The 56,783-nt window shown below is 63.8% G+C and carries 52 protein-coding genes and 2 pseudogenes (2 of these 54 running past the window's edge); 35 read left to right on the top strand and 19 right to left on the bottom strand.

Features of this window, described 5'->3' with window-relative positions:
- Window positions 1-250: the final stretch of an orotidine-5'-phosphate decarboxylase gene (gene pyrF, locus F7R11_RS16210; protein ID WP_021196030.1), read on the top strand. It extends 566 nt beyond the left edge of the window; the window shows 250 of its 816 coding nt (coding positions 567-816); the start codon falls outside the window, past its left edge; it ends in the stop codon at window positions 248-250.
- A 52-nt stretch (window positions 251-302) separates the two neighbouring features.
- The gene (locus F7R11_RS16205; protein ID WP_082932847.1) at window positions 303-506 is read left to right on the top strand and encodes a metal transporter; all 204 of its coding nucleotides are present in this window, start codon (window positions 303-305) and stop codon (window positions 504-506) included.
- 9 nt (window positions 507-515) lie between these two features.
- On the opposite strand, the gene F7R11_RS16200 is transcribed toward F7R11_RS16205, so the two are convergent.
- The 3 genes from F7R11_RS16200 to thiL are packed head-to-tail and all read right to left on the bottom strand — an operon-like array spanning window position 516 to window position 2,632.
- A complete protein-coding gene (locus F7R11_RS16200) occupies window positions 516-1,016 on the bottom strand; it encodes a CinA family protein (RefSeq protein ID WP_064805155.1) in 501 nt (166 codons plus the stop codon).
- A gap of 33 nt (window positions 1,017-1,049) precedes the next feature.
- A complete protein-coding gene (locus tag F7R11_RS16195; RefSeq protein ID WP_064805153.1) occupies window positions 1,050-1,628 on the bottom strand; it encodes a phosphatidylglycerophosphatase A family protein in 579 nt (192 codons plus the stop codon).
- Complete coding sequence (gene thiL, locus F7R11_RS16190; protein ID WP_064805150.1) at window positions 1,625-2,632, bottom strand: thiamine-phosphate kinase; 1,008 nt, start codon at window positions 2,630-2,632, stop codon at window positions 1,625-1,627. Before thiL ends, F7R11_RS16195 begins: the two co-directional genes overlap by 4 nt.
- A gap of 240 nt (window positions 2,633-2,872) precedes the next feature.
- Here thiL and F7R11_RS16185 point away from each other — a divergent pair, with 240 nt between their 5' ends.
- The 3 genes from F7R11_RS16185 (at window position 2,873) to F7R11_RS16175 (ending at window position 6,739) form a co-directional block, all read left to right on the top strand.
- Complete coding sequence (locus tag F7R11_RS16185) at window positions 2,873-5,218, top strand: NADP-dependent malic enzyme (RefSeq protein WP_064805148.1); 2,346 nt, start codon at window positions 2,873-2,875, stop codon at window positions 5,216-5,218.
- A gap of 478 nt (window positions 5,219-5,696) precedes the next feature.
- Window positions 5,697-6,128 carry a ribonuclease gene (locus tag F7R11_RS16180; protein WP_031329712.1) on the top strand — a complete coding sequence of 144 codons (432 nt, stop codon included), beginning with the start codon at window positions 5,697-5,699 and terminating at the stop codon, window positions 6,126-6,128.
- Window positions 6,125-6,739 (top strand): barstar family protein, encoded by a 615-nt coding sequence (locus F7R11_RS16175; RefSeq protein ID WP_021196022.1) that lies wholly within the window; start codon window positions 6,125-6,127, stop codon window positions 6,737-6,739. Before F7R11_RS16180 ends, F7R11_RS16175 begins: the two co-directional genes overlap by 4 nt.
- Before the next feature lie 84 nt (window positions 6,740-6,823).
- Here F7R11_RS16175 and F7R11_RS16170 read toward each other — a convergent pair whose 3' ends face one another.
- The 4 genes from F7R11_RS16170 to gcvA all read right to left on the bottom strand — a co-directional run bounded on the left by F7R11_RS16170 (window position 6,824) and on the right by gcvA (window position 9,741).
- On the bottom strand, window positions 6,824-7,441 hold the full coding sequence (locus tag F7R11_RS16170) for a YidB family protein (RefSeq protein ID WP_064805146.1): 618 nt from the start codon (window positions 7,439-7,441) through the stop codon (window positions 6,824-6,826).
- 82 nt (window positions 7,442-7,523) lie between these two features.
- The gene (locus F7R11_RS16165; protein ID WP_064805144.1) at window positions 7,524-8,273 is read right to left on the bottom strand and encodes a 16S rRNA (uracil(1498)-N(3))-methyltransferase; all 750 of its coding nucleotides are present in this window, start codon (window positions 8,271-8,273) and stop codon (window positions 7,524-7,526) included.
- 39 nt (window positions 8,274-8,312) lie between these two features.
- Window positions 8,313-8,735, bottom strand: a complete 423-nt coding sequence (locus tag F7R11_RS16160; RefSeq protein WP_064805142.1) for a VOC family protein — start codon at window positions 8,733-8,735, stop codon at window positions 8,313-8,315.
- 79 nt (window positions 8,736-8,814) lie between these two features.
- Complete coding sequence (gene gcvA, locus F7R11_RS16155; protein WP_064805139.1) at window positions 8,815-9,741, bottom strand: transcriptional regulator GcvA; 927 nt, start codon at window positions 9,739-9,741, stop codon at window positions 8,815-8,817.
- A gap of 175 nt (window positions 9,742-9,916) precedes the next feature.
- Here gcvA and F7R11_RS16150 point away from each other — a divergent pair, with 175 nt between their 5' ends.
- The 13 genes and pseudogenes from F7R11_RS16150 (at window position 9,917) to F7R11_RS16090 (ending at window position 24,764) form a co-directional block, all read left to right on the top strand.
- Complete coding sequence (locus tag F7R11_RS16150; protein WP_064805137.1) at window positions 9,917-10,981, top strand: porin; 1,065 nt, start codon at window positions 9,917-9,919, stop codon at window positions 10,979-10,981.
- 33 nt (window positions 10,982-11,014) lie between these two features.
- A complete protein-coding gene (locus tag F7R11_RS16145; RefSeq protein ID WP_064805135.1) occupies window positions 11,015-12,034 on the top strand; it encodes a 2-dehydro-3-deoxygalactonokinase in 1,020 nt (339 codons plus the stop codon).
- A gap of 110 nt (window positions 12,035-12,144) precedes the next feature.
- Window positions 12,145-13,140: an arabinose ABC transporter substrate-binding protein gene (locus tag F7R11_RS16140; protein ID WP_064805133.1), complete on the top strand. Its 996-nt coding sequence runs from the start codon at window positions 12,145-12,147 to the stop codon at window positions 13,138-13,140.
- 286 nt (window positions 13,141-13,426) lie between these two features.
- On the top strand, window positions 13,427-14,947 hold the full coding sequence (gene araG / locus F7R11_RS16135; RefSeq protein ID WP_064805131.1) for an L-arabinose ABC transporter ATP-binding protein AraG: 1,521 nt from the start codon (window positions 13,427-13,429) through the stop codon (window positions 14,945-14,947).
- A 17-nt stretch (window positions 14,948-14,964) separates the two neighbouring features.
- Window positions 14,965-15,975: an L-arabinose ABC transporter permease AraH gene (gene araH, locus F7R11_RS16130; RefSeq protein WP_064805129.1), complete on the top strand. Its 1,011-nt coding sequence runs from the start codon at window positions 14,965-14,967 to the stop codon at window positions 15,973-15,975.
- Complete coding sequence (locus tag F7R11_RS16125; protein ID WP_064805127.1) at window positions 15,972-16,883, top strand: SMP-30/gluconolactonase/LRE family protein; 912 nt, start codon at window positions 15,972-15,974, stop codon at window positions 16,881-16,883. Before araH ends, F7R11_RS16125 begins: the two co-directional genes overlap by 4 nt.
- A complete protein-coding gene (locus tag F7R11_RS16120; RefSeq protein ID WP_231973107.1) occupies window positions 16,870-17,742 on the top strand; it encodes an aldose 1-epimerase in 873 nt (290 codons plus the stop codon). Before F7R11_RS16125 ends, F7R11_RS16120 begins: the two co-directional genes overlap by 14 nt.
- Window positions 17,743-17,745: 3 nt before the next feature.
- Window positions 17,746-18,543: an SDR family oxidoreductase gene (locus F7R11_RS16115; protein ID WP_064805123.1), complete on the top strand. Its 798-nt coding sequence runs from the start codon at window positions 17,746-17,748 to the stop codon at window positions 18,541-18,543.
- A gap of 3 nt (window positions 18,544-18,546) precedes the next feature.
- Window positions 18,547-19,182 (top strand): 2-dehydro-3-deoxy-6-phosphogalactonate aldolase, encoded by a 636-nt coding sequence (locus tag F7R11_RS16110; protein WP_064805120.1) that lies wholly within the window; start codon window positions 18,547-18,549, stop codon window positions 19,180-19,182.
- On the top strand, window positions 19,179-20,327 hold the full coding sequence (gene dgoD, locus F7R11_RS16105) for a galactonate dehydratase (protein WP_064805118.1): 1,149 nt from the start codon (window positions 19,179-19,181) through the stop codon (window positions 20,325-20,327). Before F7R11_RS16110 ends, dgoD begins: the two co-directional genes overlap by 4 nt.
- Window positions 20,328-20,449: 122 nt before the next feature.
- Window positions 20,450-22,465: a transketolase gene (tkt, locus tag F7R11_RS16100; RefSeq protein ID WP_064805116.1), complete on the top strand. Its 2,016-nt coding sequence runs from the start codon at window positions 20,450-20,452 to the stop codon at window positions 22,463-22,465.
- 77 nt (window positions 22,466-22,542) lie between these two features.
- On the top strand, window positions 22,543-23,541 hold the full coding sequence (gene gap / locus F7R11_RS16095; RefSeq protein ID WP_064805114.1) for a type I glyceraldehyde-3-phosphate dehydrogenase: 999 nt from the start codon (window positions 22,543-22,545) through the stop codon (window positions 23,539-23,541).
- Window positions 23,542-23,862: 321 nt separating this feature from the next.
- A pseudogene (locus F7R11_RS16090) lies at window positions 23,863-24,764 on the top strand (LysR family transcriptional regulator).
- 82 nt (window positions 24,765-24,846) lie between these two features.
- Here the strand turns inward: F7R11_RS16090 and fur are convergent.
- Window positions 24,847-25,278, bottom strand: a complete 432-nt coding sequence (gene fur, locus F7R11_RS16085; RefSeq protein ID WP_021196003.1) for a ferric iron uptake transcriptional regulator — start codon at window positions 25,276-25,278, stop codon at window positions 24,847-24,849.
- Between the two features lie 163 nt (window positions 25,279-25,441).
- Between fur and F7R11_RS16080 the strand changes: the two genes are divergently transcribed.
- From F7R11_RS16080 to F7R11_RS16045, 8 genes are all read left to right on the top strand, one after another.
- The gene (locus F7R11_RS16080; RefSeq protein WP_064805112.1) at window positions 25,442-26,101 is read left to right on the top strand and encodes an outer membrane protein assembly factor BamE; all 660 of its coding nucleotides are present in this window, start codon (window positions 25,442-25,444) and stop codon (window positions 26,099-26,101) included.
- Window positions 26,102-26,222: 121 nt separating this feature from the next.
- On the top strand, window positions 26,223-27,014 hold the full coding sequence (gene dapB, locus F7R11_RS16075) for a 4-hydroxy-tetrahydrodipicolinate reductase (protein ID WP_064806431.1): 792 nt from the start codon (window positions 26,223-26,225) through the stop codon (window positions 27,012-27,014).
- Window positions 27,015-27,199: 185 nt separating this feature from the next.
- Entirely contained in the window at window positions 27,200-29,833 is a 2,634-nt protein-coding gene (leuS, locus tag F7R11_RS16070; RefSeq protein ID WP_064805110.1) for a leucine--tRNA ligase, read from the top strand.
- Window positions 29,834-29,869: 36 nt separating this feature from the next.
- Window positions 29,870-30,394 (top strand): LPS-assembly lipoprotein LptE, encoded by a 525-nt coding sequence (locus F7R11_RS16065; RefSeq protein ID WP_021195999.1) that lies wholly within the window; start codon window positions 29,870-29,872, stop codon window positions 30,392-30,394.
- Between the two features lie 17 nt (window positions 30,395-30,411).
- Entirely contained in the window at window positions 30,412-31,488 is a 1,077-nt protein-coding gene (gene holA / locus F7R11_RS16060) for a DNA polymerase III subunit delta (RefSeq protein ID WP_064805108.1), read from the top strand.
- Window positions 31,489-31,564: 76 nt separating this feature from the next.
- On the top strand, window positions 31,565-32,845 hold the full coding sequence (locus tag F7R11_RS16055) for a glutamate-5-semialdehyde dehydrogenase (RefSeq protein WP_064805106.1): 1,281 nt from the start codon (window positions 31,565-31,567) through the stop codon (window positions 32,843-32,845).
- Window positions 32,846-32,923: 78 nt separating this feature from the next.
- Window positions 32,924-33,346, top strand: a complete 423-nt coding sequence (locus F7R11_RS16050) for a CopD family protein (RefSeq protein WP_064805103.1) — start codon at window positions 32,924-32,926, stop codon at window positions 33,344-33,346.
- A gap of 16 nt (window positions 33,347-33,362) precedes the next feature.
- A complete protein-coding gene (locus F7R11_RS16045) occupies window positions 33,363-34,772 on the top strand; it encodes a THUMP domain-containing class I SAM-dependent RNA methyltransferase (protein ID WP_064805101.1) in 1,410 nt (469 codons plus the stop codon).
- Between the two features lie 33 nt (window positions 34,773-34,805).
- Here the strand turns inward: F7R11_RS16045 and F7R11_RS16040 are convergent, their stop codons facing one another.
- The 9 genes from F7R11_RS16040 to F7R11_RS16000 form a co-directional block, all read right to left on the bottom strand.
- On the bottom strand, window positions 34,806-35,828 hold the full coding sequence (locus tag F7R11_RS16040) for a response regulator (RefSeq protein ID WP_064805099.1): 1,023 nt from the start codon (window positions 35,826-35,828) through the stop codon (window positions 34,806-34,808).
- Between the two features lie 70 nt (window positions 35,829-35,898).
- Entirely contained in the window at window positions 35,899-37,005 is a 1,107-nt protein-coding gene (gene phcR, locus F7R11_RS16035; protein ID WP_064805097.1) for a two-component system hybrid sensor histidine kinase/response regulator PhcR, read from the bottom strand.
- A gap of 8 nt (window positions 37,006-37,013) precedes the next feature.
- On the bottom strand, window positions 37,014-38,342 hold the full coding sequence (gene phcS, locus F7R11_RS16030) for a two-component system sensor histidine kinase PhcS (RefSeq protein WP_064805095.1): 1,329 nt from the start codon (window positions 38,340-38,342) through the stop codon (window positions 37,014-37,016).
- A 9-nt stretch (window positions 38,343-38,351) separates the two neighbouring features.
- Window positions 38,352-39,749, bottom strand: a complete 1,398-nt coding sequence (locus F7R11_RS16025; RefSeq protein WP_021195991.1) for a class I SAM-dependent methyltransferase — start codon at window positions 39,747-39,749, stop codon at window positions 38,352-38,354.
- 639 nt (window positions 39,750-40,388) lie between these two features.
- Window positions 40,389-41,426 carry a response regulator gene (locus F7R11_RS16020; RefSeq protein WP_021195990.1) on the bottom strand — a complete coding sequence of 346 codons (1,038 nt, stop codon included), beginning with the start codon at window positions 41,424-41,426 and terminating at the stop codon, window positions 40,389-40,391.
- 184 nt (window positions 41,427-41,610) lie between these two features.
- Window positions 41,611-43,071, bottom strand: a complete 1,461-nt coding sequence (locus F7R11_RS16015; protein ID WP_064805093.1) for an NAD(P)(+) transhydrogenase (Re/Si-specific) subunit beta — start codon at window positions 43,069-43,071, stop codon at window positions 41,611-41,613.
- Window positions 43,068-43,397 carry an NAD(P) transhydrogenase subunit alpha part 2 gene (locus tag F7R11_RS16010; protein ID WP_021195988.1) on the bottom strand — a complete coding sequence of 110 codons (330 nt, stop codon included), beginning with the start codon at window positions 43,395-43,397 and terminating at the stop codon, window positions 43,068-43,070. The genes F7R11_RS16015 and F7R11_RS16010 overlap by 4 nt, the downstream gene beginning before the upstream one ends.
- A gap of 78 nt (window positions 43,398-43,475) precedes the next feature.
- Window positions 43,476-43,838, bottom strand: a complete 363-nt coding sequence (panD, locus tag F7R11_RS16005; protein WP_021195987.1) for an aspartate 1-decarboxylase — start codon at window positions 43,836-43,838, stop codon at window positions 43,476-43,478.
- 92 nt (window positions 43,839-43,930) lie between these two features.
- On the bottom strand, window positions 43,931-45,070 hold the full coding sequence (locus tag F7R11_RS16000; protein WP_064805090.1) for a Re/Si-specific NAD(P)(+) transhydrogenase subunit alpha: 1,140 nt from the start codon (window positions 45,068-45,070) through the stop codon (window positions 43,931-43,933).
- A 277-nt stretch (window positions 45,071-45,347) separates the two neighbouring features.
- Between F7R11_RS16000 and F7R11_RS15995 the strand changes: the two genes are divergently transcribed.
- The 5 genes and pseudogenes from F7R11_RS15995 to F7R11_RS15975 all read left to right on the top strand — a co-directional run bounded on the left by F7R11_RS15995 (window position 45,348) and on the right by F7R11_RS15975 (window position 51,969).
- Window positions 45,348-47,417, top strand: coding sequence for a TonB-dependent siderophore receptor (locus F7R11_RS15995; protein ID WP_064805088.1), 2,070 nt, complete (start codon window positions 45,348-45,350; stop codon window positions 47,415-47,417).
- A gap of 2 nt (window positions 47,418-47,419) precedes the next feature.
- Window positions 47,420-48,574 carry an acetyltransferase domain-containing protein gene (locus F7R11_RS15990; RefSeq protein ID WP_064805086.1) on the top strand — a complete coding sequence of 385 codons (1,155 nt, stop codon included), beginning with the start codon at window positions 47,420-47,422 and terminating at the stop codon, window positions 48,572-48,574.
- A 72-nt stretch (window positions 48,575-48,646) separates the two neighbouring features.
- The gene (locus F7R11_RS15985) at window positions 48,647-49,138 is read left to right on the top strand and encodes an NUDIX hydrolase (RefSeq protein WP_064805084.1); all 492 of its coding nucleotides are present in this window, start codon (window positions 48,647-48,649) and stop codon (window positions 49,136-49,138) included.
- Window positions 49,138-50,262: a tRNA 2-thiouridine(34) synthase MnmA gene (gene mnmA / locus F7R11_RS15980; RefSeq protein WP_064805083.1), complete on the top strand. Its 1,125-nt coding sequence runs from the start codon at window positions 49,138-49,140 to the stop codon at window positions 50,260-50,262. The genes F7R11_RS15985 and mnmA overlap by 1 nt, the downstream gene beginning before the upstream one ends.
- A gap of 101 nt (window positions 50,263-50,363) precedes the next feature.
- Window positions 50,364-51,969 (top strand): annotated as a pseudogene (locus F7R11_RS15975) (FMN-binding glutamate synthase family protein).
- A 10-nt stretch (window positions 51,970-51,979) separates the two neighbouring features.
- Here the strand turns inward: F7R11_RS15975 and F7R11_RS15970 are convergent.
- Window positions 51,980-52,588, bottom strand: coding sequence for a glutathione S-transferase N-terminal domain-containing protein (locus F7R11_RS15970; RefSeq protein WP_064805078.1), 609 nt, complete (start codon window positions 52,586-52,588; stop codon window positions 51,980-51,982).
- 240 nt (window positions 52,589-52,828) lie between these two features.
- Here F7R11_RS15970 and purB point away from each other — a divergent pair, with 240 nt between their 5' ends.
- From purB to F7R11_RS15950, 4 genes are all read left to right on the top strand, one after another.
- Window positions 52,829-54,208 carry an adenylosuccinate lyase gene (gene purB, locus F7R11_RS15965; RefSeq protein WP_064805076.1) on the top strand — a complete coding sequence of 460 codons (1,380 nt, stop codon included), beginning with the start codon at window positions 52,829-52,831 and terminating at the stop codon, window positions 54,206-54,208.
- A 263-nt stretch (window positions 54,209-54,471) separates the two neighbouring features.
- Entirely contained in the window at window positions 54,472-55,053 is a 582-nt protein-coding gene (locus tag F7R11_RS15960; RefSeq protein ID WP_064805074.1) for a cytochrome b, read from the top strand.
- 91 nt (window positions 55,054-55,144) lie between these two features.
- A complete protein-coding gene (locus F7R11_RS15955) occupies window positions 55,145-55,723 on the top strand; it encodes a YceI family protein (RefSeq protein WP_064805072.1) in 579 nt (192 codons plus the stop codon).
- 65 nt (window positions 55,724-55,788) lie between these two features.
- Window positions 55,789-56,385, top strand: a complete 597-nt coding sequence (locus tag F7R11_RS15950; protein WP_064805070.1) for a YceI family protein — start codon at window positions 55,789-55,791, stop codon at window positions 56,383-56,385.
- Between the two features lie 74 nt (window positions 56,386-56,459).
- On the opposite strand, the gene F7R11_RS15945 is transcribed toward F7R11_RS15950, so the two are convergent.
- A protein-coding gene (locus F7R11_RS15945; protein ID WP_064805068.1) for a xanthine dehydrogenase family protein molybdopterin-binding subunit crosses the window boundary here: on the bottom strand, window positions 56,460-56,783 show its final stretch. The gene runs 1,932 nt beyond the window's last position; only the last 324 of its 2,256 coding nucleotides appear in the window; the start codon falls outside the window, past its right edge — the gene reads right to left on this strand; the stop codon is at window positions 56,460-56,462.

Genomic DNA, 56,783 nt, shown 5'->3' with positions numbered 1-56,783 from the left:
GACCTTCCCGCAGGAGATTGCCAAGGTGCGCGAGATCGTCGGCGACATGCCGCTGCTGATTCCGGGCATTGGCGCCCAGGGCGGTGACATTGAAGCGACCGTGCGCGCCGGCCGCACTGCAGATGGCACCGGCATGATGATCAACTCGTCGCGCGCCATTTTGTACGCCAGCAGCGACAGCGATTTCGCCGATGCCGCGCGCAAGGTTGCAGAGGCAACGCGCGACCAGATCAACCAGTACCGCAACTGACCTGCCTCACGACACGGTGGCGGTCCGGTTGCCCGGTTTAGGTGAGGACACCATGACCACGCATTCCCAGCACCCCGTCACCGGTCTGCGCCGTGAAGAAGAGGGCAAGGACCCGGACCGCAAGTTTGAGAAGGAACGTGACGACGAGCGCGAACACGATCGTGACCGCCGTCGTGAACATGACCACGAGCACCAGCCGGAGCACGAGCACGAAGAGCGCCACCGGCCGGATCATCCGAGCGAAGCCCGGGTGTAGGTCCAGGGATTAGGACTCCGCAGAGTCCAGGAAGTCGAGCAGGCCCCGCAGCGCGTGCTCGGCGGCCTGCAGGCGTACCTGCTTGCGGTCGCCCTTGAAGTGGCGTGTTTCCACACGCGTCTCCAAGCGGTTGCTCCAGCCAAAGCACACCATGCCAACGGGCTTGTCGGGCGTGCCGCCGGTCGGGCCGGCCACACCGGTAATCGCTACGGCCACCTGCGCGCGGCTGTTGAGCACCGCACCTTCCGCCATCGCGTGCGCCACCGGCTCGCTCACCGCGCCGCGTTCGCGGATCAGCGCGGCCGGCACTCCCAGCATCTGCGATTTCGCCTCGTTGGAGTACGTGACGAAGCCGCGCTCGAACCACGCGGACGAACCCGACACATCGGTCATGGCGGCGGACACCAGCCCACCCGTGCAGGATTCGGCGGTCGCCATCATCAGGCTGCGCTTGTGCAGCGTGTCGCCGACCAGTTCGGCCAGTTGGGCCAGGGCGCGGGATTCAGCCATTGCAATACCTTCGGGGCTTCAAGACTTCAAACGTCAGAACGAGCGCCACAGCGCAAACACGAGCAGCGTATAGAACGCGGCCAGGATGTCGTCGACCATTACGCCGTAGCCGCCGCGCACGCCAAAGCCTTTGAGCGTGCGGTCGTAGTAGCGGATGGGCGCCGGCTTGACCATGTCAAAGAAACGGAACAGCAGGAACGCCGCGAACTGCCCGCCCAGCGTGGTCGGCGTCACGAACGCCAGCACCAGCCAGAAAGCGATCATCTCATCCCACACCATCGCACCGTGGTCAGCCACGCCCAGGTCACGCGCCGTGCGGGCACATGCCCAGATGCCGATCACGAACCCGACGGCGGCGATCAGCAACCAGGTCGGTCCGGCAATCCAGCGCGCCAGGACAACGTAGATCAGCCACGCGTACAGCGTCCCCATCGTGCCCGGCAGGATGGGTGACAGGCCCGAGCCGAAGCCCAGCGCCAGGATGCGCGCCGGATGGCCGAGCATGAAGCGTGCGGTCGGGCGGCGGACTTGAGCGGTTTGCCCGGCTTCGAGCGTCACGGTCTCAGGTTGGCCCGGCGGGTTGGAGGGCGGAAAGGGGGCAGAAGACATCATGATGCGGATGAGAAATGATCGAAGCTGCCGTGCGTAAAGGTGACTGGCGCACCCTGTGCATCAACAAGTCGTAGGCCGGATTCGGCATCGATGCGACCGATGCGTGTAACGGCAACCCCCGCGCGTTGACCCGCTGCGAGCACGGCGTCGCGCGCCGCGGCGGGCGCGGTAAAGCAGAGTTCGTAGTCATCTCCGCCGGCCAGCGTACATTGCAACTGGCGTGCGGCCGGTTGCGCGGCGAGCGTGGCGGAGCGCGGTACGCGATCGACCTCGATGGTGGCGCCCACACGCGATTGCGTCAGGATATGGCTCAGATCGCCAAGCAAACCATCGGACACGTCGAGCGCCGCACGCGCAACGCCGCGCAGCGCCAACCCGAGCGCGACGCGCGGTGTCGGCATGTCCATGCGCGGCTGCACCTGGGCGAGTGCCTCGGGCGTCAGTGGCCATTCGGCACGCAGCGCACCCAGCGCGAGTCGTGCATCGCCAACGGTGCCGGACACCCATAGGTCGTCGCCAGCGCGGGCAGCATCGCGGCGTAACGCCGCAGCGGCAGGTACATCGCCGAAAACGGTCAAACTGAGCGTGAGTGGCCCGCGCGTGGTGTCGCCGCCGATCAGCTCGCAGTGAAAGGCATCGGCCAGCGCCAGCAGGCCTTCGGAAAACGGCTTGAGCCAGGCTGCATTGGCTTCCGGCAACGCCACGGCCAGCGTGAACGCACGCGGCTCGGCGCCCATGGCGGCCAGATCGGACAGGTTGACAGCCAGCGCTTTGTGTCCGAGTGCTTTTGGCTCCGCATCGGCAAAGAAGTGACGACCGGCGACCAGCATGTCGGTGGAAATCGCTAATTCATGGCCGGGACGGGCGCCAAGCAGGGCGCAGTCATCGCCGACCCCCAAAATTGCTTGTCGGGCCGGTCGCGTGAAATAACGGCGGATCAGTCCGAATTCGGACAGTTCAGCAGCGTGATCAGCGGAGTTGTCGGAAGTGGCGGGCTTGGGCACGGCAGCGGCAATGGTAAAGAGAGGGCAAGCCCGATGGTGCCGTGGTAGGGCGGTGGAATATTGTAGCGGTTACGCACAGCACTCCCACCCAAAATCCCGTTGTGAGATCGCTTTTCACTATATAAAATGACGGGCCCAAGGAGGCGGACCGTAATACCGTGACCCTCATGTGGTTTCCCGGTGGCCCGCTAGATGCGACGGCCGGCGCGCGCGCTGGCCACCCATGACGAGAGACACCCCATGACCACGGTGGATACCCAGCCTCAACAGCCCGCCCGCACGGACGAAGAACTCAAGGCGCAGCAACGCGCCGCCCTGCGTAAAGCCGCGCTGGAGTATCACGAGTTTCCGACCCCGGGCAAGATTTCCGTCACGCCGACCAAGCCGCTGTCGAACCAGCGCGATCTGGCCCTGGCGTACTCCCCCGGCGTGGCCGCAGCCTGCGAAGAGATCGTCGAAGACGTCGCGAACTCGTTCCGCTACACCGCCCGCGGCAACCTCGTCGGCGTGGTGACCAACGGCACCGCCGTGCTCGGCCTGGGCGACATCGGCCCGGAAGCCTCCAAGCCGGTGATGGAAGGCAAGGCCGGCCTGTTCAAGAAGTTTGCCGGTATCGATGTGTTTGACATCGAGATCAACGAAAAAGACCCGCAAAAGCTGGTCGATATCATCGCCTCGCTGGAGCCGACCTTCGGCGGCATCAACCTGGAAGACATCAAGGCTCCGGAGTGCTTCTTCGTCGAGCGCGAACTGCGCAAGCGCATGAAGATCCCCGTCTTCCACGATGACCAGCACGGCACGGCCATCGTCGTGGGCGCGGGCATCACCAACGCGCTCAAGGTGGTCGGCAAGGACATCAAGAAGGTCAAGCTGGTGGCGTCGGGCGCGGGTGCTGCAGCGCTGGCCTGCCTGGACCTGCTGGTCGACCTGGGTCTGCCGCGTGAAAACATCTGGGTGACGGACTTGGCTGGCGTCGTGTACGAAGGCCGTACCGAACTGATGGACCCGGACAAGGCGCACTTCGCACAGAAGACCGATCTGCGTACGCTGGCTGAAGTCATTGACGGCGCTGACATTTTCCTGGGCCTGTCCGCTGCGGGCGTGCTCAAGCAGGACATGGTCAAGAAGATGGCCGACAAGCCGATCATCTTCGCGCTGGCCAACCCGAACCCGGAGATCCTGCCGGAGCTGGCCAAGGAAGTGCGCCCGGACGTCATCATGGGCACCGGCCGCACCGACTATCCGAACCAGGTCAACAACGTCCTGTGCTTCCCGTTCATCTTCCGGGGCGCGCTGGATGTGGGCGCGACCACCATCACGCGTGAGATGGAAGTCGCCGCCGTGCACGCCGTGGCGGAACTGGCCCGCCAGGAGCAGAGCGACATCGTCGCCTCGGCCTACGGCATCCAGGACCTCTCGTTCGGCCCCGAATACCTGATCCCGAAGCCCTTCGACCCGCGCCTGATCGTTAAGATCGCGCCGGCCGTAGCGCAGGCCGCCATGGATTCCGGCGTGGCGAAGCGCCCGATCGAAGACATGGACGCCTACCGCCAGCACCTGCAGCAGTTCGTCTATCACTCGGGCACGCTGATGAAGCCGATCTTCTCGGCCGCTCGCAAGGTGCCGATGGCGAACAAGCGCATCGTCTTTGGCGAGGGTGAAGAAGAGCGCGTGCTGCGCGCCGTGCAGATCGTCGTGGATGAGCAGCTTGCCAGCCCGATCCTGATCGGCCGGCCGAGCGTGATTGCCCATCGCATCGAACGCTTTGGCCTGCGCCTGCGTGAAGGCGTGGACTTCACCGTGGTCAACCCCGAACACGATGAGCGCTTCCGTGAATACTGGGAGACGTACTACAAGCTGATGGCCCGCAAGGGCGTGACGCCGCAGTATGCCAAGATCGAAATGCGCCGCCGTTCCACGCTGATCGGCGCCGTGATGATCCACAAGGGCGAAGCCGACGGCATGATCTGCGGCACGGTCAGCAACACCGCCGCGCACCTGCGTTACATCGATCAGGTCATCGGTGGCACGAACTGCGTGTACGCCGCCATGAACGGTCTCGTACTGCCGGGCCGTCAGATCTTCCTGACGGATACGCACGTGAACGTTGACCCGACCGCCGAGCAACTGGCCGAGATCACCATCATGGCCGCTGAAGAGCTGTGCCGTTTCGGCATCAAGCCAAAGGTCGCGCTGATGTCGCACTCGAACTTCGGTTCGTCGGAAGCGCCTTCCGCCGTCAAGATGCGCGAAACACTCGCCATCCTGCGCGAACGTGCTCCGAACCTGGAGGTCGATGGCGAAATGCACGGCGATGCCGCACTCGATGAGAAGCTGCGTGATTCGCTGGTGCCCGACTCGACGCTCAAGGGCGAGGCCAACCTGCTGGTCATGCCCAACATCGACGCCGCCAATATCGCCTACAACCTGCTGAAGACGGCTGCCGGCAACAACATTGCCATCGGCCCGATCCTGCTGGGTGCCCAGAAGCCGGTGCACATCCTGACGCCGTCGGCCACGGTGCGACGCATTCTCAACATGACGGCGCTGACCGTCGTGGACGCCGCCGCGCAAGCACAGCGTTAATTCCGCACTGCACGAAAAAGGGGAGCGCACGATACTGCGCTCCCTTTTTTTGCCCGCTAAGTTTGCGTGCGCTCACATTTGCGCAAAATTAGTCTTGGCTTCAAAAACCCCTTCAAACATTGACCGCCGGTTGATTGTTGTCATCGATGAGCGTACCCTTACGGGCTGAAGGGGTGCTTCTGAGCACATGAGGCCTGCATAGGGCCAGGCGGGGGTAGAAAAGCGGTTTTTTGACCTCACGTCTGACTAGGTTTGCTTCATTCTGGTGCGTGCAATTGGTAGGTGTTTGCAGGCGGAAGGATTCCCCAAGTCTTCGGCAGTCGCCCGACTTGTCATTCTCCCTGCAAGCCTCTCAAGCATTGAGCCGCTTCGATTTCAGCTGCAAACCGGCCGTCCGGATCATGGTCTGGCGGCCGCCTGCGCTTGTGACCTGTGCCAAGCTGTCCGCTTAGCACGATTCTCCCGTTAGGGCTTGCTGATGACCAAGCGACTTGGAGCGTGGATTGGCCGCTCCGTATCTCAGGCAATAGCGCGTGGCGCGCTGGCGGCGACGCTCGCGTTGTCCGTGGCCGGCCTGCCGGTCAACGCGATGGCCCGGGACACGACTGGGTTGGCGGCCGCCGCGGGAACCATTCGTGCAGCGGATCTGCCCAACGAGGCACAGCGCACATTTGCACTGATCGAGCAGGGCGGCCCGTTCCCATATGCGAAAGATGGCAGCACGTTCGGCAACTATGAACGACGTTTGCCAGCGCAGCGACGTGGCTATTACCGCGAATATACGGTCAAGACGCGTGGCGCGCGCAATCGAGGCGCCAAACGCATCATTTGTGGCGGCGACCAGCAGGCGGCAAACGACTGCTACTACACGGAAGATCACTACAACAGTTTTCAACGGATACAGCGATGACGACCAACATGTTTGGGCTGGACGACTCGCTCACCGCACGCGATGAGCGCGTGGCTCGCGAAGCGTGGCACAAGGCGCAGAATCTGTACGATGGCGTGGTGGGGATGCAAGCCCTGGGCGCCCGCGTTGGGGGCGCGGCAGCAAAACCGCAGCAGAACATCATGACGCAGGACATTACCAAGACGGACGACGACGGAGGTCGCGAAGACGCCATGAACCTGTTCAAGACGGTGCGTCCGAATATCGTGCAGTCGATCCGCGCGTTTCGCGTGGCGGATCTGGCGGAATCGGCGGCCAGCCTGGGCCAGCATTTCCTGTACGCCAACTGCGCTGCGGCGACCACCAAGAGCGAAGTGCTCGACGTGATCGCACGCGAATTCCTGTTCCCGAAGCATTTCGGCAAGAACTTTGATGCGCTGGCCGATTGTCTGACCGACATGATCTACAAGGCTGGCCCGCAGCCGGGTTTCGTGATCGTGCTCGAAGGCTTGCCGTGCCAGCCCAAGTTCGACAAGGAAGCGCGGGAGGTGCTGCTGGACGTGTTCCGTGACGCCGCCGAGTTCTGGGGCGAGCGGAAGGTGCAGTTCCGCGTGTTCTACTCGTTCGCGTGAACTTAAGCTGATTCAGCGCTGGTTGATCGGCGTTGCTACAAAAAAGCCCGCAGATGCGGGCTTTTTGCCTTCTTGCGGCGATGCTCAGGCTGCTGGCAGTGTGCCTTGCGGGGTCAGGTGATTCACGGCCTCCGGCAGGCCTTCTGCCAACTGATTGGCGAGATCGCTTTCATTGATGCCGAAGGTGGAGGCCAGCTTTGACACTTCCTCCAGTGCGCCCGTGCCGCTCAGGGCTTGCGTGATCTGCTCGCCGGAGACGGGCAGGTTCTGGCCGTTGCCGATCCAAGATTTGACCTGTTCGCCCAAGCCGGCTTGTTCCAGGATCTGCTGCAGGGGCCCCAGGCCAGCCGGTGCTGCTGCGTCGACCGCCGCGGCGTGATCCGAATTGCCGCCACCCAGCAGACCGCCAAGCAGGCCGCCAAGGCCACCCGCACCGCCCGCGCCACCCAGCAGGCTGCCGAGTGCGCCGGCGCCGCCGGCTGCGCCGAGCAGGCTACCCAGCCCGCCCAGCGAACCGAGCAGACCGCCGCCCTGATCTGCCTGCGGTGCCGCATCGCCGGCGCCTTGTGCGTTGCCGCCGCGCTTCATTGCCAGATAGGCCAGCACGCCCACGGCCAGCAGCACCTTCTTGTTGCCCAGCAAGGACGATTGGCCGCTGCTGGCGTCATTGCCGCCGCCGAGGATCGAATCGAGTAGACCCATGATGAAGCTCCTTTGATTGATGGCGGGAAAGGGGATGGGCCCGCCGGGTGGGATCAAACGGTCAATCTGTAGTCGTCAACATTCAGAATTCACCAAGAACGGCGTGTAGCGCAGACACCGCAACAAGCGCCGCCGACTCCGTTCTCAGAATACGTCGCCCGAGTGTCAGCGGTAAGAAACCCGCACTTTCGGCCAATGCCTCTTCATCGGGCGAGAGGCCGCCTTCCGGGCCGATCAGCAATTCGACGCCAGCGCTCTCGACGCGCTCGCGTGATTGCACCGCCCATTGCGTGAGCGACTGCGTGCCGCGCGGTGACAGCAGGACGCGTGGTGCATCTGTCGACTTGGCCGTCGCCAGCCACTCGCGCAGCGTGGCGACGGGTGCGACAGCGGGCACGCGTGCGCGACCGCATTGTTCGCAGGCAGCCTGAACGAGGGCTTGCCAGTGCTGCACGCGCTTGGCGGCGCGTTCACCGGAGAGCCGCACCACGCCGCGCTCGGTTTGCAGCGGGGCGATAGCGTGCACGCCCAGTTCGACGGCTTTCTCGATCAGCCAGTCCATTTTGTCGCCGCCGGCAATGCCTTGGGCGAGCGTGATGTTGTAGCGCGCTTCGGTGTCAGGGCGCGTGGACTCAGCGAGGCTGGCGGTGGCATCGCGTTTGTTGATGGCATCGAGCCGCGCGTGGAATTCGTGGCCAGAGCCATCGAACAGGCAGACCTCGTCGCCGACGGCCAGGCGCAGCACGTGGATGTGGCGCGTGACGGTTTCAGGCAGGGTGACGGCGGTGTGCGGGGCCAGTGATGTGTCGACGTAGAAACGGGGAAGCCCCATTGAAGCAATCCTTGTGGTGAATCGGGTCAGGCGAGGCGATCAGCCTTCGGTGGCCGGCCGGCAGGCGAGGCCCCAGCGGTAGCCGTCGGGGTCGCGCACGGCGGCGTAGCGCTCGCCCCAGAAGACGTCAGCCGGCGGTATGAGGGACGTGGCGCCCTGGTTTAGCGCGCTCTGGTAGACGGCGTCGACATCATCGCAATACAGGTGAAAGCTTTGTGGGCATTCGAAGCCCGCGGCAGCCGGTGTGCGGGCCGTGGAGCCGAATGCGCCTTCGGGCGCGAACATCAGGATCAGCTCGCCTTGGTAGGTCATCTCGACATGGATCGGGCGGCCGTGGTCGTGCACTTCATCCTGCACCCCGAAGCCGAAGGCATTGCGATAGAAGGCGATGGCGGCCGACGCGTCGTGCACGGTCAGGTACGGGACGAGCCACGGTGTGTTGGCGGGGCGGGGGAAGCTCATGGTGTTGCTCCTGCAGCCGGTGCAAGATGACCTCGGACGACTAGTGTAGAGCGCCTGCAACGCCACAATCAAAAAGAAATCAAAACACCTCGCCCGGCATCTGCTGGTTACGCGCACGCCCGCCGCTGCGTGCCACCTCATCCGCAAGCCATTGCCGGAACAGCGCGAAGCCCGGATGTTCCACCGCCTCATGCGGATGGATCAGGTAGTACGACAGGCGCAATGACGCCTCCGTCGCCAGCGGTCGCACGAGGCGCCCGGCCGCGATGTCGTATTCGACGAGGATGCCCTGGCCGAGCGCCACGCCTTGGCCGTCAATGGCGGCCTGCAGCGCCATCAGCGCTTCAGAGAAGGCCGGCCCGCGCGTGGCGTTGATCTGACGTACGCCCACTTCATCAAGCCATTGCTGCCACGTCGGGTGATGCGCGAGATGGCGCCCGCCGCGCTCGTGCAGCAGCGTGTGCGCGGCCAAATCCTGCGGCATGCGGATTGCCGTCTGCAGCGCGGCGTTGCACACAGGGAAGAAATCCGTGGAGGTGAACCACTCGACGCGCAGGTTGGGCGCGTTGACCTGGCGGTCATCGATGCACAGATCGAACTGGCCGTGATCCTGCACGTCGGCGGTGGAGACCTCGACGCGTACATGCGGATGCTGGTTGAAGAAGCGGTACAGACGCGGCACCAGCCACTTGGCGCCGAAGGTTGGCGGCACTGCCACGCGCAGCGGGGCGTCGGCGGTGTCCATCAGCAGGTCGGTGGCTTGCTCGATCGCGCGCAGGGCGTCACGCACGCGGGGGAGGTAGTTGTCGCCGGCATCGGTCAGCGCGAGCTGGTTGTTGCGGCGGATGAACAGCTTTTTGCCCAGATGGTCTTCGAGCTGTTTGATCTGGTGGCTGACCGCGGCATTGGTCACGCACAGCTCGTCGGCCGCCCGGCTAAAGCTCAGGTTACGGCCTGCGACTTCAAAGACGCGTAATGCGTTAAGGGGAGGAAGGCGCCGTGCCATGCGTTCTCGTTAAGAAAAATTTAACGTCTCGCGAAGAATTTGTAGTTTGCCACGCTTATGCGCCACCGACTACAAATGCGCCTGGGGACGGCGCGAGCTACGACTCGGTTTGCACCAGCGATCTCAATCACGCGAACCAGCCGGACCCCACTACAAGAACATCACAGGAGACGTCATGAATCGAACCACCGTTGTTCGCGGGATGCTGGCGTGCGGGTTTGCGCTGGCGGGCTGGACTGCCCCAGCCCTCGCGCAAACCAGCGTCACGCTATATGGCCGCGTCGCCAGCGGCATCGACTACCAGAACAACGTCGCCCCCACGGCGACTTCGCCCGGCGGCAGCCTCTGGCGCGCCGCGGACAACCAGTGGGGGACGAGCATGTTCGGGTTCATGGGCAAGGAGGATCTGGGCGGTGGTCTGCAGGCCGTCTTCCGCCTGGAGTCGGGCTTTGGCGCTGCCCAGGGCAAGACCAATGGCGATGCACTCTTCAACCGCCGTTCGTACGTTGGCCTGTCGAGCCCGACCTACGGCACGTTGACGGTCGGCAAGAACCTCTTCATCAGCAACGACGTCTGGTATCTGGACCCGACCGGCCAGCAGTTCATTGGCTCCGCCACGCTGGTGCGTGGGCGCAACTGGCCGGGCGCCAACAACATCGTCGAATACCAGAGCCCGACCTGGGGCGGCTTCCAGATCGGCCTGCAGACCGGGCTGGGCGAGCAGCCGGGTTCGTTCAAGAACAGCCGTCGGGATGGCGTGTCTGCCGTCTACACCGCAGGGCCGGTGGAGGTGCGCGCGATCTACGACGTGATCCGCGATGCGAACGGCAAGTTCAGCGACCTCTTCAACTTCTCGAAGGAAGCGACGATCGGCGGTACCTACACGATCGGCAAGGCGAAGCTGTTTGCCGTGTACGAAAACCTCTCTGCGCCGGACGCCCCGGTCGGTGCGCCCACCAAGGCCAACCACTACTGGCTGGGCGTGAACTACGAGCTCACGCCAGCGCTGACGCTGATCGGTGCCGCCTACCGCATCAACGTGAACAACGGCGGCGGCAACGCCAACCTGTTCATGCTGGGCGCGAACTACAACCTCTCCAAACGCACAATGCTGTATGCCAGCGTCGGCACCGTGCAGAACAGCGCCACCGCCAACTTCTCGGTGGAAGCGACCAACAACAACCCGGCGCCGGGTAAGAACCAACTGGGTGCCTATACGGGTGTCGTCCACTCGTTCTAAGCCCCGGGCCCACTCTCCCAAGCAATGCCACGCATGAACATCCTCACCATCGATACCGGTACCACCAACACGCGCGTCACGGTCTGGCGTGATGACGTTGCGCTCAGCCAGGCCGCGCGCCAGGTCGGGGTGCGCGACACCGCCATCACCGGCAACAAGACGACGCTGCAGCGCGGCGTGCAGGACACCGTCGAAGCCGCGCTGCAGAAGGCCGGCCTCGCCATCAGCCAGGTCGACCTCGTGCTGGCGTCCGGCATGATCACCTCCAACGTCGGCCTGCACGAAGTGCCGCACCTGTTGGCGCCGGCTGGTCTGCGCGATCTGGCTGCCGGCATGGTGCAGGCGAGCATCCCCGAGGTGTGCGCCCAGCCGATCTGGTTTGTGCCGGGCGTACGCAATCCGGTGGACAACCTCGGCCTGCACAACATCGAGTCGATGGACATGATGCGCGGCGAAGAGGTGGAGACGATGGGCCTGGTTTCGCGCCTCTCCATCACCGAACCGGCGGTAATCGTGCTGCCGGGCTCGCACTCGAAGTTCGTGCATCTGGATGCCGACCAGCGCATCACTGGCTGTGTGACGACGCTGGCCGGCGAGCTGCTCCACGTGATCACGCACAACACCATCCTGGCGGATTCGGTGGATTCCGACTTCGCCAGTGAGGTCGATCCGGAGATGTTGCTGGCCGGCGCGCGCAGCGCCAGCAGCATCGGGCTGGGGCGCGCCTGCTTCATGGTGCGCACGCTGGGCCAGTTCACGATCTACGAACGCAATGCGCGGGCCAACTTCCTGCTGGGTGCGGTGCTGGGTGCGGACTTGCTCACGCTCAAGAACAGCAGCGCGATCCGCATGAACCCGGGCACGCAGTTCGTCATCACCGGCAAGCCGCTGCTGCGCGAAGCGCTGGCCGTGCTGGTGTCGGACGACGATTTCTTCTCGGGCAAGGTCACCGTCACCAGCAGTGAACAGCAGGAACACCTGGCCGGCAGCGGCGCGATTGCCATCGCCCGCGAGCGCGGTTTGGTGAAGACGTTGAAGGTGGCGCGAGCCTAGCGCTGGCGCGGCCTGGCCGATTTATCCACAACGGTTATCCACAGCAGTTGTCCACAGTGGTTATCCACAGCAAAACAGGTGCCGCCAAGACGGCGCCGAAAGGAGACAAGATGAACCAACAACGACGCGTTACCTTCAAGGCCATCGCGGCCGCTACGCTGTTCGCCATCGCTGGCGGGTTGGCCCACGCGGCGGACGACGTGAAGATCGGCTTCCTGGTCAAGCAGCCCGAAGAGCCCTGGTTCCAGGACGAATGGAAGTTCGCCGACCAGGCCGCCAAGGAGAAGGGCTTCAAGCTGGTGAAGATCGGTGTGCCCAGTGGCGGCGAGGTGCTGACCGCCATCGACAACCTCGGCGCCCAGCACGCGCAGGGTTTTGTGATCTGCGTGCCGGACGTGAAGCTCGGGCCGGCGGTGGTGGCCAAGGCCAAACAGAACAACCTGAAGCTGATGACGGTGGATGACCGTCTGGTCGACGGCAGCGGCAAGCCGATCGACGCCGTACCGCACATGGGCATCTCGGCCACGAAGATCGGCGAGCAGGTGGGCGACGCGATTGCGCAGGAGATGAAGAAGCGCGGCTGGAACCTGGCCGACGTTGGCGCCATCCGCATCGCCTATGACCAGCTCCCTACGGCTAAGGAACGTACCGATGGCGCCGTGGCTGCACTCACCAAGGCAGGCTTTCCTGCTGCCAACGTGCTGACCAGCCCGCAAGCGAAGACGGATACGGAAGCCGCTTTCAACGCCGCCAACATCACGCTCACCAAGAACCCGAAGTTCAAGCACTGGATTGCGTTCGGACTGAACGATGAAGCCGTGCTCGGCGCGGTGCGTGCGGCAGAAGGCCATGGCGTGAAGCCACCCGACATCATCGGCGTGGGTATCGGCGGCAGCCAGTCGGCGATGAACGAGTTTGCCAAGCCCGAGAAGACCGGCTTCTTTGGCACCGTGCTGATCAGCCCGAAGCGTCACGGCTATGAGACGTCGTTGAACATGTACGACTGGATCAAGAACAACAAGGCACCGGACCCGCTCATCCTGACCAGCGGCCGCCTGATGACGCGCGACAACGAGAAGGCTGTCCGCCAGGAAATGGGCCTTTGAGCCCCGGCGGGTGACGGCGGCACGCCGGGAGCCAGCGGCGGGACAGAAAGCCCCAACGTTGGCTCTCCAGCGTGCCAACGTTGGGACAAAAAGAGCCGGTAGTGACTCTCAGAGCGTCAGCTTCGGGACAAAAAGGCCCAGTAGTGGCTCTCTGAGCGTCAACTTCGAGACAACAAGACCCGGGTAGTGGCTCCCAAGGAGCCAGCTTCAAGACAAAAAGACCCGGTGATGGGACGCAAAGTACCAGCGGTGGGACAAATGAAGACGGTAGCGAAGGAGACTCGCCATGTCGGCGTTCCTTGAGTTTCATGGCATCAGCAAGGTGTTTCCGGGTGTGCGGGCGCTGTCCGATGTGTCGTTCGGCATCGAATGCGGCCGCGTGCACGGCTTGCTGGGCGAGAACGGCGCGGGCAAGTCGACGCTGTTGAAGATCCTGGGCGGCGACTATCAGCCTGATGGTGGGCAGATCGTCGTCGAGGGCAAGCCGACAGCGTTCCCGACCACGCGGGCGGCGCTGGCGGCGGGCATTGCGGTCATCCACCAGGAACTGCAGACGGTGCCCGAGCTGACGGTGATGGACAACCTGCTGCTCGGCCACCTGCCGGCCAGCGGCGGCTTCATCCGCCAGCGCGAGGCGATGGCGTGGACGCGCGAACAGCTCGGCCGCATCGGCGTGGATCTGGACCCGCGCGCCAAGTTGAAGCACCTGTCGATCGGCCAGCGCCAGATGGTGGAGATCTGCAAGGCGATCTTGCGCGATGCACGGGTGATTGCGCTGGACGAGCCAACCAGTTCGCTGTCGATCCGCGAGACCGACATCCTGTTCCGCCTGGTGAAAGACCTGCGTGCGCAGGGGCGGGCGCTGATCTACATCTCGCACCGGCTGGATGAGATTTTCGAGCTGTGCGACGGCTGCACGATCTTCCGCGATGGCCGCAAGGTGGCGGATTTCCCGTCGATGGCCAACGTCACGCGCGACGAGCTGGTTGCACAGATGGTCGGCCGCCAGATCGACGACATCTTCGATTACCGCCCGCGCACGCTGGGTCAGGTACGCCTGCAGGTGGAGGGTCTGATGAGCTCGAAGCTGGCGGAACCGGCCAGCCTGTCCGTGCGGCGCGGCGAGATCGTCGGGCTGTTCGGGCTGGTAGGCGCGGGGCGTTCGGAGTTGGCGCGCCTCATCTACGGTGCCGATCGCAAGACGGCCGGCAGCATCGCGCTGGACGGCGCGCCGATCCGCATCCGCGATGTGGCCGACGCCATCCGCCAAGGCATCGTGCTGTGCCCGGAAGACCGCAAGGAAGAGGGCATCATCGGCTGCCGCTCGGTGTCGGAGAACATCAGCATCAGTTGCCGGCGCAACCAGCGGCGCTTCGGGTTGTTCGTCAACGACAAGCAGGAAGCGAAGACGGCGGACCATTACATCGCCCGCCTGCGCATCAAGACGCCCAACCGCGAGCAGCCGATCCGCCTGCTGTCGGGTGGCAACCAGCAGAAGGCCATCCTGGCGCGCTGGCTGGCGGAAGACGACATGCGCGTCCTCATCATCGACGAGCCCACGCGCGGTATCGACGTCGGTGCCAAGAACGAGATTTACCAGGTGCTGTACGAGCTGGCCGAGCGTGGCGTGGCCGTGTTGATGATCTCCAGCGAGCTGCCGGAGATCCTCGGCGTGGCCGACCGCGTGCTGGTGATGAGCGAAGGCCGCATCGCCGGAGAACTGCCGCGCGAGCAGGCCAATGAACAGGCCGTGCTCAAGCTCGCCCTGCGTCCTGAGTCTGCACCATCCGCGCCGCTGGCTGCATGAGAACCCCGGAGTCCAAGATGTCCCAGTCTCAACGTTTGCAACATGGCGACGCCCTGGCTGCGTCGGCCCGTTCCTCTATGAACAAGACGCGCCTGCTCCGCCTGCTGGACGATTTCAGCCTGCCGCTGATCTTCGCCATTCTGTTTGCCGCGCTGTCGTTCTCGGTCGAGTACTTTTTCTCGTGGCAGAACATGGTGGGCCTTGCGCTCTCCGTCTCGCAGATCGGCATGGTGGCCTGCACGATGATGTTCTGCCTCGCCTCGCGCGACTTTGACTTGTCGATTGGTTCGACGGTGGCGTTTGCCGGCGTGCTCTGCGCGATGATCATCAACGCCACGGGCAGCATCGCGCTGGGTATCGGCGGGAGTCTGGTGGCGGGCGCGGTCATCGGCGGCGTGAATGGCTTCGTGATCGCCAGGCTGAAGATCAACGCGCTGATCACCACGCTGGCCACGATGGAGATCGTGCGCGGCCTCGCCTTCATTGCCTCGCATGGGCAGGCAGTGGGCGTGTCGGATATGGCGTTCTTCGATCTCGGCAACACCATCATCCTGGGCGTACCGACGCCGGTGTGGGTGGCGGCGCTGTGTTTTGTCGTGTTTGGCGTGCTGCTCAACAAGACGGTGTACGGGCGCAATACGTTGGCCATCGGTGGCAACCCGGAGGCGGCGCGGCTGGCGGGTGTGAACGTCAACATGACGCGCGTCGTTATCTTCCTGATCCAGGGTGTGATTGCCGCGCTGGCAGGCGTGATTCTGGCGGCGCGCATCACCAGCGGCCAGCCGAATGCGGCGCAGGGCTTTGAGCTGAACGTGATCTCCGCCTGCGTGTTGGGCGGCGTGTCGTTGATGGGCGGCCGCGCGAGCATCAGCGGGGTGCTGGTCGGCGTGCTCATCATGGGCACCGTGCAGAACGCGATGAACCTGCTGAACATCGACGCGTTCTATCAGTACCTCGTGCGCGGCGGCATTCTGTTGGCAGCGGTGCTGGTCGATCAGTTGAAGAATCGCGGAGGGGCGGAACGATGAACGCGACCACGCTTTCCGATCTGCGCTGCACGCTGGGCGAAGGCATCGTCTGGGATGACGCCCTGCGTGTGCTGTGGTGGACTGATATCCAGGAATCCCTGCTGTGGCAACACGATCCGGCGACGGGGCAGGAGCGCCAATGGCCGCTGCCGCAGCGCGTGGGCTCGTTCGTGCTGACGGACGAACCCGGTGTGTTGATCCTCGGGCTTGCGAAGAACGTTGCGCGCTTCGACACGCGAACCAGCACGCTGACATTGCTCGCACCTGTGGAGCCCGATGTTGCAGGCACGCGCGTCAATGACGGCCGTGCAGACCGCTGCGGCAACTATGTCTTCGGCACCATGCACGAACGTGGCCCGGAGCCCGTCGGTCGCTTCTACCGCTTCACGCCGCTGGGTGTGCTGCAACGCTTGGCCTTGCCCAACATCACGGTCGCCAACAGCATCGCCTTCAGCCCCGACGGCACGACGATGTACTGGTGCGACACGCACAGCCGCCGTATCCACGCCTGCGACTACGACGGCCAGACCGGCGCGGTTGGCCACGTCCGTGTCTTTGCCGACTTACGTGACGCGGATGACGGCGTGGGCCACAAGGGCTCACCCGACGGCTCCACTGTCGATGCCGAGGGCTGCCTGTGGAATGCGGAATGGGGCGGCAACCGCCTCACGCGCTATGCACCGGATGGGCGTGTGCTGGTGCATGTGGCGGTACCGGCGTCGCAGCCTTCGTGTCCGGCGTTCGGTGGCGCCGCATTGGACACGCTGTATGTCACCAGCGCCCGCGAGGGTTTGTCGGCGCGCCGTTTGGCTGAAGACGTGAATGCCGGCGCGGTATTTCAACTGACCGTGCCCAACGTGCGCGGACTACCGGAGGCCCGTTTCGGCCATGCCCATGTTGCGGCTTGAGAACGGCGTGCTGCGCGCCGACGTGCTGCCCGAGTCAGGCGGTGGTCTGCTGCGCTTTGATCTGCTGCGTGCGAATGAGGTCGTGCCTGTTTTCCGCCCGGCCCAGCTTGACGAGGCATTGCACGAGCCCAAGGCGCTGGCGTGCTACCCGCTGGTGCCTTGGTCCAACCGCATTGGCGGCGGGCGTTTCATCTTTCAGGGCCGGACCATCGAGGTGCCCCTCACGCGCGACGACGAAACCTATCCACTGCACGGCCACGGCTGGCTGATGCCGTGGCACCAGGTGGCGAAGGGTGAGACGTTTGTCGAGCTGGCGGCCATGGTCGACCACGGCGCACCGTTCCGCTACCTCGCGCTGCAACGTTACACGTTGGCAGGCAACACCCTGCAAATGTCGCTGACGGTGCGCAACGAGGGTGCGCCGCTGCCGTTCGGGTTGGGTGTGCACCCGTTCTTCCCGCGTACGCCAGACGTGCGCTTGCACGCGAGCGCCACCGGTATGTGGCAAGCCGCGCCTGACCATTTGCCAACGGTGTTGCAGGCACCGCTGTCGCATGCAGATTTCCGCAAGCCCCGACAACTGGAGCCCGGCCACACCATCGACCACAGCTTCGAAGGCTGGGATGGCGCTGCCGACATCGTCTGGCCGAGTCGCCGCTTGTCGGTGCGGGTGAGCGCCACCACCTCGCGCTACGTGCTGTACACCCCGGCTCAGTACGACTTCTTCTGCTTTGAACCCGTCGACCACACCATCAACGCGCACAACCTGCCGGGCCAGCCGCAAGACCACGGCCTGACCATCCTCGGTACCGGCCAAAGCCTGCAGCGCGGCTACCAATTCATCGTGACATCGATCTGACGCATGACGGCTCCTCCCACATCGTTCCCGCCGCGCCTCGCTGGCAAGGTCGCCCTGGTGACGGGCGCCACGCAGGGCATTGGCGGTGCAATCGCCAAGCTGTTCGCGCGGCACGGCGCCCGCGTGATCGTCAACGCGCTGGTGCGCGATGAGCGCGCTGAAGCCTTCGCCAAGTCCATTGGCAACGACTACAACATCCTCCTCGTCCAAGCCGACGTGCGCGACCGCACCCAGATCGACGCGATGGTCGCGGCGGGCGTCGAGCGCTTCGGCGGCATCGACGTGCTGGTCAACAACGCGGGCATCAACGTGTTCTCCGATCCGCTCAAGCTGAGCGAGGAGGATTGGGCCCGCTGTCTGTCGGTCGATCTGGAGGGGGCATGGCACTGCGCGCGTGCCGTGTTGCCGCACATGCTGGCGCGCGGGGCGGGCAGCATCGTCAACATTGCGTCGGTGCATGGGCACAAGATCATTCCGGGCGCGTTTCCGTATCCGGTGGCCAAGCACGGGCTGATCGGGCTCACGCGTGCGCTGGGCATCGAATATGCGGCGCGTGGGATTCGCGTGAATTCGATCTCACCGGGGCTGATCCTCACGCCGATTGCCGAAGCCGGTTTTGCCGCCGCGCCCGACCCCGAAGCCGAACGCCGTCGCCAGGCCGAGCTGTTGCCGTGCAAGCGCATCGGCGAGCCGGAAGAGGTGGCCTACACCGCGCTGTTCCTCGCCTCCGACGAGGCCCGCTTCATCAACGCGACCGACATCCTGATCGATGGCGGCCGGTCGCAGCTTTATCACGAGTAACGCATGACCTGGACCGCTCATCTTCCCTTGATCGCCATCCTGCGCGGCATCCGGCCTGACGAGGTATTGGCGCACACGCAAGCGCTGGTCGACGCCGGCTTTGATGCCATCGAAATCCCGCTGAATTCGCCCGACTGGGCGCAAAGCGTGCAGCTGGCCGTGCGTGCCTTTGGCGATCGCGCGTTGATTGGTGCCGGCACCGTGCTCAAGCCGGCCGATGTTGAGTTGATGGTGGCGGCAGGCGGCAAGCTGGTTGTTACGCCCAACACGAATACCGATGTCATTCGCGCTGCCGCTGCGCGCAAGCTCGTCACCTGCATTGGCTGCATGACCGCCACGGAAGCCTTTGCCGCACTCGATGCGGGCGCCGAAGCGCTGAAGATTTTCCCGGCGGGAAGTCTTGGCCCCGGCTACGTGCGCGCGCTCAAGGCCGTGCTGCCGCCTGAGGTGCCGGTGTTTGCCGTGGGCGGCATCACGCCGGAGAACCTGGCCGACTACCTTGCTGCCGGGTGCATCGGCGCGGGTCTTGGCTCCGACTTGTACCGCCCCGGTCAGCCCGTCGAACGCACCGCCGAGCGCGCACGCGCCTTCGTCACCGCATATCGCACTGTCCAATCCGACCGAACGATCCACCCATGAAAATCACTCGCCTGACCACGTATCGCCTGCCTCCGCGCTGGATGTTCCTGAAGATCGAAACCGACGAGGGCGTCACCGGCTGGGGCGAGCCCGTCATCGAAGGCCGTGCGCGCACGGTGGAAGCGGCGGTGCATGAGCTGTCCGACTACCTGATCGGCCAGGACCCGAGCCGCATCAATGACCTCTGGCAGACCATGTATCGCGCCGGTTTCTACCGCGGCGGCCCGATCCTGATGAGCGCCATCGCCGGTATCGACCAGGCGCTGTGGGACATCAAGGGCAAGGTGCTGGGCGTGCCGGTGTACGAGCTGCTCGGCGGTCTCGTGCGCGACAAGATGCGCACCTACAGCTGGGTCGGCGGCGACCGTCCTTCTGATGTGATTGCCGGCATGAAGGCGCTGCAGGCCGGCGGCTTCGACCACTTCAAGCTCAACGGCTGCGAGGAGATGGGCATCATCGACACCGCCCGCGCAGTGGATGCGGCGGTGGCGAAGGTGGCGGAGATTCGCTCGGCTTTCGGCAATACGGTCGAGTTCGGGCTCGATTTTCACGGCCGCGTTTCTGCGCCGATGGCCAAGGTGCTCATCAAAGAGTTGGAGCCGTATCGTCCGCTTTTCATTGAGGAACCCGTGCTGGCCGAACAGGCCGAGAGCTACGCACGCCTGGCCGCCCACACGCACCTGCCGATTGCCGCTGGCGAGCGCATGTTCTCGCGCTTCGACTTCAAGCGCGTGCTGGAAGCGGGTGGGGTGTCCATCCTGCAGCCAGACCTGTCGCATGCGGGTGGTATTACCGAATGCCTGAAGATCGCCGGGATGGCCGAGGCCTACGATGTGGCGCTGGCGCTGCATTGTCCGCTCGGCCCAATCGCACTGGCCGCCTGCCTGCACATCGACTTCGTCAGCTGGAACGCCACATTGCAGGAGCAGAGCATGGGCATCCACTACAACAAGGGCGCCGAGTTGCTCGATTACGTGCGCAATAAGGCCGATTTCGCGCTGGATGGCGGCTATATCCGCCCGCCGCGCCTGCCCGGGCTGGGCGTGGATATTGACGAAGCGCTGGTCATCGAGCGCAGCAAGGAGGCTCCGGACTGGCGCAACCCGGTGTGGCGCCACGCCGACGGTTCCGTCGCGGAGTGGTAAGCCGGGCGCGGAAGGAGGGGCGGGGGTGGCTGCAGCCGGTTGCAGCCATCGAAAACCGACCCAGCGGGGACATCCCCGTCTGGTAAAATCGCGGTTTTCCCGCCTTCTGCCCGCAGGTTCGCATGACCGCTCCCGCACTCCACTCGAATACCACCCAGCCCACCCAATTGATGGCCAACGCCATCCGCGTGCTTGCCATGGACGCCGTCCAGCAAGCCAATTCCGGCCACCCCGGCGCGCCGATGGGCATGGCGGACATCGCCGTGGCACTGTGGAGCCGCCACCTGCGCCACAACCCGCTGAACCCGCGCTGGCCCGACCGCGACCGCTTCGTGCTGTCCAACGGCCACGGCTCGATGCTGATTTATGCGCTGCTGCACCTGACCGGCTACGACCTGCCGATGTCGGAACTGAAGAACTTCCGCCAGCTGCACAGCAAGACCGCCGGCCACCCGGAATACGGCATCACCCCCGGCGTTGAGACGACGACCGGCCCGCTCGGCCAAGGCATCACCAACGCCGTCGGCATGGCACTGGCCGAGCGCCTGCTGGGCCAGGAGTTCAACCGCCCCGGCTTTGACATCGTCAACCACCACACCTACGTCTTCCTGGGCGACGGCTGCCTGATGGAAGGCATCAGCCACGAAGCCTGCTCGCTGGCCGGCACGCTGGGCCTGAACAAGCTGATCGCGCTGTGGGATGACAACGGCATCTCGATCGACGGCGAGGTCGTCCACTGGTTCAACGACGACACCCCGAAGCGCTTCGAAGCCTACGGCTGGAACGTGATCCGCGCCGTGGACGGCCACAACGTGGACGCTGTCGATGCTGCCATCGCCGAAGCCAAGAAGTCGAACAAGCCGACGCTGATCTGCTGCCGCACCGTGATCGGCAAGGGCGCGCCCAACAAGGAAGGCGGTCACGATGTGCACGGCGCCCCGCTGGGCGGCGTGGAAATCGCTGCCGCGCGCGAAGCGCTGGCCTGGCCGCACGCTCCGTTCGAAGTGCCGCAAGCCGTGTACGACGCATGGGATGCCAAGGGCCAGGGCCAAGCGCTGGAAAAGGCCTGGAACGCGCTGTTCGATGCCTACTCCGAGCGCCATCCGGCCGAAGCCGAGCAATTCGAGCGCCGCATGCGCGGTGAACTGCCGGCCAGCTTCGAAAAGGCCGTCGCCGAGTTCGTGGAAAAGTGCGAACTGAAGGCTGAAACCATCGCCACCCGCAAAGCCAGCCAAAACACGCTGGAAGCCTACGGCCCGGTGCTGGGCGAACTGCTGGGCGGCTCGGCCGACCTGACCGGCTCGAACCTGACCAACTGGAGCGGCAGCAAGGCCGTGCGCGTGGATGCCTGGGGCAACCACATCAACTACGGCGTGCGCGAGTTCGGCATGAGCGCCATCATGAACGGCATCGCGCTGCACGGCGGCTACATTCCGTACGGCGGCACGTTCCTGACGTTCTCCGACTACAGCCGCAACGCCCTGCGCATGGCCGCGCTGATGAAGATCCGCTCGATCTTCGTCTTCACGCACGACTCCATCGGCCTGGGCGAGGACGGCCCGACGCACCAGTCGATCGAGCACGTTGCCAGCCTGCGCCTGATCCCGAACATGGATGTGTGGCGTACCGCTGATACCACCGAAACCGCTGTCGCCTGGGCCGCCGCCATCGAGCGCCAGAACGGCCCGAGCTGCCTGATCTTCAGTCGCCAGAATCTGCCGTTCCAGGCCCGCAACCCGGCAACCCGCGAAGCCATCGCACGCGGCGGCTACGTGCTGCGTGATGCGGCCAACGGCAAGCCGGACGTGGTCATCATCGCCACCGGTTCGGAAGTCGGCCTGGCGGTCGGTGCAGCAGATCAACTCGCCGCTGAAGGCATCCACGCCCGCGTGGTGTCGGTACCGGCCACCACCGTGTTCGACAAGCAGGACTCGGCTTACAAGGCCAGCGTGCTCCCGCATGGCGTGCCGCGCATTGCCGTGGAAGCGGGCGTGACGGACTTCTGGTGGAAGTACCAAGTGCAGGCTGTGGTCGGCATCGACACGTTCGGTGAGTCGGCCCCGGCAGGCGTGCTATTCAAGCACTTCGGCTTCACCGTCGAGAACGTGGTGAACACTGCCAAGAGCGTCATTGCTTAACTGAATTTGCGCATGCGGCACCCACGAGGTGCCGCGTTGCCATCATCGATTTCATTTCTGCTATCAGGAGACTGACCATGACCATCAAGATCGGCATCAACGGCTTCGGCCGCATCGGACGCATGGTGTTCCGCGCCGCCGCCGCCAACTTCAAGGACATCGAAGTCGTTGCCATCAACGACCTGCTCGAGCCCGACTACCTGGCGTACATGCTCAAGTACGACTCGGTGCACGGCCGCTTCGACGGTGAAGTCTCGGTCGACGGCAACACGCTCGTCGTCAACGGCAAGAAGATTCGCCTGACCGCCGTGAAGGACCCGTCCGAGCTGAAGTGGGGCGAGGTTGGTGCCGACGTGGTGATCGAGTCGACCGGCATCTTCCTGACCAAGGAAGGCGCACAGAAGCATATCGACGCGGGCGCCAAGAAGGTGATCATGTCGGCTCCGTCGAAGGACGACACCCCGATGTTCGTGTTCGGCGTGAACCATGAGTCGTACAAGGGCGAAGCGATCATCTCGAACGCCTCGTGCACGACCAACTGCCTGGCACCGGTTGCCAAGGTGCTGAACGACAAGTGGGGCATCAAGCGTGGCCTGATGACCACCGTGCACGCTGCCACCGCCACGCAGAAGACTGTGGACGGCCCGTCCAACAAGGACTGGCGCGGCGGCCGCGGCATCCTGGAAAACATCATCCCGTCGAGCACGGGCGCCGCCAAGGCCGTGGGCGTGGTGATCCCGCAGCTGAACAAGAAGCTGACCGGCATGTCGTTCCGCGTGCCGACCTCCGACGTGTCGGTGGTCGACCTGACCGTCGAGCTGGAAAGCGCCGCCACGTACGCTGAAATCTGCGCTGAAATGAAGGCACAGAGCCAAGGCGCGCTCAAGGGCGTGCTGGGTTACACGGAAGACAAGGTCGTTGCGACCGACTTCCGTGGTGATGCTCGCACCTCGATCTTCGACGCTGAAGCCGGTATCGCGCTGGACGGCACCTTCATCAAGGTGGTGAGCTGGTACGACAACGAGTGGGGCTACTCGAACAAGTGCCTGGAAATGGCACGCGTGGTCGCCAGGTAATCCGCACTTTGTGGCACGGGAAACGTGCCACTGACGTGTTCATGATGCAGGCCAGTTAATCTGGCTGGTGCTTCATGCAAAGGCGGCATGGTGGGCTTTCGCGCCTGTCATGCCGCCTTTGTTATGGTGTGAAACGAAAACGTTTGCGTAGAAGCAAATTTACGGTGCGGGCCGCTGGAATTCGCTTTGAAAATTGGGACGTGTTCCGTACACTGAACAAATACTACATTGTGATGTGGCGGCGATTTGCGCCCCATCTGGCCGTTGCTCCTGCAACGTTTGCCATTTCAGTTTTCCAACGTGTCTGAGCCCAGGCGTCCCATGGTCAACGTCGATACCAAGCTGTTGGTGATTTTTGTCGAGCTGCTCAGCAAGCGGAACGCCACGTACGTGGCTGAAAAGATGCACATGACCGCGCCTGCGGTGTCGCATTCGCTGGGCCGTCTGCGCGAGATCTTCGACGATCCTCTCTTTATTCGCGTCCCGCACGGCCTGACGCCAACGCCCAAGGCGCTTGAGCTCGGCCCCAAGGTGCGCGAGATGCTTGATCTTTGGGCGGCCATCAACGAAGGCGATATCGCTACGTTCGATCCCGCAGAGGCTACTGGTGCGTTCAACATCAGCTTTGCCGGTACGCTGGGCGATGCGCTGTTCGACCGCTTCCTGCTGCGCCTCAAGCGCCTGGCACCGGGCCTGCAGGTGCGCCTGACCGAATCGTCCTCGTGGGAAGCCGACGTGGCCGCCATGCGCGCCAACGAGTTGGACCTGGCGTTCTCGCCGTTCCCCACGCGCCATCCGGAGATCATGGAAGAGGTTGTGACCTCGTTCCGCTGGACTACGCACTGCAGCAGCGCGGCCTGAAGCGCCACTCCACCATGACCGTGCACGGCTGGCGCACCCAGGCTGAGGTGGCGAGCCAGACCGACATGATCTTCACGGTCAATTCGCTGATGAAGGATCTGGTGTGCGATGCGTACAACCTGAATGCCTTCCCGTTGCCGTCCGAGCTTGAAACCGTGCTGGGCCTGAATATGCTGTGGCACCGCAGCCGCAACACGCATCCGATGCTGGTGTGGGCGCGTCACCTCTTCAAGCAGGTGGTGGCCGAGTACACCGGTCAGGCATTGGGCGCGCCCGCGCACTCGCCGCTGCAGGCGGATGCGTCGGGCAAGAGCGGCAAGGGTGATGCAGAAAAGGAGGGTGAGGCGCGGCTGTCCGTCTGACGCACGCTGTGCTTTACCCCCAATGAAAAACGGCCGCAGACGATGCGGCCGTTCTCTTTTGTGGGCGGCGCCTTAGCGTGAATCAGCGTTTGGGGCGATGTGGGCAGGGCTCTTTCGTGCAGTTGCCATAGAGCGATAGTGCGTGCTCCTGCAGCGCAAAGCCGCGCGCACGGGCAATGCTCTGCTGGCGCTGCTCGATCTCGGCGTCAAAGAATTCTTCCACGCGGCCGCAGTCGAGGCACACGAGGTGATCGTGATGCTTGCCCTCGTTGAGCTCGTAGATGGCCTTGCCGGACTCGAAGTTGTTGCGTGATAGCAGTCCGGCCTGCTCGAATTGGGTCAGCACACGGTAGACCGTGGCCAGGCCAATATCCATGTGCTCGGCGAGCAGGATGCGGTACACGTCTTCAGCGCTCATATGGCGCTCTTCGCTGGTCTGAAAGATCTCGAGGATCTTCAACCGCGGCACCGTGGCTTTCAGACCGATGTTCTTGAGGTCTGCAGGACTCGGCATGCGCCTGGCTCCCTAGAGTACAATGTTCGGATATTTCAATCATAAGGGTTTTGGCGGCAAAAGTCCTATTGGACAGGCTGGACAGGCATATGGGATGTGCCTGGGCCGTCGCCATCCCTCACGCACCGGGCCCGCCCCGGGCCCGTTTCAAGGCCGATCGCTCATGACCTTTTCCGTTGCGCGCAGTCCTGTTCGTTTTGCCACCATCGCTGCCCGTCGCGGCGGCCTCGTACTGGGCGCCATGCTTGCTGTGTCGGTGTTGCTGGCCGGATGCGGGACCTACGACAGCACCACGCGCAAGATCGCTAATGCCATCACGCCGTATCGCATCGATATCGTGCAGGGCAACTTCGTCTCGCGCGAGCAGGCCGCGCAGCTCAAGGAAGGCATGACGCGCGATCAGGTGCGCTTCGTGCTCGGCACGCCGCTGCTGACCGACATGTTCCACGCCAACCGCTGGGACTACGTCTTCTCGTTCAAGCGCGGCAACACGAACGTCGTGCAGGAACGCAAGCTGACGCTGTGGTTTGACAGCGATCGTCTGGCCAAGTGGGTGGGCGCGGATGATCTGCCGTCCGAGACCGAGCTGATTGCCGAGATCGACGGTATCAAACGCCCGAAGAAGGAGGCCGCTGAGGCCGCCGCCGCTGCGGGTGCCGCGCCGGCAGCGCGCGCGCCGTCGATCCCGTCGGCTGAAGTGAGCGACCGTGTGCAGTCGACCACCGGTGCCAAAAACACCGTGGATATGACGCTACCGGAGCGCCGCACCGGTGGTGGTGGCACTGACGCCGCCGTTCCGCCGCCGGCCACCCAGCCGCAGTGACGCCCTGAAGGGCGGATTCGCCAAACCGGCAACCCATCTTCAAGCGAGCGGCGGACTGGTTCCGCCGCTTGTGCGTTTTACAGACCGTTTTCTTTTTTCGCACTTTTCCGCGCTGACTGACATGAAAATCGCGATTGCAGGCGCATCGGGCCGCATGGGCCAGATGCTGATCGACACCGTACTGCGCACGCCGGGCGTGACACTGGGCGCCGCGCTGGATCGCCCCGGTAGCGACATGGTGGGCCAGGATGCTGGCGCCAAGCTGGGCAAAACCACCGGTGTGATCGTGACCGACGACGTGCGCACGGGTCTTTCGCAAGCGGACGTGCTGATCGACTTCACCCGCCCGGACGCAACGCTCAATCACCTGAACATTGCGCGTGAGGTGGGCACTGGCGTGGTGATCGGCACGACCGGCTTTACGGCTGAGCAGAAGGCCAGCTTCAAGACCTACGGCGAGTCGATCGGCGTGGTGTGGGCGCCTAACATGAGTGTGGGCGTGAATGCGACCTTCAAGCTGATCGAGCTGGCTGCCAAGATTCTCGCGCAAGGCTACGACGTGGAGATCATCGAAGCGCACCACAAGCACAAGATCGATGCGCCGTCTGGCACCGCGCTCAAGATGGGCGAAGTTGTGGCTGAAGCGCAAGGCACCAAGCTGGCCGATCGCGCCGTCTATGCGCGCGAAGGCGAAACCGGCCCGCGCGAGCTGGGCACCATCGGCTTCGCCACCGTGCGCGGCGGCGATATCGTGGGCGACCACACCGTGCTGTTTGCCGGCGACGGCGAGCGCATCGAGATCACGCATCGCTCCAACACGCGCCAGTCGTATGCGGAAGGCGCCGTGCGTGCGGCGGTGTTCGTGGCTGGCAAGAAGGGCCTGTACGACATGAACGACGTGCTCGGCCTGTAAGGCGGGTGCGAAAAAAGGGCTGCCGGCGGGCCTGTCCGGGGCCTTTTTGCCGCGCCGCCATCGCCCGGATAGGGTGGGTGGCGACGGTATAATCGGGCCCTTCTCGCGAATTTTCGTCATTCAATCCGGCTGCGCACGTTGATGCTGCGGCTGCAATCGTCCGGGACACCGGGCGACACATCACCATGCAAGACAAATACTCCCCGTCCGACGTTGAACAGCAAGCGCAGCAACACTGGCACGCCCAAGATGCCTATCGCGTGACCGAACACGCGCGCGCCGCTGATGGCTCGGACAAGCCCAAGTTCTATGCCTGCTCGATGCTGCCGTATCCGTCGGGCAAGCTGCACATGGGCCACGTGCGCAACTACACGATCAATGACGTGATGACGCGTCAGCTGCGCATGAAGGGGTACAACGTGCTGATGCCGATGGGCTGGGACGCCTTCGGCATGCCGGCGGAAAACGCGGCGCTCAACAACGGCGTGGCCCCGGCTGCCTGGACCTACGACAACATCGCGTACATGAAGAAGCAGATGCAGTCGATGGGCCTGGCGATCGACTGGTCGCGCGAGGTTGCCACCTGCAACCCCGATTACTACCGCTGGAACCAGTGGCTGTTCCTGAAGATGCTCGAAAAGGGCATCGCCTACCGCAAGACCGGCACCGTCAACTGGGACCCGGTCGACCAGACCGTGCTTGCCAACGAGCAGGTGATCGACGGGCGCGGCTGGCGCTCGGGCGCGGTGGTGGAAAAGCGCGAGATCCCGATGTACTACCTGCGCATCACCGAGTATGCGGAGGAACTGCTGTCCGACCTGAACCCGCTGGGCTGGCCGGAGCGCGTCAAGCTGATGCAGCAGAACTGGATCGGCAAGAGCGAAGGCGTGCGCTTTGCGTTCCCGCACAGCATTCCCGGTGATGACGGCAAGGTGATCAACGACGGCAAGCTGTACGTCTTCACCACGCGCGCCGACACCATCATGGGTGTCACCTTCTGCGCCGTGGCCGCCGAGCACCCGATCGCCACGCACGCCGCGCAGACCAACCCCGCACTCGCCGCGTTCATCGACGAATGCAAGCACGGCAGCGTCATGGAAGCCGACATGGCGACCATGGAAAAGAAGGGCGTGCCGACCGGCCTCACCGTTACGCACCCGATCACGGGCGAATCCGTGCCGGTGTGGGTCGGCAACTACGTGTTGATGACCTACGGCGACGGCGCCGTGATGGGCGTGCCCGCGCACGATGAGCGCGACTTCGCTTTCGCCAACAAGTACAACCTGCCGATCAAGCAAGTGGTCGACGTGAAGGGCCAGCCCTACGACACGACGACCTGGGCTGAGTGGTACGGTGACAAGGAACACGGCGTACTGGTCAACAGTGGCAAGTACGACGGCCTGAACTACAAGCAAGCCGTCGATGCCGTGGCCGCTGACGTGGCCGCCAAGGACCTCGGCGAGAAGAAGACCACCTGGCGCCTGCGCGATTGGGGCATCTCGCGCCAGCGCTACTGGGGCACGCCGATCCCGCTGATCCACTGCGACAGCTGCGGCGTCGTGCCGGTGCCCGAGCAAGACCTGCCGGTGCGCCTGCCCGAAGACCTCGTGCCGGACGGCACGGGTAACCCGCTCGCCAAGGACCCGCGCTTCCTCGAATGCACGTGCCCGTCGTGCGGCAAGCCCGCGCGCCGCGAGACCGACACGATGGATACCTTCATCGATTCGTGCTGGTACTACATGCGCTACACGTGCCCGGACGGCGCAACGATGGTCGACGCCCGCAACGATTACTGGATGCCGATGGACCAGTACATCGGCGGCATCGAGCACGCGATCCTGCACCTGCTGTACGCACGCTTTTGGACCAAGGTCATGCGTGACCTGGGCCTGGTCAAGTTCGACGAGCCGTTCACCAACCTGCTCACGCAGGGCATGGTGCTCAACGAGACGTATTACCGCGAAGACGCATCGGGCAAGAAGCAGTGGATCAACCCGGCGGATGTCGACGTGCAGACTGACGAACGTGGCCGCCCGGTCGGTGCCACGCTCAAGGCCGACGGTCAGCCGGTGGTGATCGGCGGTGTGGAGAAGATGTCGAAGTCGAAGAACAACGGCATCGATCCGCAAGCTCTGATCGACCAGTACGGTGCCGACACCGCGCGCCTGTTCACGATGTTCGCCGCGCCGCCCGAGCAGCAGCTCGAATGGAACGATGCGGGTGTGGAGGGCGCCTCGCGCTTCCTGCGCCGCCTGTGGAACTTCGGTGTGGCACATGGCGATGCCATCCGCGCGGGTCACGGCAATGGTGTCGTCGCTGGCACAACGGATGCCGACCGCGCGCTGCGCCGCGAGCTGTACACCGTGCTCAAGCAAGCCAATTACGACTACGAGCGCCTGCAGTACAACACCGTCGTCTCGGCGACGATGAAGATGCTCAACGCGCTGGAAGGCGCCAAGGACGCCGGCGCCGATGCGCGCCGCGAAGGCCTCGGCATTCTGCTGCGCGTGCTGTACCCGGTGGTGCCGCACATCACGCACGTGCTGTGGGCGGAACTGGGTTATGCCGGCGCGTATGGCGATCTGCTCGACGCCCCGTGGCCGCAGGTCGACGAAAGCGCGCTGGTGCAGAGCGAGATCGAGCTTGTGCTGCAGGTCAACGGCAAAGTGCGCGGCAGCATCGTGGTGCCGGCCGATGCCGACCGCGCCGCCATCGAGGCCATCGCCGCCAAGGATGAAGCGGTCCAGAAATTTGCCGAAGGCAAGCCGCCCAAGAAGATTATCGTGGTGCCCGGCCGTCTGGTGAACGTGGTGGCCTGAGCGTTGCTCGCCACCTCACTCAAGGAACGCATGGTTATGTCGTTGTCCCGCAGTTTGTCCCGCCGTCGATTTGGTCGCGCTGTCATTGCCCTGGCGGTTGCGCTGCCGGCGCTGTCTGCCTGCGGCTTCCACATCCGCGGGAATACCGACTTCGCCTTCAAGCGGCTGTACATCAGCCTGCCGCAGAACTCGCAGATGCGCGCACAGCTGCGTCGGCTGATCGACAACGGCTCCGACACCGTTATCGTGTCGGACAAGAAAGACGCCGATGCGCTGCTCGATGTACTGGCCGAAGACCGCGTGAAGACTATCTCGTCGCTCACGCCGCAGGGCGTGGTGCGCGAGTACCGCATCACGTATCGCTTCCGCTTCCAGCTGCGCGATGCGAAAGACAACCTGCTGATTCCGCCGTCGGAGATTACGCAGTTCCGCGACCTGTCGTACAACGAGACGCAGGTGCTGGCCAAGGACTACGAAGAGGCCGCGCTCTACCGCGATATGCAGGGCGACACGATCAACCAGCTCGTGCGGCGACTGGGCGCCGTGAAGCTGCCGTCGTAAGCGGCGCGCACCAGGTCATGCAACTGCGGCTCGACGCGCTCGAAGGACACCTCAAACAGGCCAGTACCAAGGGCTTGGCGCCGTTGTATGTGGTGCACGGTGACGAGCACCTGCTTGTGCTGGAGGCCGTTGACGCACTGCGCCAGGCCGCGCGTGCCCAGGGTTTCACCGAGCGTGATGTGATGAGCGTCGAACGCGGCTTCTCGTGGTCGCGCGTGACGGAGGCGCAGCAGTCGATGTCGCTGTTCGGCGACCGCAAGATCGTTGAGCTGCGCATTCCGTCGGGCAAGCCTGGCAAGGATGGCGGAGAAGCCTTGCGCGCATTAGCGGCGGGCACACCGTCCGGCCCTGCGACCGACACCATCACGCTGATCACGCTGCCGCGCCTGGACTTTGCCACCGCCAAGTCGGCGTGGTTCGCGGCGCTGGAAGGCGCGGGCGTGTCGATCAAGGTCGATTCGGTGGACCGCACCAAGTTGCCCAGCTGGATCGGCGAGCGTCTCGCCCGTCAGCAGCAACGCGTGGAACCCGGCGAGCCCGGCCGACGCGCGCTGCAATTCATTGCCGATCGCGTGGAAGGCAACCTGCTGGCTGCGCACCAGGAAATCCAGAAGCTCGGCCTGCTGCATCCGCCGGGCGTGCTGACGTTCGACGATGTGCACGATGCGGTGCTCAACGTGGCGCGCTATGACGTGTTCAAGCTGTCTGAAGCCATGCTGGCCGGCGATGTGCCGCGCCTCGTGCGCATGCTCGAAGGCCTTCGCGGCGAGGGCGAGGCCACGGTGCTGGTGCTCTGGACGTTGACCGAAGAAATTCGCGTATTATCAAAAATCGCCTCGGGCATGGCCCAAGGCAAGCCAGCGGCGTCGATGCTGCGTGAGCTGCGGGTCTGGGGCGCACGCGAGCGGCTGGTGCCGCAGGCGGCGCAGCGGCTGTCGCAGCGTGAACTGGAAGGCGCGCTCGCCATGGCGGCCAAGCTGGACCGGCAGGTCAAGGGCTTGCGAGAGCCATCGCTACCGGCTGAGCCGTGGGATGGCTTGCTGCAACTGGCGATGCGCATCGCGCGGCCGGGCAGCCTTCCGGTTCCAGCATAGTCCGCGCGATTGGCGGCAAAGCCATCCGAATAGTCCTCACATTGAATTTGCCGGCAGCTCGCCGGCCGCGATCATCATGAAGCAGCTCGACGTGAACGAATACATGGCCCTGGTCGGCCGTCAGGCGCGCGCCGCCTCGCGCGGCATGGCCCGCGCCGGCACCGCGCAGAAGAACCGTGCGCTGCTGCACATCGCCGCCGCCATCCGCCGCGATGCCGCCAAGCTCAAAGAGATCAACGCCCGCGATGTCGAACGCGCCCGTGCCAACGGCCAGGACGCCGCCTTCATCGACCGCCTCACGCTTACCGACCGCGCCATCGACACCATGGCCGCGGGCCTGGAACAGATCGCCGCGCTGGCGGACCCGATCGGCGAGATCAGCAACATGAAGTTCCGCCCGACCGGCATCCAGGTCGGTCAGATGCGCGTGCCGCTGGGCGTGATCGGCATCATCTATGAGTCGCGTCCGAACGTGACGGTGGATGCTGCGGCGCTGTGCATCAAATCAGGTAACGCGACCATCCTGCGCGGCGGTTCGGAAGCCATTGAGTCGAATGGCGCGCTGGCGACACTGATCGAAGAGGGTCTGGCCGATGCCGGCCTGCCAGCCAATGCTGTGCAGGTGATTGCTACCACCGATCGCGCGGCTGTCGGCAAGCTCATCACCATGACGGAGTACGTCGACGTGATCGTGCCACGCGGCGGCAAGAGCCTGATCGCCCGCCTGATGGAAGAAGCGCGCGTGCCGATGATCAAGCACCTGGACGGCATCTGCCACGTCTACATCGACGTCGATGCCGATATCGAAAAGGCCGTGCGCGTGTGCGACAACGCCAAGACGCAACGCTACGCGCCGTGCAACACGATGGAAACGCTGCTGGTCTCGCGCGACATCGCTGCGCGGGCGCTGCCGCCGCTGGTCAAGATTTATCAGGAGAAGGGCGTTGAGCTGCGCGTCTGCCCCGCAACGCGCACCACGCTGGAAGCCGCCGGCTTCGGCAACCTGAAAGACGCCGTCGAAGCCGACTGGCACACCGAATACCTCGCGCCGATCCTGTCGATCCGCATGGTGGACGGCCTGGACACCGCCATCGAGCACATCAACACCTATGGCTCGGCGCACACCGATTCCATCATCACCGAGAACTACTCGACCGGCATGCGCTTCCTGCGCGAGGTCGATTCGGCCAGCGTGATGATCAACGCGTCCACGCGCTTTGCCGACGGTTTCGAGTACGGCCTGGGCGCCGAGATCGGCATCTCCAACGACAAGCTGCACGCGCGTGGGCCGGTCGGGCTGGAGGGGCTGACCTCGCTCAAGTACGTCGTGTTCGGGCACGGCGAGATTCGCACCTGATACCTACTGCGCGCCGCCACGAGCGGCGCGCGATGTTTTCATCGATCGCTTTTTCACGGGATTCACGGGACTTTTCGCATGCTCTGGGTCAAAGCCTTTCACATCGTCTTTGTCGCATCGTGGTTTGCTGGCTTGTTCTACCTGCCGCGCATCTTCGTCAACCTGGCGATGGAAACCGAGCGCGCGGCCATCACGCGCCTGCTGATCATGGCGCGCAAGCTGTTCCGCTTCACCACCATGCTGGCGATCATCGCGATCCTGCTGGGCTTGTGGCTGCTCTTCGGCTACCGCATCGGCCTGACGCCGCCCAATGGCTGGATGCACGCCAAGCTTGCACTCGTGCTGGTGACGATCGGTTACCACCATGGCTGCGGCGTCCTGCTGCGCAATTTCGAGGCGGGTGCCAACAAGCGCTCGCACACCTTCTACCGCTGGTTCAATGAACTGCCGGTGCTGTTGTTGTTGGCGATCACGATCCTGGTGGTCGTGAAGCCGTTCTGATTTTCTTGGTTTTCTGATGGCAACTGCATACTTCGCGCCGTGCCCCCGCGGGCTGGAACAAGCGCTGGCCGATGAACTGGCCGAAATCTCGATCCGCCCCGAGGTGGATGAGCTGGCCGCGTTCGAGGTTGGCCGCACCGTGCCGGGCGGCGTGCACTTCTTCGGTACGCAGGGCGCGGCGTATGCCGTCAACCTGCACAGCCGCATCGCCAGCCGGGTGCTGATGCGTTTGGCTTCGCGCGGGTATCGCTCGGAAGACGACATCTACGCGCTGGCTGCCGCGCAGCGCTGGGAAGATTACTTCACGCCGGACGAGATGATCCGCGTGGATGTGACCGCGCACAAATCGCCGCTGCAAAGCCTCAAGTTCGTCGGCCTGCGCGTGAAGGACGGCGTCTGTGACCGATTCCGCCAGCGCACCGGTGCGCGCCCCAGCGTCGACACCGTCTCGCCCGACGTGCGCATCTACGCGTACCTGACCGAGACCGATTGCACGATCTACCTCGATACCACCGGTGAGCCGCTCTTCAAGCGCGGCTGGCGTGAAGAGAAGGGCGAGGCGCCGCTAAAGGAAAACCTCGCGGCGGGCATCCTGCGCCTGACCGGCTGGACTGGCGCGCACGGTATGCCGTTCTATGACCCGATGTGCGGCAGCGGCACGTTCCTTGTCGAAGCTGCGCAGCGTGCCTTGGGTATTGCACCCGGCGGCAAGCGAGCCTTCGCCTGCGAGTGGTTGATTGACCACGACGCCAAATGCTTCAAGCGCCTGCGCGAAGCGGCTGCCGATGCGGCGGCAGCATCCATGCGCCGTGCGCCGCCGTTGGTGGCGGGCGCCGACATCTCCACCGACATGCTGGCTTATGCCAAGGCCAACTGGCAGCGTGCCGGTCTGCCCGGCGAGCCGCTGCTCAAGCAGGTCGATGCGCGCTTCGGCAAGCCGCCGTTTGAGGCCGCCGGCGTGTTGCTGATGAACCCGCCGTACGGTGAGCGTATCGCCGTGCGTGGTGCCCAAGGTTCGCGCCGCCGCCGACCGGAAGGCGAAGGAGAGGATGACGGCACCGTGTTCGAGCGCGCCAGCCGTGCGATGGGCGCCCCGCGCGACGATGGTCGCCGCCCGATGCGCGAGCAGCGCCAGCCTGAGCCGCCGCCCCCGATCGATCCAGAGGAAGAGGCCAAGGCCAACGAATTCGCGCAGGCCTTTGCGGGCACGCTCAAGCGCGAGTTCTCCGGCTGGAAGGCGTTCGTCTTTACCGGCGATCTTTCGATACCACGCCGCATGCGGCTGAAAGAATCGCAGCGCACGCCGCTCTATAACGGCAACATCGAATGCCGCCTGTTCCGCTTCGATATGGTGAAGGGGGGGATGCGCGATCGCCCGGCCCGCGATACGGCTTCGGGTTCCGAAAACGACAACGCCGACGCATAAGCATCGGCGTTGTGCGAAAGGCCGCTGGCAGAATCAGGCGGCCTGCTGATTCTCCTGGAAGTGTTCCATCCAACCCGCCAACTGGTCTGGCGTGAGTTGCGTCAGGTGATCAACCAAGCGCAGCTTGACGGTGGTGCCGTCGCGCTCGGCCTTGATCGACCAGCCTTTGCCGTCAAGCCACAGCAGGAAGGCCAACCACTTGGCATGCGCTTCCGACACCTTGTGCGTTGACGCAGTCTCCAGAAATTCCGTCAGCGTGGTGAGGTCGATGACGGCTGCCGCATCACCGCCAGCCGGCGAGACCTTGCCTTGCAGCACTTCGGTCAACACGTCCAATGCCTGCGTGGCGGGTGTGCTGTCGAACCGTGACGACAGGTCTTGATAAATCTGCCGCACCGCGTGGCTCAACTCACCGGTGCGCAGGCTTTCTTCGCTGACGAGTTCGGTGTAATCCTTGACCGCCCAGTCCGGTTGCTCCACGGCGTGCAGCCCGACGGCCGCCGCTGCGTGCAGGTAATCGTTGACAGCGCTGAACGATGGCAGCCCGGACACCGCCAGATACAGCGTCTGCAGCGCGCCGATGCGATGCGTGAGCGTTTGGCTCTGGCGCACGGTCATCTTCTCGCGCAGCAGGGCATCACGCTCGCGGCGCAGGTCGGAAAATTCCAGCGCTTGCTTCAGTTCCACGCGCAGTGCAGTGATGTCCCACGGCTTCTTGATGTAGCGATGAATCTGCCCTTGGTTGACAGCCTCCACCGTGTCTTCGATTTCCGAGTACGCGGTGGTCAGGATGCGCACCAGGTGCGGATAGCGCTCGCGCGCATAGCGCAGCAGTTCGTTGCCGAGTTCACCGGGCATGCGCTGGTCCGACACGAGCACGCCCAGCGTGGCGGCGTGCTGGTCAAGCATGCGCTTGCCTTCTTCAACCGAGGTGGCGGTGACGACCGGCGCCAGTGAACCGATGGCACGGCCGAAGTAAGTCAGCGCCAATGTCTCGTCGTCCACGTACAGGATCTTGGGCGGGGTTGTGGGCGTGTGGCCCCCGGGATTGGTCATCCATCACTCCTCATAGCAAATGCAGTCAATACGCGGATCAGGTGCAGCGTGGTTCGTCTTGTTGATGGGGTCATGGGAACGTCAGAGTCACGCGCGTGCCTGCGCTGGGTGCGGAGTCAATTGCGATCGCTCCCCCGAACGATTGCATGATCCGCGTACAAAAAATCATGCCCATGCCGTTGCCGCCTTCTTCGGCGCGCGTCGTCACAGGGTCGATGGTCAGCCGCTTGAGGACATCCGGGTCGATGCCGGGGCCGTTGTCTTCAATGCGGATCATGTGGCGGATGCCGCTGGCTTCCGGCGCGTTGCTGGCGACGATCTCCAGGCGCGGCAACGGCGTGCGCCGTAGCGCGTGCAGCGCATTGCTCGTCAGCGACGACAGCACCAGCATCACGCAGTTGGGCAGCGTGGCGATCGGGAAATCCTGCTCTACGCGGTACGACACCCATTCACGCTGCGCGCTGGTGAACGGGTACGTGTCAAACAGCGAGCGGATCAACCCGCTGGCGCTGTTGGGCGTGGCCGCCGTGCCGGGCTTGCCGTAGGTGTTGCGCACTGAATTCAGGAACGTGGCGATCACCGACAGGCAGTAGCGCGCATTTTCCTGCACGCGGTCAGCCGCACGGCCGATCTCCGGCAGGGCTTCCGGCACGAACTCGGTCTGGTCCACGCGCATGCGGATGCCACGCGCAAAGTTGGAGATGGCCGCCAGTGGCGTGTTCAGTTCGTGCGCGAGAAAGGCGAGGGTCTCGTCGATCGCCATCAGGCGCTGCGTGCGCAGCAGGCGGTCCTGGCGCAGCGCCAATGCTTCCTGCAGCGAGCGTCGTACGTCTTCCGGCTTGTAGGGTTTCTCCAGGATCTTGAACACGCGGCCTGTGTTGACCGCCTGGATCAGCAGATCCTTGTCGGCATACGCGGTGACGAGGATGGTGGCGATGTCGCCGTACTCCGCATCAATGAAGCGCAGCAATTCCGTGCCGTTGCCGCCGGGCATGCGGAAGTCCGTCAGCACCACGCTGATGCGCTCGTGTGCGTCGTGCAGCACCGCCTTGGCTTCCTCTACGCTGTTGGCCGTCAGCACCTCGTAGCCGTCGCCGATGGTGCGCGCGAACCACTTGCAGGCTTGCAGCTCGTCGTCGACGTAGAGGATGGTGACGGTGTCCGGCGTGATGTCCATGATGCGTCCTACTCCGAGCGCGGCAGATCGAACGTGAAGCGTGCCCATTCGCCTTCCTGGCTCGTCACGGCAAGCGTGCCGCCATGGCGTTGGATCACGCTGTAGCTGATCGACAGGCCCAGCCCCAGCCCCTTGCCGACTTCGCGCGTGGTGAAGAACGGTTCAAACACGCGCGAGAGATTCTTCTCGGAGATGCCCGGACCGTTGTCCGTTACAACCACGTGCAGCCGGTCGTTGATCCATTCGGCTGCAATTTCGATGCGTGGGTTTTCGCGCTGCACCTTGTGCATGGCCAGTGCCGCGTTCGACAGCAGGTTGATCAGCACGCCGATGATGGCTGCTTCGTCACCACGCACCAGCGTATCGGGCGGCAGCCTGCGCTCGACCGCCACACCGCGCAGTTCATGACTCGTCAGGCGGATGGCCGAATCGATGGCCTTCTCTGCCAGGAAGGGCGAATCGGCTTCGCCTTTCTCGGGGCTGCGGTAGGCGAAGGTCTTCAGGTCCGACACGATATGTTGCACGCGCTGCATGCCTTCCTTGGCGTCGGCCAGGCATTCGAGCAGCATGGGGCTGTCTTTGGCGGTCGGGTCTTCCTGCGCCACGGAAATTGCCATCAGGCAGAAGTTGACCGGGTTGTTGATCTCGTGCAGCAGGCCAGCAGACAGCGTGCCGATGGCGGCCATCTTCTCCTGCTGCAGGAGCTGGCCCTTGATTTCGGTGAGATTCTGGTTTGTCAGGGCGAGTTGCTGGTTCTTCTGTGCGACTTCTTCCTTGAGCCGGAACAATTGAAAGCGGCCGAGTTCATTGAAGTAGGTGAATACGGAACTGGATATGACTGAAAAGAACAGGAGTAGCGCGTAGACGATGAACGTGTCGATTGAATGGATGCCGCCTGCGTGCATGACACAGGCGATGATCCAGATGACGTACGTGAACGCGCCGAACGCCACCGTCTGGATAAACCCCACGGGCATCACGATACCAACGGCAAAGATCGCCAGATTCAATCCCGCGTAGTACAACGACTCAGCACCATCGGTGTACCAGATCATCCAGGCAATCATGATCTGCGGTAGCGATAGCCACAGCAACGTCAAGGCCGGAACATGTGGCTTGCCCCATCGCGTGGGCATGCAAAACATGATGAGCAAGATCAGCAGCGAGACGACGCCACGCACCGCGCCGAAAAGGACTTGGTGCTGTGGATACAGGCCGTAATCGAGCCCGACGCCCAGCAGTACGAGCACGATGCCGGTGATGGCGCCGGCACGGCTGAACGACAGGCGCAGATCGGAGAGTTCCTGCTGATAGCCCTGATAGCTGATGGCAGTCATTGCACGTTCTCAAACCATGGCGGTCATATCGGCTTGGGCAAACACGTTAACGCCGGTCGTGTCGGTGGAGATGTGTGCCTGCTCGAAACCCGGTGGCAGCATGTTTGTCATGCGCTCTTCGTCACGGTAGACCAGATACCACTCCAATAGGTGTTCCATGCCAAGCCTTTCCGGGTTGCTGCTGTGTACATTGGTGGCGAGCACTTTGCCGCCCACGCGCGTGCGGGCGGCAAAGTACGCCAGCAGCCGATTGCACACTTTGTCAGAAAGGTAGTCAAAGAGGCCGGCGCAATACACTGCGTCGCAGTTGTGTAGCGACTCGGTCTTAAGCGTGGGTCGCTTAATCAGTTCGTGTACGGATTGATGGACGAATTGAGCGGAGAGTGTCGTGCCCGCTTTCACGGCTGCCGCGCTGAGTTGGTCCTTCGCGTAGTCCAGTGTCTCCTGGCTAAAGTCGATCAGCTCGAACTCAAGCAGGTGCGGCTCATCGAACTCGCGCAGGAAGCGTTGGATTTCCACCGCGGGCCCACAGCCAAGGTTCATGACGCGATACGGGCGCCCCTCGGCCTTGGCCTTGATCGCGAGTTGTTTGAGGAAGTCGACCAGGATGTCGATGCGATTCCGGTGCGCTTGAGCCACCAGCGATTTCAAGAACGTCACGTTCACGATCTGGAAATAGGTGCTCGGACCCTCCTGTGGGTCGCCCAGAATCTGGTTGACCATTTCATAGTCACCGGCGTAGCCCAGCGGCTTGGTGAAGGTCCGATGCACGAACGGTGAACGCAGTAGCAGCGGATGCAGCGCAGTCTGCGCGTAGGCGCGGTGGGCGGGTGCCAGGCCGGCTTCGACTTCAGCGGCTTCCGCCTCCAGGATGTCCAGGTAGTGCTTGACCCGGAGCATGACCGGTTCGGCTAGTTCCATGAAGACATCGGAGCGCAGCTTATTGTCTTCGCGCGGCAAAGTCTTAGACAGATCCACCTGCTCCACCCAGCGCGCGACTTCCGCCAGGAAGGCCCGCATCTCATTGACGACGATCTGATATTCGCGCCGGATGCGGAAGCGTTCTTGCCAATCCCGCACGAACGTTCGCGCTTCTTCGCCGACGGAGGTGGGCGTGTCGGCCACTTCCGACAGCTCGCGCCATTCGTCGATCAGCGTGAGCGAGGCGACAGCGGTCAGGCCGGTGTTGACCAGGCTGATCACCACCGCCTTGCCGAGGTAGACCTGACGTGTACCGATCTTGATCGCCAGGTCGGAGAGGACCTCGCTCACCTGCACGATCGAGTACGGGTTGTAGATCTCCATCACCAGGGCGCGCCGCTGCAACGTGATGATGGTGCCGCGGACCTGCTGACCCTGGGAGTTGCGGAAGCTGACTGCCGGATCGATTTGGTTGGGTGAGTACACGGTGCGAATTTGCCGGAGACTTCAGGGAAAACGTCTGCCAAGCGGGACGCTCACTCCAACCACCGCGCGTCCGGGCCCGTACTGCAATGTCGGGCACAACGAACACAGCACCACCACAGCGATAGACCGCCGGGCATGCCGTCGCATCAGTCGTGAAAGCGTGCTTGAAGCCGTCCGCTGGCCGCGCCTACCGCGCATCGGCCCGGGCGTCTCTCGCCCAAACCCGCTTCGAGAAGATCAGAAAAGGCGACCTGCCATTGCGAAAGCGATCAGGCTTGCGCAACCGCAGATCAACAGCGTGGCAACGGGAATCGTGCGACCGCAAACAGACTGGAACGATGCACTCCCCTGACATCCGCGACACGCGCTGAATTGGCGCGCGGCCCGCTGCTGCATCCCAAATCGTCTCTCAAGGAGAATCCCGCACAGTAATACTTTCGGAGCGCCGTACCGTAGATTGCCTGCCGACGCTCTCGCATCGCCATGATGCCGCAGCACTGCCATGCATGCATCAAGGCGATTGCACCGGCGCATGCTCTGACGTCATGGATGCCGGATGACTCAAATGATTGTACTTGCCCAACATGGCCCACACAATGTGGATTGCCGCAGTGCAGCGCAACTCAGAATGTGGCGTTTTCAGCGCGGCTTGCGGCCGGTGAGCGCGTCCGGATCCTGCTTGTAGTTGGCAAGGAACTGGGTATAGCTGTAGACCTGTGCAGGCAGCAGATGGCTGGGCATGTCGAACAGCGCGTAGTAGTACGGTTCGCGTCCCTGGCATACCTCGGCGGGCAAGCAGTACTCCTTCCAATCTACGCAGGCTGGTGTGTACATACCGTCGCCGGGCCAGAAGAACGGGACGATCTGCTTGTCGTGCAAGCCTTTGAGCAGTTCGTCGGGCGCGTTGTAGGCCTCGGCGTTTTCCAGGTGCGTGAGCATGCTCGCGTTGGTCTCGATGACCATGAGCGTGGCACGCCCATCAGCGGTAAGCAGCAGCACACCGGCCGGATGCGGGTACAGGTAATACTCGATGAAGCGGTAGCGCGCAGACAGTTCGCGCACGAGCTGCATGACCGCCGGGTCCGACAGAAAACTGAACGAGTGGCGCGACAGCAACTCGCGTAGCGTGCTCGACAGTCGGCTGAAGTAGCGCATCTGCAGCGCTTCGATTTCCGCACCCAGGCGCTCGGCCATGGCCGGGTGATCCTTCTTGATGTAGCGGTCGATCAGCCCGTCGTTGAAACCCTGCACGGCGATGTTCTCGTCGGCCATACCGGTCAGCAGGATCGTCATGCACGGCAGCTCTTTGAGCTTGGCGCAAAACTCCAGCCCGTTCATGCGCGGCATGGAGTAGTCCACCACGATCACCGACGGCTGCAGAAACCGATTCACCTCGTGGATCTGGCGGTAGACGCGGTCGACGTCGAGCTGGATGGTGCGGCGCTCGCTGGAGAACGTCAGATCGTCGTGCGTCACGCGCACCGGCAGGAAGCCCGGCATGCGCAGCGAATGCCACTGGCGCAGCCACGCCAGCGCCTCATCCGGATCGTTGAAGGCTAGCATTGCCCGCGACGGATCCATCTGGAACCCAAGGCTTTCCACGAATGACTGGCTGTCGTCGACCACCACAGTCAGGGTCGGGTGGAAATAGACCGGCAGCGCGCTGTCCTGTTGCATACGTCGGGTGGCTGGAAAGAAGGCCGAAAAAGGGGATAGAAGGGCAAAAGAGGCGGCGCTGGCCGGTGTGGCCTGCGCTGCCCGTTAGCACTAAGTTACTGCCTGCCGTCACCGGGGGCAAGCGGAACAGGGGTGGACTGCTGCCGCAAACTAAGGGTGGGTTGACGGCCGTCAGTGCACCGCCTTAGTCCACAGATTTCACCATATCTTCCACCACCTTCTTGGCATCGCCGAACACCATCATCGTCTTGTCCATGTAGAACAGCTCGTTGTCGAGCCCGGCGTAGCCGGCGTTCATCGAGCGCTTGTTCACGATGATGGTCTTGGCCTTGTAGGCCTCCAGGATGGGCATGCCGGCAATGGGCGACTTGGGGTCGTTCTTGGCCGCCGGGTTGACCACGTCGTTGGCGCCCAGCACCAGTACCACGTCGGCCTGGCCGAATTCACCGTTGATGTCTTCCATCTCGAAGACCTGGTCGTACGGCACCTCGGCCTCGGCCAGCAGCACATTCATGTGGCCCGGCATGCGGCCGGCGACGGGGTGGATGGCGTACTTGACCGTCACGCCTTTGTCCGTCAGCTTTTCGGTCAGTTCCTTCAGGGCGTGCTGCGCGCGTGCTACGGCCAAGCCGTAGCCGGGGACGATGATGACCGTCTCCGCGTTGCCCATGAGGAAGGCGGCATCATCCGGCGAGCCCGATTTGACCGGGCGTTGCTGCCCGCCACCACCGGCCGCTGCACCAGCGGAAGCCTCCGAGCCGAAGCCACCCAGGATCACGTTGAAGAACGACCGGTTCATCGCCTTGCACATGATGTAAGACAGAATGGCACCGGACGAACCCACCAGCGAACCCGCGATGATCAGCATCGGGTTGTTGAGCGAGAAGCCGATGCCTGCCGCCGCCCAACCCGAGTACGAGTTCAGCATCGACACCACCACCGGCATGTCTGCCCCGCCGATCGGGATGATGATCAGCACGCCCAACACGAAGGCGATGGCCGTCATGATGACGAACGGCAACCAGTTCTGCGTCAGGAAGAACAGGATGCCGAAACCCAGCATGGCCACCGCCAGCAGCAGGTTCAGCATGTGCTGGCCGGCAAACTGCACCGGCGCACCCTGGAACAGACGGAACTTGTATTTGCCCGACAGCTTGCCGAAGGCGATCACCGAACCGGAGAACGTGATGGCGCCCACGAACGTGCCGATGAACAGCTCTACACGGTTGCCCAGCGGCAGCACGTTGTCACCAGCCATGGTGATGCCGAATGCATCGGGCTCGGCGACGGCCGCCGTGGCAATACACACTGCCGCCAGGCCAATCAGCGAGTGCATGGCGGCCACCAGTTCGGGCATCTTGGTCATCTCGACCGTGCGCGCCACGTAAGCACCAATGCCGCCGCCGACCACCAGGCCCGCGAAGATCAGGATGAAGCCCGTGGATGCGCCGCTCTCGGTGCCGGCAAACACTTCGGCCTTGAGTTTGTAGATGAGCGCGACGGTCGTGACGGCGGCAATCGCCATGCCCGTCATGCCGAACGCGTTGCCGCGCCGCGCCGTGGTGGGGTGCGAAAGCCCCTTGAGCGCCTGGATGAAGCAGACCGACGCCAGCAGGTACAGCAGGGTGACGAGGTTCATGCTCATTGCTTGGCTCCCTCGGTCTGCCCAGCCTTGGCCTTGGGCTCCTTCTTCTTGAACATCTCAAGCATGCGCTGGGTGACCAGGAAGCCGCCAAACACGTTGACTGCTGCCAGTGCCACCGCCACCACGCCCATGGTGCGGCCCAGCCCAGTCTGCGTCAGGCCCGCCGCCAGCATCGCGCCGACGATGATGATGGCCGAGATGGCGTTGGTCACGGCCATCAGCGGCGTATGCAATGCCGGCGTGACCGTCCAGACCACGTGGTAGCCGACGTAGATCGCCAGCACGAAGATGATCAGGTTGATCACCGTGTGATTGACCAGCTCCATTTGGGTGCTCCTCCTCGCTTCTTGGTCGATATGCAGTGCAGCCCCGCGTTGGTTTTTCTGCGGGGCCGTATCTGCGCGTCAGGTTTCCTTGATGGCCTTGATCTTGTTGCCTTCGCCCAGCAGCACGACCTTCGGCTTGTAGCTGGCGATTTCTTCCTCGGTCATCGGCGCGTAGGTGCAGATGATGAGCAGGTCACCCACGTGGGCACGGCGTGCAGCGGCGCCATTCAGCGAGATTTCACCCGAGCCGCGCTTGCCCTTGATGATGTAGGTGGAGAAGCGCTCGCCGTTGTTGACGTTGTACAGCTCGATCTTTTCGTACTCGCGCATGTCGGCGGCGTCGAGGAGGTCCTCGTCGATGCCACACGAGCCTTCGTAGTCCAGATCAGCCTGGGTGACCGTCGCGCGGTGCAGCTTGGCGCGAAGCATGTTGCGTTGCATGAAGCTTTCCTTGAAACAAAAATGAAATCGCCACATGCGGCCCTGGGCGGGTGGTGCTGTTGCACATACCCGCCGGGCCGCTGTCTCCACTGTTATTTGGCGGTGCTCGTGGCAGCGGGAGCACGCACCACCTGGCCGGCCTGACTGAGCAGGCAGGCGGCCACGATGTCGTCTTCGCGGTTGATGGCGAGGCCACCATCCTTGTCGATGATGAGCTTGAGGAAATCCAGCACGTTGCGCGCATAGAGGGCGGAGGCATCGGCCGCCACCATCGACGCGAGGTTGGTGTAGCCCACCAGCGTGACGCCGTGTTTGACGACCACGCGATCGGCTTCCGTCAGCGGGCAGTTGCCGCCTTGCGTGGCGGCCAAGTCGACCACCACCGAGCCCGGCTTCATGGCCTGCACGGTGGCTTCGGACAGCAGCGTCGGCGCGCGACGGCCCGGGATCAGCGCGGTGGTGATGACGATGTCGGCCTGGCTTGCGCGCGTGTGCACGAGTTCAGCCTGGCGGCGCATCCAGTCGGGCGGCATCGGACGGGCATAGCCGCCCACGCCTTGCGCAATCTCACGTTCTTCGTCCGTCAGGAACGGCACGTCGAGGAATTTGGCACCCAGCGATTCGATCTGCTCCTTCACGGCGGGGCGCACGTCCGATGCCTCAATCACCGCACCCAGGCGTTTGGCCGTGGCAATCGCCTGCAAGCCCGCCACACCAGCGCCGAGGATCAGCACGCGCGCGGCCTTCACCGTGCCGGCGGCGGTCATCAGCATCGGCATGAAGCGCTGGTAGTGGTTTGCGGCCACCATCACGGCCTTGTAACCGGCAATGTTGGCTTGGGAGGAGAGCACGTCCATGCTTTGCGCGCGCGTGGTGCGCGGCGCGGCTTCCAGCGCGAAGGCGGTGACGTTGGCCGCGGCCAGGCGCGCGGTGTTCTCGTCGTCAAACGGGTTGAGCATGCCGACCAGCACGGCGCCGGCTTGCATCTGCGCAAGCTCCGCAGGTTCCGGTGAGCGCACCTTGAGCACGATCTGTGCGCCCAGTGCCTCGGCAGCGGTGCCGATCTTGGCGCCGACAGCCACGTAGGCCTCGTCGGGCTGCGCGGCCGCCACACCGGCGCCGGATTGCACCGTCACCTGATGGCCTTGCGCCACGTACTTCTTGATCGTCTCCGGGGTCGCGGCAACGCGCGTCTCGTCCGCCCGCGTCTCCTGCGGGATGCCGATGTGCATCGTGTTCTCCTCGTTGTGGTGCGCGCGGTGAAGAAGGGCGCGCTTTGATCGGTTTTGTTGAACGATGTGCAGCTTACCCGAAGTTTTTGGCCGGCGGACCAGCCTTAGCACTGACCTTAAAAATGAGAATTTGCTGAGTAACAGGCCGCACGCCCCGAAAACTTTGTTGCAACAGAGTTGCAACTCCGATACGGTGAGCGTTTTTCACGGTTCGATTGTTGCCATGCAGCGTAGACGTTCAACGGTCCGTCCGCATCTGAGGTGGAGTTTGGTTGGAATGGCCTTGTGCGGTGCGTCAAAAATGGCCGGCGCCGAGGTCGCCCCAACGTTTGCGCTGGAAGAGGCCGTCGTGCGCGGCCAGGCAGGGGAACGTTTGCGGGCACGCCGCGCCAGCTCCGCTACGCTGACGGACACCCCGCTCAAGGACGTGCCCCAATCTGTTGGCGTGGTGACACGCGAGGCGCTCGACGATTTCGGGGCGGTGCGCCTGGACACCGCGCTCGACTGGGTCAGCGGCATCAGCCGGCAGAACAACCTGGGTGGCATGGCCGACAACTTTGCCATCCGCGGGTTTGCCGGCGACATCAATACGGGCGCCGACTACCTCGTCAACGGCTTCTCGGCCAACCGGGCGAACAACGTGCCGGTGGATGCCATCAACATTGCGCGCATCGATGTGCTTAAGGGGCCGTCGGCGGCGCTGTACGGGCGCAGTGACCCGGGCGGCATCGTGAACATCGTGACGCGTACGCCGCAGTTCAAGCCGTCGCGTGAGATCACGCTGGCGGTGGGCAACCACGATCAATACCGGCTGGCGACGGAACTGACCGGGCCGCTGTCCGAGCGCTTTGCCTACCGCCTGGGTGTGGCGGCGGAGAGCAACCACAGCTTTCGCGATTTTTCGTCGAGCCGGCGCTATGTGATCGCGCCGTCGTTCACGTGGCTGGCGGCGGACGATACGGTGGTGACGTATGCGTTTGAAGCGGCGCAACGGAAGGCGCCGTTCGACCGGGGCATCGTTGCCGTCAACAAGCAGTTGGGTGCGCTGCCCAATTCGCGCTTTCTGGGCGAGCCGGGGGATGGCGATACGACGGTGCGCACGCAAAGCCATCAACTGACTGTCGAGCATCAACTCAACGACGGCTGGAAGCTGAACGCGGGGCTGTCGTACCGGACGTCGGAGCTGTTCGGCAAATCGTCGGACGCGTCGCGCTTGCTGGCCGACGGCCGCACGTTGTGGCGCCAGGCGCGTGCGCGTGATTACCACGCCAACGATCTGGCTGGCCGCGTCGACGTGCAGGGCGATGTGCATACCGGTGCGATCAAGCACACGCTGGTGGCCGGTGCCGATTTCTACAACTTCCGCTACGACCCGGTGATGTACCGCGCCAACCCGAGCGCCTCGGCGCCGTATGCGATCGACATCTTCAACCCGGTCTACGGACAACCACGACCGGCCCTGCGGCCGAGCATCAGCACGCGCGAAACCCAGCGCGGCTTTGGCGCGTTCGTGCAAGACCAGATCACGCTGACGCCGCAATGGAAGCTGCTGGCCGGCGTGCGCATGGACCGCTTCCTGCAGCATGCCGACAACCGCCTGACGGGCGAGAGCGTCTCGCAACAGCAGACGGCGTACAGCCCGCGCTTGGGGCTGGTCTATCAGCCGACGCAGACGCTGTCGCTCTACGCCAATACCTCGCGCTCGTTCCGGCCGAACACCGGCACGGGTGCGCAGGGCAACGCGTTTGCGCCGGAGCGCGGGCGTGGCTATGAGGTCGGCGCCAAGCTGGAGACCGCCGACGGCAAGTTCGGCGGCACGCTGGCGGTGTATTCCATCGACAAGACCAATGTGCTGACGGGCGATCCGCGTGACCCGACGTTCCAGCGCACGGCCGGTGCGGTGCGCAGCCGTGGTGTGGAGCTGGATGTATCGGGCCAAATGACAGCCAACTTCAAGGTGATGGGCTCATACGCCTACACCGATGCCACGGTGACGGCCGATACGGTGCTGCCGGCGGGGGCGCCGTTGTCCAACATTCCGCGCCACAGCGCGAGCGTGCTCGGCCTGTATGAGTTCGGTGCCGGAGCGCTCGGCCGGGCAGGTGCGGGCGGTGGCGTGGTCTACGTGGGCGAGCGCGCCGGCAACAGCGTCGACAACGGCTTCAAGCTGCCCGCCTACACCACCGTACGCCTGCATGGCTACGTGCAGCCGACGCGCGCGCTGCGTCTGTCGCTCACCGTCGACAACCTGTTCGACAAGCGCTATTACGCCAGCTCGTACAACGAACTGTGGGTCGCGCCCGGCGCCGAGCGGCAGGTGACACTGGCCGCGACGTACAAGTTCTGAGTATGGGGACGCAGCCTGCTCGCGCGTTTTCCCGTGTCGCCGCCATCGATCTGCTGCGCGGGTGGGTGATGGTGCTGATGGTGGTCGACCATCTGCGCGAGTTCTTCTTCCTGCATGCGCAGGTGGTGGACCCGGTCGATCTGGCGGTCACCTCGCCAGCCTTGGCGCTGACACGGTTTGCGAGCCATCCGTGCGCGCCGGTGTTTGTGTTCCTGGCGGGCATGTCGGCATGGCTGTCGGGGCAGAAGCAGGGTGGCGACCGGCGCGTGATTGCGGCGCATCTTCTCAAGCGCGGGTTGTTCCTCGTCATGCTGGAGGTGACGGTCGTCAACTTTGCGTGGACGTTCACGTTCCCGCCCACCACGCTGTACCTGCAGGTGATCTGGGCGATCGGCTTGTCGATGATCTCGTTGGCGGGGTTGATCTGGCTGCCGCGCGGCGCGCTGCTGGCGGTGTCGCTGGCGATCGTCGCGGGGCACAACCTGTTGACGGGCGTGTATGTCGCGCCTGATTCACCGTGGCACACGCTATGGGCTGTCCTGCATCAGCGGGATTGGATTGTGTTGGCGGATGGTTTGCGATTGCGCACGTCGTATCCGGTGCTGGCATGGATTGGCGTGATCGGGCTCGGGTATGTGTTTGCGCCGGTGTATGCGCAGCGTTCGCCCGAGGCACGGCGTACGTTGTGTCTGGCGCTGGGCGCCGCCTGTCTTGCCGGGTTTGCCGTGCTGCGCCTGATGAATGGCTATGGCGAACCGAAGCCCTGGACCGCTTACCCAGATGCGCTGACGACGGCAGTGTCGTTCCTGAACCTGACCAAGTACCCACCGTCGCTGGGCTTTCTGCTGGCAACGCTGGGCCTTGGCCTGTGTGCGCTGGCATGGCTGGACCGGTTGCCCGTGCGCGTTGCCACTGTGCTGCAAACGCTGGGTAGCGCGCCGATGTTCTTCTACTTGCTGCATCTGTATGTGCTGCACATCGTCTATCTGCTGGCGCTGCAGATGGCTGGCGCCAACCAGGGCGCGCGTTTCGGCTTTGACGCCGTCTGGCAGCTGTGGGCAGTCTGGCTACCCACCATCGCGCTGCTGTATTGGCCGACACGCTCGTTTGCCAACCTGCGCCGCACGGGCCGCTACCCCTGGATGCGCTATTTGTGATGCCCCCGCCATCCCAAGCGGACACGGCCTTGCGCGGCTACAATAACGCCTTGTTTTTGTTGCCTTTTTGCCATGAGCCAAGCCGTTCGTTGGAAACCCAGTGTCACCGTTGCCGCCATCATTGAGCGAGACGGACGCTTTCTGCTGGTTGAAGAGCACACCGATGCCGGTCTGCGCCTGAATCAGCCCGCCGGCCATCTCGACCCGGACGAAAGTCTGGTCGACGCCGTTGCACGTGAAGCGCTGGAAGAAACCACCTACAGCTTTGTGCCGACCGCCTTCCTGGGCTGCTACATGGCGCAGTTCCAGCCGCCAGAGGGCGATCCTGTCACCTATATGCGGATGGCCTTCACCGGCGAACTTGGGCCGCAAGACGTGCGCCGCACGCTCGATGAGGGCATCGTCCGCACGGTCTGGATGACGCCGGATGAGATCCGCGCCAGCCGCGAGCGCCATCGCAGCCCGCTGCTGCTGGCCTGCGTGGAAGACTATCTCGCCGGCAAACGCTATCCGCTCGACCTCATCCACACGCACGCCAGCGTGTATGGCCTGGGGACGGAATGATGAGCAACAAGCCGAGCAAAAAGCGCGTCGTCGTCGGCATGTCCGGCGGCGTGGATTCCTCCGTCACGGCGTGGCTACTCAAGCAGCAGGGCTACGAGGTCATCGGCCTGTTCATGAAGAACTGGGAAGACGCTGACGACAGCGAGTACTGCTCGACCCGACAAGACTGGATCGACGTCGTCTCCGTCGCCGACCTGGTGGGCGTGGATGTGGAGGCGGTCAACTTTGCTGCCGAGTACAAGGACCGCGTGTTCGCGGATTTTTTGCGCGAGTACTCCGCTGGCCGCACGCCCAACCCCGACGTGCTGTGCAATGCTGAGATCAAGTTCAAGGCTTTCCTCGACCACGCGATGGCGCTGGGCGCGGACACGATTGCCACCGGCCACTACGCCCGCGTGCATGAGGTCGATGGCCGCTTCGAGCTGCTCAAGGCGTTTGACCACACCAAGGATCAGAGCTACTTCCTGCACCGGCTGAATCAGACACAACTCTCGCGCACGCTGTTCCCGCTGGGCGAGATGCCGAAGACGCGCGTGCGTGAGATTGCCGCCGAAATCGGCTTGCCGAATGCCAAGAAGAAGGATTCCACCGGCATTTGCTTCATCGGCGAGCGGCCGTTCCGTGACTTCCTGAACCGCTACCTGCCGACCAAACCGGGCCCGATCAAGACGCCTGACGGCAAGACCATCGGCGAGCACATCGGCCTGGCGTTCTACACGCTGGGGCAGCGCAAGGGTATCGGGATCGGCGGCAGCCGCGACGGCAATGGCGATGCTTGGTATGTGGCGCGCAAGGACATGGCAGCCAATACGCTGTACGTGGTACAGGGTCACGACCATCCGTGGCTGCTGGCGCATACCGTGCATGCCGATGACCTGAGCTGGGTCGCCGGTCACGCCCCTGCCGAGGGCACCCACATCGGTGCCAAGACGCGCTATCGCCAGGCGGATGCGCCGTGCACGGTGGTGCGCGCCACCGATGGCGCACTCACACTGTCCTTCCCCGAGGCGCAGTGGGCTGTGACGCCCGGTCAATCCGCTGTGCTCTACGACGGCGAGATTTGCCTGGGTGGCGGCATCATTGCTTCGGCCGAAGCGGCTGTGCCTGAGAAGGCAGTCGCCTGAGCGATTTTCGCAACAGTCCGTTGTGACGGCTGTGGCCGTCACGCGGGTCGCGCATGGTCGGTTATGCTGGCGCCCTGATTCGTCTCCACACAGGGTTTGTCATGCTGCCTCGTCGCTATTGGGCCTTCGCGGGTGTTGTGCTGTTGTTCGTCATCACCGCCGGGTTCTGGGCCACAGGACACCTGCATTGGGCGTGCGCACTCATCCCGGGTCTGCTGGTGCTGCTGGGCATCTACGACGTCACGCAGACGCGCCACTCGGTGCTGCGCAACTACCCGCTGTGGGGCCACTTCCGCTTCCTGTTCGAGTTCATCCGCCCGGAAATCCGCCAGTACTTCGTTGAGGACGACACCGACGAGCGCCCGTTCTCGCGCGCCCAGCGCAGCATCGTCTACCAGCGCGCCAAGGGCGAAGTCGACAGCCGCCCGTTCGGCACCGAACTGGATGTGAAGATCGCTGGGCACGAGTGGATCGGCCACTCGCTGGCGCCCACGCGCATCGCCTCGTCGGACTTCCGCGTGCTGGTGGGCGAGGGGCGTGCCAAGCCGTATTCGATGTCGGTGTTCAATATCTCGGCGATGAGCTTTGGCGCGTTGTCGGGCAACGCCATTCGCGCGCTCAATCGCGGCGCCAAGCTCGGTAACTTCATTCATGACACGGGCGAGGGTTCGATCTCGCCGTACCACCGCGAAGAGGGCGGTGACCTGATTTGGGAAGTCGCCTCAGGCTACTTCGGTTGTCGTGATGCCAATGGCCGCTTTGATCCGGACAAGTTTGCCGAGCAGGCGCGCAGCCCGCAGCCCGCAGGTGAAGATGATCGAGGTGAAGCTGTCGCAGGGCGCCAAGCCGGGCCACGGCGGTGTGCTGCCGGCTGCCAAGGTCACGCCGGAGATTGCTGCCACACGTGGCATTCCGATCGGCCAAGCCTGTGTCTCGCCGGCCGCGCACTCGGAATTCTCAACGCCGCTGGGTCTGCTGCAGTTTGTGGATCGGCTGCGCACGCTGTCGGGGGGCAAGCCGACTGGCTTCAAGCTGTGCATCGGACACCCGTGGGAGTTCTTCGGCATCGTCAAGGCGATGCTGGAGTCGGGCATCCTGCCGGACTTCATCGTGGTCGATGGGGCAGAGGGCGGCACGGGCGCGGCGCCGCTGGAGTTTACTGACCATGTCGGCACGCCGCTGCAGGAAGGGCTGCTGCTGGTGCACAACACGCTGGTGGGCACCAACCTGCGCGACAAGATCAAGATCGGTGCGTCGGGCAAGATCGTCACGGCCTTCGACGTTGCCCGCACGCTGGCGATGGGCGCCGACTGGTGCAACGCGGCGCGCGGCTTTATGTTTGCGCTCGGCTGCATTCAGGCCCAGAAGTGCCACACCGACCGCTGCCCGACGGGCGTCGCCACGCAGGACAAATCCCGCCAGAAGGCGCTGGTGGTGCCGGACAAGGCCGAGCGCGTGCATCAGTACCACGATCACACGCTGCATGCGCTGCTGGAACTGACGCAGGCAGCGGGCCTGCAACATCCGGCGGACTTCCGCGCGCACCACATCGTGCGGCGTGTGTCGGGCAACGAGGTGCAGTTGCTCTCCACGCTGCTCAAGTATCTCGAACCCGGCGATCTGCTCGCCGGGCGCTACCGTTACCAGCTCTATGAGCGCTACTGGCCGATGGCCCAGGCCGGGCGGTTCGACCCGGTGGCGGTGTAACGAAGGTGCCTTACTGCGGCTGGGTTTCTATGAAACTCGGCCGCTTTTCCATGCGCGCATAGAACGCGGCCAGGTTGGCGTGGCGTTCGCGCCAGTCGATCTGCGGCTGGCGGAAATCGAGGTAACCAAGCGCGCAGCCAACACAGATGTCGGCCAGCGTCAGGTGGTTGCCGTTGCACCAGGTCTTGTCGGCCAGACCCTGTGACATGGCCTTGAGCGCGTCGTCGATCTTGTGATTCTGGCGCGCCAGCCAGGTGTCACTGCGCTGCTCGGGCGTGCGTTGCGTGTGTTCGATGCGCAGCATGAGCGCGGCGTCGAGCAGGCCGTCGGCCAGCGCTTCCCAGCAGCGCACTTCCACGCGCTCGCGGCCCGCCGGCGGGATCAGGCGTGCCACCGGCGATAGCGTGTCGGCATACTCGGCAATCACGCGTGAATCGAACAGGGCGCCGCCGTCATCCATCACCAGGCAGGGCACCTTGCCCAGCGGGTTGAACTGGTGGATCTGCGTGTCGGCGCTCCAGACGTCTTCCAGCACGAACTGGCAGTCGATTTTCTTTTCGGCCAGCACCACACGCACCTTGCGGGTGTACGGGCTGGCGTGGGATCCGATCAGTTTCATAGGCATGTCATGTTGGAGGCGGAAGTATAGCTGCGCACTTTCCCGCGTGCTCTTGGCGGCGCCCGAGTGCACCTGAGCCAAACGGAGGCTTGCCAAGGCGCCGGATTGGCCCTGAGACCGGCGTGCCGGGTGGTAAAATCGCTGGCTTGCTGGGGTGCGCATATGCACCTTGGTTCAACGCTCGATGCAGCGTCCGGGTTGTCCGGATTGAGATTCCCTTCACATTTTTCCCCACCTGCCATGTCGTCGCTTTCCGCACTGACCGCTCTGTCTCCCATCGATGGCCGCTATGCCGCCAAGGCCGATCCGCTGCGCGAGTGGCTGTCGGAAGCCGCTTTCATGCGCAACCGCGTGAAGGTGGAGGTGCACTGGCTGATCGCCCTGTCGCAGGCCGGCCTGGCCGAGATCCCGCGTTTCTCGGCCGCCGCCGAAGGCGCGCTGCTGGCCCTGGTCGAAAACTTTGCCGAGGCAGACGCCGCCCGCATCAAAGAGATCGAAGCCGTCACCAACCACGACGTGAAGGCCGTCGAATACTGGATGAAGGAGCGCGTGAAGGGTAATGCTGAGCTGGAAGCCGCTAGCGAGTTCATCCACTTCGCCTGCACGTCGGAAGACATCAACAACACCTCGCACGGCATGATGCTCAAGGGCGCGCGCGACACCGTGATCGTGCCGACACTGCGCCGCGTGCAGGCCCGCCTGGTAGAACTGGCCCACGCCAACGCCGATGTGCCGATGCTCTCGCGCACGCACGGTCAGCCGGCCAGCCCGACCACGCTGGGCAAGGAAATGGCCAACGTGGCCGCCCGCCTGGACCGCGCCATCCGCCGCATCGAGGCCGTCGAACTGCTGGGCAAGATGAACGGCGCCGTGGGCAACTACAACGCGCACCTGTCGGCGTATCCGTCGCTGGATTGGGAAGCCTTCTCGAAGAATGTGATCGAGAGCCGTCTCGGCCTGACGTTCAACCCGTACACCATCCAGATCGAGCCGCACGACTACATGGCCGAGCTGTTCGACGCCGTGGCGCGCGCCAACACGATCATCCTGGACCTAGACCGCGACGTCTGGGGCTACATCTCGCAGGGCTACTTCAAGCAGAAGACCAAGGCTGGCGAGATCGGCTCGTCAACCATGCCGCACAAGGTCAACCCGATCGACTTCGAAAACTCGGAAGGCAACGTCGGCCTGGCCAACGCGGTGCTGCGCCATCTGTCGGAAAAGCTGCCGGTCTCGCGCTGGCAGCGTGACCTGACGGATTCGACCGTGCTGCGCAATATCGGCGTGGCCTTCGGCTACAGCCTGCTGGCCTACGACGCCTGCCTGCGCGGCCTGGGCAAGCTCGAAACCAACCCGTCGCGCCTGGCCGAAGACCTCGACAACTGCTGGGAAGTGCTGGCCGAGCCGGTGCAAACCGTGATGCGCCGCTACGGCATTGCCAACCCGTACGAGCAGCTCAAGGAGCTGACGCGCGGCAAGGGCATCTCGCGCGAGGCACTGCGTGACTTCATCGGCACACTGGCGATTCCGGAAGACGCCCGCAAGCTGCTGCTGGACATGACGCCTGGCAGCTATATCGGCAAGGCAGAAGAACTGGCACGCCGGATCAACGTGCTCTGATCGTTCCGAAAATTTGTTGGGCTGACCCGAAGACAGCCTCCTCCGTACGGTTACGGAGGAGGCTGTTTTGCTATATGGGCTCTGTAGAATGGGCGGTCTTGTTAGGTCAGGCTGCGCTTCTTGTTCATCAAAAAATTTGAATTTCTTGATGAACTTGAGGGGAACCTGCTTGGCCGGATCGCTTCAATAATGCACAAACATTTGGCGCCGTGGTCTTACCGACAGGCGCCGCTTACGAAGAGCGCCCCAAACTGAGGGAACCGATGTCACAAGCTGCCCAATCGAATCTCGCCGCGCGCGCCGCCATGGATGACGGTGCCTACGGCAAGCCTGCCATCGCGCTGCACTGGATCATCGCGCTGCTGATCTTTGCCGCGTTCGGGCTTGGTCTGTACATGACCGATATCCCCGGTTTCACGCCGACCAAGCTGAAGCTGTACTCGTATCACAAGTGGATCGGTATCACCGTACTGATCTTCGCGGTGCTGCGCGTGCTGTGGCGCCTGACGCATCCGGCACCGGCTCCGGTGGCAGGGATGCCGAAGTGGCAGCACCGGGCTGCCGAGGGTGCACACCTGGTGCTGTATCTGCTGATTCTGGCGGTGCCGCTGACCGGTTACCTGCTGAGCGTGGCGGCCGGTATCAAGGTTGTCTACCTTGGCGTGTGGGAGATGCCGATGCCGTTCGACAAGAGCGACATGCTGAAGGACCTCTTCCACGAAGCCCATGAGTGGCTGAACTGGACCATGGCCACCATCGTCGTGCTGCATATCCTGGCCGCGCTCAAGCATCACATCGTTGATCGCGACGGTACGCTGCGCCGCATGCTGCCTTTCTTACGCTGATTTCCAAACGCACCGGTGTGTGCCGGTGCGATAGCTTCCCATCCTGACCAAGACCGCCGGCACGATCCGGCCTGAACGAAGGAGTCTGATGATGAAACGTTTCGTGCGCCCCCGCGCTATTGCCCTGGTCGCCGCCGGCGCGCTGTCGATCGCCGCGGTATCGGTGTCGATGTCCGCAATGGCCCAGGTGGATGCCGCCAAGAGCAGTGTGACGGCCACCGGCAAGCAACTCGGCGTGCCGATGGATATCAAGTTCGGCAAGTTCGACGCCGCCGTGAACTACAACGCGGCCAACGTGGCAGCGTCCACGGCCACGGTCAACATCGACATCAACTCTGTTGACGTGGGCAGCAAGGACTACAACGACGAGTTGAAGAAGAAGGACTGGTTCAACGCTGCGCAGTACCCGAAGGCCACCTTCGTGTCGTCGGCGTTCAAGCCGGGCGCCAATGGCAAGGTGGACGTGGTCGGCAAGCTGACCATCAAGGGCGTCACGCAAGACGTCACGGCCCCGGTCACCTTCAAGCAGGACGGCGCCAATCAGGTGTTTGAAGGCGCGCTGCCGGTCAAGCGCAACGTGTTCAAGATTGGTGACGGCGAGTGGAAGGACACGTCGGTCGTTGCCGACGACGTGACGATCAAGTTCCGCATCGTCATCGCCAAGAAGTAATCGGAAGTACTCACCTCACCGTTTTTTCCGGCCCTCGTGTGCCGCTTTTATCCGCAGGAGTTCTCATGAAATTGCGTACCCTCGTTGCCGCACTGTCGGCCGTTGCTGCAACCGCCGCCTTTGCTGCACCGTCCACGTACCAACTGGACCCGACCCACACCTACCCGAGCTTTGAAGCTGATCACATGGGTGGCCTGTCGAAGTGGCGCGGCAAGTTCGACAAGTCCAGCGGCACCTTTACGCTGGATCGCGAAGCCAAGAAGGGCTCCATCGACGTGACCGTGCAGACCGACAGCATCAGCTTCGGCCTGCCCAAGATGGACGAGCACGCCAAGAGCGCCGAGATGTTCGATGTGGCCAAGTTCCCGACGGCCAACTTCAAGAGCACCGACATCAAGTTCAAGGGTGATGTGCCGACCGAAGCCGTGGGCCAGCTCACGCTGCACGGCGTGACCAAGCCGGCGACGCTGAAGATCAATGCGTTCAAGTGCATGCCGCACCCGATGATGAAGGTTGAGGTATGCGGCGCCGACGCCGAACTCACGTTCAACCGCGACGAATTTGGTATCGACTACGGTAAGAAGTACGGTTTCAACATGGAAACCAAGCTGAAGATTCAAGCAGAAGGCCTGAAGCAGGACACCAGCGTCGCCAAGCAATAAGCGCCACGCGCAGCAACAAAAACGCCCCGGCTTTCAAGGCCGGGGCGTTTTTGTTTGCATGGTCGGTCTGCGAGTTAAGCCTTCAACAGCGCGCGAATCGACTCGGGGTTGAACGGCAGGGTGCGCGGTCGCACGCCCACAGCGTCATACACGGCGCTGGCGATGGCGGACGGGATGACTGCGCAGGTTGGCTCGCCAGCGCCCACGGGGGGCTGGTCCGGCCGGTCGACCAGCACCACGTCCACCTGCGCCGGCAGCTCGGGGAACTTGAGCAACCGGTACGTGAGCCAATCGAGGCTGGTCACGGCCGATTGCGTGAAGTTGACCTCTTCGAACAGCGTTCGGCTGATGGTCTGCACCACTTCGCCTTCCACCTGGTTGCGTACGCCATCCGGGTT

This window comes from Ralstonia insidiosa, assembly GCF_008801405.1.
Classification (GTDB): Bacteria; Pseudomonadota; Gammaproteobacteria; order Burkholderiales; family Burkholderiaceae; genus Ralstonia; species Ralstonia insidiosa.
This window is presented reverse-complemented; position numbering and strand designations above follow the sequence as displayed.

Bases quoted from the DNA above. Each gene is read 5' to 3' on its own strand.
- F7R11_RS16205 (WP_082932847.1), top strand. From the start codon at position 303: ATGACCACGCATTCCCAGCACCCCGTCACCGGTCTGCGCCGTGAAGAA.
- F7R11_RS16200 (WP_064805155.1), bottom strand. From the start codon at position 1,016: ATGGCTGAATCCCGCGCCCTGGCCCAACTGGCCGAACTGGTCGGCGAC.
- F7R11_RS16195 (WP_064805153.1), bottom strand. From the start codon at position 1,628: ATGATGTCTTCTGCCCCCTTTCCGCCCTCCAACCCGCCGGGCCAACCT.
- F7R11_RS16185 (WP_064805148.1), top strand. From the start codon at position 2,873: ATGACCACGGTGGATACCCAGCCTCAACAGCCCGCCCGCACGGACGAA.
- F7R11_RS16180 (WP_031329712.1), top strand. From the start codon at position 5,697: ATGACCAAGCGACTTGGAGCGTGGATTGGCCGCTCCGTATCTCAGGCA.
- F7R11_RS16175 (WP_021196022.1), top strand. From the start codon at position 6,125: ATGACGACCAACATGTTTGGGCTGGACGACTCGCTCACCGCACGCGAT.
- F7R11_RS16170 (WP_064805146.1), bottom strand. From the start codon at position 7,441: ATGGGTCTACTCGATTCGATCCTCGGCGGCGGCAATGACGCCAGCAGC.
- F7R11_RS16165 (WP_064805144.1), bottom strand. From the start codon at position 8,273: ATGGGGCTTCCCCGTTTCTACGTCGACACATCACTGGCCCCGCACACC.
- F7R11_RS16160 (WP_064805142.1), bottom strand. From the start codon at position 8,735: ATGAGCTTCCCCCGCCCCGCCAACACACCGTGGCTCGTCCCGTACCTG.
- gcvA (WP_064805139.1), bottom strand. From the start codon at position 9,741: ATGGCACGGCGCCTTCCTCCCCTTAACGCATTACGCGTCTTTGAAGTC.
- F7R11_RS16150 (WP_064805137.1), top strand. From the start codon at position 9,917: ATGAATCGAACCACCGTTGTTCGCGGGATGCTGGCGTGCGGGTTTGCG.
- F7R11_RS16145 (WP_064805135.1), top strand. From the start codon at position 11,015: ATGAACATCCTCACCATCGATACCGGTACCACCAACACGCGCGTCACG.
- F7R11_RS16140 (WP_064805133.1), top strand. From the start codon at position 12,145: ATGAACCAACAACGACGCGTTACCTTCAAGGCCATCGCGGCCGCTACG.
- araG (WP_064805131.1), top strand. From the start codon at position 13,427: ATGTCGGCGTTCCTTGAGTTTCATGGCATCAGCAAGGTGTTTCCGGGT.
- araH (WP_064805129.1), top strand. From the start codon at position 14,965: ATGTCCCAGTCTCAACGTTTGCAACATGGCGACGCCCTGGCTGCGTCG.
- F7R11_RS16125 (WP_064805127.1), top strand. From the start codon at position 15,972: ATGAACGCGACCACGCTTTCCGATCTGCGCTGCACGCTGGGCGAAGGC.
- F7R11_RS16120 (WP_231973107.1), top strand. From the start codon at position 16,870: ATGTTGCGGCTTGAGAACGGCGTGCTGCGCGCCGACGTGCTGCCCGAG.
- F7R11_RS16115 (WP_064805123.1), top strand. From the start codon at position 17,746: ATGACGGCTCCTCCCACATCGTTCCCGCCGCGCCTCGCTGGCAAGGTC.
- F7R11_RS16110 (WP_064805120.1), top strand. From the start codon at position 18,547: ATGACCTGGACCGCTCATCTTCCCTTGATCGCCATCCTGCGCGGCATC.
- dgoD (WP_064805118.1), top strand. From the start codon at position 19,179: ATGAAAATCACTCGCCTGACCACGTATCGCCTGCCTCCGCGCTGGATG.
- tkt (WP_064805116.1), top strand. From the start codon at position 20,450: ATGACCGCTCCCGCACTCCACTCGAATACCACCCAGCCCACCCAATTG.
- gap (WP_064805114.1), top strand. From the start codon at position 22,543: ATGACCATCAAGATCGGCATCAACGGCTTCGGCCGCATCGGACGCATG.
- fur (WP_021196003.1), bottom strand. From the start codon at position 25,278: ATGCCGAGTCCTGCAGACCTCAAGAACATCGGTCTGAAAGCCACGGTG.
- F7R11_RS16080 (WP_064805112.1), top strand. From the start codon at position 25,442: ATGACCTTTTCCGTTGCGCGCAGTCCTGTTCGTTTTGCCACCATCGCT.
- dapB (WP_064806431.1), top strand. From the start codon at position 26,223: ATGAAAATCGCGATTGCAGGCGCATCGGGCCGCATGGGCCAGATGCTG.
- leuS (WP_064805110.1), top strand. From the start codon at position 27,200: ATGCAAGACAAATACTCCCCGTCCGACGTTGAACAGCAAGCGCAGCAA.
- F7R11_RS16065 (WP_021195999.1), top strand. From the start codon at position 29,870: ATGTCGTTGTCCCGCAGTTTGTCCCGCCGTCGATTTGGTCGCGCTGTC.
- holA (WP_064805108.1), top strand. From the start codon at position 30,412: ATGCAACTGCGGCTCGACGCGCTCGAAGGACACCTCAAACAGGCCAGT.
- F7R11_RS16055 (WP_064805106.1), top strand. From the start codon at position 31,565: ATGAAGCAGCTCGACGTGAACGAATACATGGCCCTGGTCGGCCGTCAG.
- F7R11_RS16050 (WP_064805103.1), top strand. From the start codon at position 32,924: ATGCTCTGGGTCAAAGCCTTTCACATCGTCTTTGTCGCATCGTGGTTT.
- F7R11_RS16045 (WP_064805101.1), top strand. From the start codon at position 33,363: ATGGCAACTGCATACTTCGCGCCGTGCCCCCGCGGGCTGGAACAAGCG.
- F7R11_RS16040 (WP_064805099.1), bottom strand. From the start codon at position 35,828: ATGACCAATCCCGGGGGCCACACGCCCACAACCCCGCCCAAGATCCTG.
- phcR (WP_064805097.1), bottom strand. From the start codon at position 37,005: ATGGACATCACGCCGGACACCGTCACCATCCTCTACGTCGACGACGAG.
- phcS (WP_064805095.1), bottom strand. From the start codon at position 38,342: ATGACTGCCATCAGCTATCAGGGCTATCAGCAGGAACTCTCCGATCTG.
- F7R11_RS16020 (WP_021195990.1), bottom strand. From the start codon at position 41,426: ATGCAACAGGACAGCGCGCTGCCGGTCTATTTCCACCCGACCCTGACT.
- F7R11_RS16015 (WP_064805093.1), bottom strand. From the start codon at position 43,071: ATGAGCATGAACCTCGTCACCCTGCTGTACCTGCTGGCGTCGGTCTGC.
- F7R11_RS16010 (WP_021195988.1), bottom strand. From the start codon at position 43,397: ATGGAGCTGGTCAATCACACGGTGATCAACCTGATCATCTTCGTGCTG.
- panD (WP_021195987.1), bottom strand. From the start codon at position 43,838: ATGCAACGCAACATGCTTCGCGCCAAGCTGCACCGCGCGACGGTCACC.
- F7R11_RS16000 (WP_064805090.1), bottom strand. From the start codon at position 45,070: ATGCACATCGGCATCCCGCAGGAGACGCGGGCGGACGAGACGCGCGTT.
- F7R11_RS15995 (WP_064805088.1), top strand. From the start codon at position 45,348: ATGGCCTTGTGCGGTGCGTCAAAAATGGCCGGCGCCGAGGTCGCCCCA.
- F7R11_RS15990 (WP_064805086.1), top strand. From the start codon at position 47,420: ATGGGGACGCAGCCTGCTCGCGCGTTTTCCCGTGTCGCCGCCATCGAT.
- F7R11_RS15985 (WP_064805084.1), top strand. From the start codon at position 48,647: ATGAGCCAAGCCGTTCGTTGGAAACCCAGTGTCACCGTTGCCGCCATC.
- mnmA (WP_064805083.1), top strand. From the start codon at position 49,138: ATGAGCAACAAGCCGAGCAAAAAGCGCGTCGTCGTCGGCATGTCCGGC.
- F7R11_RS15970 (WP_064805078.1), bottom strand. From the start codon at position 52,588: ATGAAACTGATCGGATCCCACGCCAGCCCGTACACCCGCAAGGTGCGT.
- purB (WP_064805076.1), top strand. From the start codon at position 52,829: ATGTCGTCGCTTTCCGCACTGACCGCTCTGTCTCCCATCGATGGCCGC.
- F7R11_RS15960 (WP_064805074.1), top strand. From the start codon at position 54,472: ATGTCACAAGCTGCCCAATCGAATCTCGCCGCGCGCGCCGCCATGGAT.
- F7R11_RS15955 (WP_064805072.1), top strand. From the start codon at position 55,145: ATGAAACGTTTCGTGCGCCCCCGCGCTATTGCCCTGGTCGCCGCCGGC.
- F7R11_RS15950 (WP_064805070.1), top strand. From the start codon at position 55,789: ATGAAATTGCGTACCCTCGTTGCCGCACTGTCGGCCGTTGCTGCAACC.